Origin of the sequence: Nonomuraea sp. NPDC050680, assembly GCF_040654555.1 — a bacterium.
In the GTDB taxonomy this organism is placed as follows: Bacteria; Actinomycetota; Actinomycetes; order Streptosporangiales; family Streptosporangiaceae; genus Nonomuraea.
Window position 1 is genome coordinate 55,075 of record NZ_JBFAIF010000030.1, and the last position, 47,215, is coordinate 102,289.

Sequence of the window (47,215 nt, forward strand, 5' to 3'; positions counted from 1 at the left end):
AGGGCAAGGTGCGTTTCCGGCTCGGCAAGCCCGACCGCGGGATCGGCCCGGCGCGCGTGGCTCCCGCCATCGCCGTTACTTAGGGCCGGCAGCACACCGTCGGGGATCACCGGAGCGACCCGTCCGGCTGCGGAAGATCGGGCGAGGCTGACGTACGGTATCGGCCGGGCGCCACGCCGAAGGTTCGGGAGAACGCGCGGGAGAAGGCGAACTCCGAGGTGTAGCCGATCTGCCTGGCGATGGCGGCGAGCCGGTCGACGATGAGGCGCTCACCCGCCCCTACCTGTGGTTTTCCACAGCCCCGGTCCAGCAGGGCCAAGCCCCGGTCGGGCAGAGCAAGGGCAGAGCAAGGGCAGAGCAAGGGCAGAGCAAGGGCAGACGCGTGGGCGCGCCGAGCGGTGCGTGATAGCCAGGGCTTCGACGCCAGGCGATCCCGGCGGCGCGCTGTAGAGCACGAGGTGCTGGTCGCGGTCCGTGAGTGCGGGCGAGTCGCAGTCGACGGTGACCTGAACCCGGGCACGCCCTCCCCTACTTCGCGATCGCCTCGCGGACGGACGGGACGATCTCCTGGGTCCAGCGGGCCAGGACGGTGAGGTCAGGGGCGCCGTGGCCGTCGGAGAAGAGCGTGAAGCCCGAGGCGCCGTGCTCCAGCACGGCTCCGGTCAGCTCCTCGACCCACTGGCCGACCGAGCCGCCGAGCCAGCGCCCGTCGCGGTCGCGGGTGGCGGGCAGCGGCTGGTCGGTGATGCGCCCGGGGAAGTTGAAGACCGTACGGATCTCGCTCGGATCGCGGCCGACGGACGCCGCCGCCTCGTCGATGATCGGCCGGGAGGTCCGGTAGCGCTCGCTGAGCCAGTCGGCCGCGTGGCCGGGGATCCAGCCGTCGGCCACCCGGCCGGTGGCGGCCAGGGACTTCGCGCCCACCGATCCGGTCCACACGGGCGGCGCGGCGACGGGGGCGGGCTCGATCTGGTGCACCTGGTAGTGGTTGCCCTCGTAGGTGACCGGCGGGCCGCCGCCCGACAGCAGCTTGACCAGGACGATCGCCTCCTCGAAGGCGTCCACGGCCGCGCCGGGCGTCAGCCGCGGCACTCCCATGTCGGCGATGCGATCCCACAGCCCGCCCGCGCCCATGCCGAGCACGACCCGGCCGCCCGACAGCGCCGACAGCGACGTCACCGTCCTGGCCAGCATGGCGGGAGGCCGGGTCGGCAGGTTGGTGACGTTGGCGAAGCCGGCGATGTGCCGTGTACGCCCGAGGATGAAGCCGAGCGCGGCGTAGGCGTCCAGGCGCCCGCCGATGTAGGGATGGTCGGACAAGGTGAAGATGTCCAGCCCGTCCTGGTCGGCCTGCTGGACCATGCGCAACAGCTCAGGCATGTCGTCGATGCTGGAATGCGCGCCAAAACCGAAGACGACGTTATGTGTGGACAACGTGCTGCCCTTCTCTGCGAATGATCGTCAGCACACTGTGGTGTGCCGCGCGACGCGTTGAGTTCGTGTCACGAACCATATTAGTTCGTAGCGCGAACTGCAACCCCGCTCAAGGTTCAGCGCGGGCGATCCGGTTCCATGAAGACGGTGGGCACCTTGTTGTCCGCCACGACCCGGCCGAGCAGGGCAGCGAGCGTGTCGAGTTCCGCCGGGGCGAATCCCGAGGTCAGCTCCTCGACGCGGCGGCAGGTCTCGGTGTAGAACTCATCGACCAGCTTGGCGCCCCGCGGGGTGAGCGCCACCCGTACCGCGCGGGAGTCCTGCGGGTCGGGCCGGCGTTGGACCAGGCCGTTGCGTTCGCTGCGGTCCACCAGGCCGGTCAGGCTCGACTTGGCCAGGCCGAGCGTCGTGCCCAGCTCGCTCATGCCGTACGGCTGCGCCATCAAGACGCACAACAACTGGCCCTGCTGCTGGGTGAGACCGTACTCGCGGGCGGAATTCGCGTACACGGCATTCACCAGAAAGGTAGACCGTACGAGTGCGGCCACCGTCCCGATCTGGCCGTCGACATTTTTGCTCACCGGCCCAGGCTAACAAACTTCGCGGGACGAACTACCGCTATGAGCGAGCCGGCTCGTAGTCGGGAAGCGCGGCCGGGGCGGTCCCGGTCGCTGGGCGCATGGCCAGGATCAGTATGGCCAGCCCGGTGAAGATGACCGCGGCGATGACGCCGGTGAGGTGCACGCAGGCGGTGAACGCCTCCCGCGCGGCGTGCAGCAGTTCCGCGCCCTGGCCGGCGGGAAGGTGCCGGCTGGCGGCGACCGCGCCGGCCAGGGAGTCGGACGTGCCGTCCATCCTGCCGCGGTAGACCACCGCGGCCACCACGCCGAGCAGCGCGAAGCCGAGCGAACCGCCGAAGTAGTTACTGGTCTCCGACATCGACGCCGCCGAACCGGCGCGCTCCGGCGGTACGGCTCCCACGACCAGCCCCGTGCCCAGCGCGAACAGCGGGCCGGTGCCCAGCGCCAGTACCGTGATGCCGATCATCACCAGCGGCAGGGCGCTCGCCCCGCCGACGCCGGCCAGCAGCAGGCCGCCCAGCGCCGACACCACCAGCCCGCCGGCGATGGCGGTCGGCTGCCTCATCCGCCGGGCCAGCGCCGGCGCGGCCATGGTGCCGACCGCCGTGCCCAGGCCCATGGGCGCGAACAGCAGCGCCGACGCGACCGGCGAGAAGCCCAGCACGCTCTGCAAATACTGGGTCACCAGCAGGCCCGTACCCGCCATGGCGATGCCGGCGAAGACCAGCGCGATGAGTACGGCCGTGAACGGGCGGTTGCGGAGCAGTCGCAGGTCCAGCAGCGGCGTCTCCAGCCGCAGTTGCCGGCGTACGAACAGCACTCCGATGCCCGCGCCGACGACGAGGGCCCCCGCCGGGACGACCGGCACGCTCTCGACGGGCAGCTGCTTGATGCCGTACACCATCAACAGCACCGCCACGAGCGACAGCCCCACGCTGGCCAGGTCCAGCCGGCCGGCCCGGTCTGTCCGGAACTCGGGCAGCAGGACCGGCCCGGCGAGCAGCAGCAACGCCATCGCCGGCACGGCGACCAGGAACACCGATCCCCACCAGAAGTGCTGGAGCAGGAATCCGGCGAGCACGGGCCCGAGCGCGCCGCCGGCGAACTGGCAGGTCGCCCAGATCGCGATGGCCTGTCCGCGCTGCCGTGGGTCGTGGAACATGTTGGTGATCAAGGCGAGTGTGGACGGCATCAGGGTGGCGCCGGCGACGCCCAGCAGTGCACGCGCGACGATCAGCATCAGCGGGCTGACCGAGAAGGCGGCGACGACCGACAGCACCGCGAACGCCGCTCCCCCGATCATCAGCAGCCATCGGCGGCCGATCCGGTCGCCGAGCGTACCCATCGTGATGACCAGGCCGGCCACCATGAATCCGTAGCTGTCACTGATCCACAGCTGCTCGACGTTGGTGGCGCCCAGGCCGGCGCTCAGCTGTGGGAGCGCGAGGAGCAGCGCCGTCATGTCCATCGCGACGAGCAAGGTCGGCAGTACCAGGACGAGTAGTCCCAGCCATGCCCGGTTGACTCGCATATCCGAAACTCCTTGTGTGTTCTGTCGACGTTTCGCCGGTTGGTCGGAGCGGTCGCGAGCTTCTTGACATCGCGGCGGAAGGGATCTCCCGCGGCGGCCACGCCGAAGCTCGCGAGTAAGTTTTGGCGGAGGGATGTCAAGACGACGGCGGCGGCTCCGACCAACCGGTCGAAGGGCCCCGGCCGGGGCTCGCGAACCACGAGGAGAATGAGATGAAGTTCCTGATCAGCATGCACATCAACCCGGCCGTGCTGGACGCGCTGACCGACGAGGAGAAGGCGGCGATCGGCGACGGCCACGGCGCGTTCATCGAGGCGCTGAAGAAGTCCGGCGAGCTGATCACCACGCAGGCGCTGGTCGACCCGTCGCAGGCCGCCGTGGTGACCGTACGCAACGGCCAGCCGGTGGTGACCGACGGCCCTTTCCTGGAGGCGAAGGAATATCTCGGCGGTTTCTACCTGATCGACTGCGAGAACAAGGAGCGGGCGATCGAGCTGGCCACGCAGATCCCGGACACCGCGATCGATGGGCTGGGGGTAGAGGTGCGGCAGGTGATGTTCGCTGACGGACAATTGGAGTCATGACGACATCAGCCATCGAGGACCTGCTGCGTGAGCTCACGCCGCAGGTCCTCGGCACGTTGGTACGGCGGTATGGGCAGTTCGAAGCCGGCGAGGACGCCGTTCAGGAAGCCGTACTCGCCGCCACCGTGCAGTGGCCGGCCGAAGGGCTGCCGGACAACCCGCGCGGCTGGCTGATGACCGTCGCCTCCCGGCGGCTCATCGACCAGATGCGCAGCGACCATGCGCGCCGCGAGCGGGAGTCGGCGACGGCCACCGAGGTGGTGCCCGAGGACGTGCCGGACACCGACGACACGCTCGTCCTGCTGTTCCTGTGCTGCCATCCGACGCTGACCGCGGCCTCCCAGACCGCCCTGACGCTGCGCGCGGTCGGCGGCCTGACGACCGCTGAGATCGCCCGCGCGTTCCTGGTGCCGGAGGCCACGATGGCGGCCAGGATCAGCCGGGCCAAGCAGCGCATCAAGGCCGCCGGCAGCTCGTTCAGCCTGCCGGAAGGCGCGGAGCGCGAGGAGCGGCTGCGGGTCGTCCTGCACGTGCTCTACCTGATCTTCAACGAGGGTTACACCGCCTCCTCGGGCAGCGAGTTGCACCGTACCGACCTCGCGCACGAGGCGATCCGGCTGGCCAGGATGGTGCACGCGCAACTGCCCGAGGACGACGAGGTGACCGGGCTGCTCGCGCTGATGCTGCTGACCGACGCCCGCCGGGAGGCACGTACGACGGCGACAGGTGACCTGGTGCCGCTGGACGAGCAGGACCGTGCGAAGTGGGACCGCGCGCTGATCGACGAGGGCATCGAGCTGGCCAAGGCGTCACTGGCCGGCCCGACGCTGGGGCCCTACCAGCTGCAGGCCGCCATCGCCGCCACGCACGACGACGCGGCCACGGCCGCGGCGACCGACTGGGCGCAGGTGCACGCGCTTTACCTGGTCCTGGAAAGGATCGCGCCCAACCCGATGGTCACCCTCAACCGGGCGATCGCGCTCGCCGAGACCGAGGGCCCGCTGGCCGGCCTGGCCCTGCTGTCCACATTGGACAGTGATGAGCGGATGGCCGGGCATCACCGGTTGCTGTCCGTACGGGCGCATCTGCTGGAGAAGGCCGGCGACACGGCGCAGGCGTACGAGCACTTCCGGCTCGCCGCGAAGTCCACCGCCAGTATCGCCGAGCAGCGCTACCTGGAGTCCCGGGCCAGCCGGGTGAGAGCGTCGGGGTCGTCTTAGGCGGCGATCTTCTCCCAGCTGTTTCTGGCCGCATGTCACAGATCGGCGGGCTGTCTCGTCTCGGGTTCCGGGGACAGACTCGGGGATCTGGAAGGTGATGGTCATGCGGGTGTTCGTGGCAGGCGGGGCCGGGGTGTTGGGCCGGCGGCTGGTGCCGCTGCTGGTGGCGCGGGGCCATGAGGTGACGGCGACGACGACGAGCCCGGCCAAGCGGGGCGTGCTGGAGCGGCTGGGCGCCGAGGCGGTCGTGATGGACGGGCTGGACGCGGTGTCGGTCGGTGAGGCGGTGGCCCAGGCCCGGCCGGAGGTGATCGTGCACCAGATGACGGCTATCTCCGGCAAGCCCGATATCAAGCATTTCGACCGCTGGTTCGCCACCACCAATCGGCTACGTACCGAGGGGACGGACCACCTGCTGGCCGCCGCCGAAGCGACCGGTGTGTCCCATTTCGTCGCGCAGAGCTATGGCTCTTGGAACGGCATCCGCGAGGGCGGATGGGTGAAGACCGAGCAGGACCCGCTGGACCCGACGAGCACGGGCAGGGGGGCGGAGGCGATCCGCCACCTTGAGGACGTGGTCGTCAAGGCCGGCGGCGCGGTCCTGCGATACGGCGCGTTCTACGGGCCGGGCGCCACCGATGATCAGGTCGAGCTCGTGCGCAAGCGGCAGTACCCGGTCGTCGGGAACGGCGGCGGCTACAGCTCGTGGGTGCATCTCGACGACGCGGCGAGCGCCACCCTCCTGGCCGTGGAAGGCAAGGTCAAGGGCGTGTACAACATCGTCGACGACGAACCGGCCCCGGCCCGCGAATGGCTGCCCCACCTGGCGGCGTGCGCGGGGGCGAAGCCACCGATGCGGGTCCCGGTGTGGCTCGCGCGGCCGCTGGCCGGGAACACGGCGGTGGCGATGATGACCCAGGGACGCGGCTTCTCCAACGCCAAGGCCAAGCGGGAGCTGGGCTGGCAGCTGCGCTACCCCTCCTGGCGGCAGGGCTTCAAGGAGGAGCTGGCATGACACGCGCCGAGGAGTTCCAGGAGCTGCGGCCGCTGCTGTTCTCCATCGCTTACCGGATCCTGGGCAGCGTGAGCGAGGCCGAGGACGCGGTCCAGGAGACCTGGCTGCGCTACGAGGCCTCCCCGACGCTACCCACCTCGACCAAGGCGTTCCTGTCGGCCACGGTGTCCCGGATCGCGATCGACGTGCTGCGCTCGGCACGCGTCCGGCGGGAGGAATACACCGGGCAGTGGTTCCCCGAGCCGCTGCTCGCCGACCCCTACGAGGATCCGGAGCGGTCGGCGGAGCTGGCCGACTCGGTGTCGATGGCGGCGCTGTTGCTGCTGGAGCGGCTCAGCCCGCTCGAACGGGCGGTCTTCGTGCTGCGGGAGGTGTTCGGGTTCGGCTTCGGCGAGGTCGCCTCGGCGGTGGGCAGGTCGGAGGCGGCCTGCCGCCAGCTCGTCGTGCGGGCGCGCCGCCACATGGATGCGGGCCGCGCCCGGTTCGAGGCCGATCGGCGGGAGCGAGCAGAACTCGCCGAGCGATTCTTCGGCGCCTTCCGGGAAGGGGACGTCGACGGCCTGCGGAAACTGCTCGCGGCCGACGTACAGATGATCGGCGACAGCGGAGGCAAGGCCCCGCTGTGGGGCCGGGGCGTCTTCGGCGCCGAGAACGTGGCCCGGACGCTGGCCGCGATCCTCGCGCCGTTCGTCCGGATCGGCGGGGTCGTGGAGCCGCACGAGGTGAACGGCCAGCCGGGCGCCATCTTCCGCGACCGGGACGGCAACATCGTCAACATCCTGGCGCTCGACACCCTTGACGGGCAGATCCAGACGATCCGCGCGGTGATCAACCCCGACAAGCTGCGGCACCTGGGTCCGGTGGCGGACGCCTGGGCGGTCGTTCGTGAGGCGAGCCAGGAAAGGAGAGCCCAACCGTGATCCTGGTAACCGGTGACACCGGAAACGTCCGCACCGGCATCGTCCGCCGGCCGCTCGACGCGGGCTACGCCCACCGGGCGGCCAGCTTCGGCTCGAATCCGGCCTGACGACGACCGTGCCCAAAAGCGTCGTAACCAAGGAAGGACAGCCGTCATGCTCATCACACTCTTCGGAGCCAACGGTCCGACCGGCCGCCTGCTCACCGGGCAGGCACTCGCCGCCGGACATCGGGTCACTGCGGTCACCCGGCAACCGGACTCGTTTCCGCTGCGCCATGATCGGCTCGAGGTAGTCGGTGCCGACGTGCTCGACGCGGCGGCAGTCGACGCCGCCGTGGCGAAGCGGGATGCGGTGCTGTCGACGCTCGGGGTACCTGCCGGGAAAGAGCCGATCAGCACCTATTCGCAGGGTGTGGCGAATATCGTCGCCGCGATGGAACGCCACCGGGTGCGTCGCCTCGCCGTGGTCAGCTCGAGCGGGGTCGCCCCGCACTCGTACTCCGATGGCGGTTTCCTGTTCAACCGAGTAGTGCTGCCGTACGTGACGCAGGTGCTGGGCAAGACGCTGTACGACGACATGCGGCGGATGGAAACGCTGGTCCGCGCCAGCGATCTCGACTGGACGATCGTGCGCCCGAGCGGGCTCTACCACTTGCCCTCACCCACCGACTACACCGTCGTCGAAGGCCAGGCCGACGGCAGGTTCACCGCCCGTACGGACCTGGCCGCGAGCATGCTGGCCCTGCTGGAGGACGACCGCTATTTCCGTACCACCGTGAGCGTCATCACCACCGTCGACAACCCCACCCTGCTGCAGTGGATCCGCCGCGAAGCACTCACCAAGAGCTGAGCCGACACGTCCGCCTGCTGTGGGTCGTCCGTCGACACCGACAACCCGCCCCTGCGAGCGTTCTTCGGCACCCAGGGCCAGGTGGACCAGCAGTCGGCGGCTGCGTGGCCGATCGTCAGGCGACGGCCGCGCCGCCAAGCGTCCCCTGCTCACCCCGGCGATCTCGCGGGATCGGCCACCCGTCCCGTCGGGTTGGACGCGGAGAGCTCGTGCGTGGGTTGCTCCGGCGGCGCGCCGTGCAGCCGGCGTAGCCGGCTACTGACGGCGGAGGGAGCCGATGGCATCGGCGAGCAGGTCGATGCCCTCGACGACGGCCGGTTCGGTCAGGCTGCCGTACCCGAAGACCAGACCCTCCGGTCTCGCCTTCTCCACCCAGTAGGGCGCCAAGCCGTAGACCCCGAGGCCGCGTTCCAGCGCTGCATTCGTCACAGCGGCCTCGGTGAGATCGGGCGGCAGCCACGTCATCACATGAAGGCCGGCGGAGACTCCGATCGGCACGAGGTCCGGCACCTGCTCGGCCAGCCGGCCGACGAGCGTGTCCCGCAACCGCCGGTACCGCGGCCGCATCCGGCGCAGGTGCCGATCGAACTCACCTCGCGCGACGAAGTCGGCGAAGGTCAGCTGGTCGAACACCGGCGAGCCGCGATCGTCGATCACCTTGGCCGTCGACATCGGCTCGACCAGACGGCTCGGCAGGATCAGCCAGCCGAGCCGGAGCCCGGGCGCCAGCGTCTTGCTCGCCGTACCGGCGTAGACCACGGACTCCGGCGCCAGGCCCTGGATGGCGCCGATCGGCTCGCGGTCGTACCGGTACTCCGCGTCGTAGTCGTCCTCGATGACCAAGACATCATGCTTCGTGGCCCACGCGACCAACCCGGCCCGCGTCTGCGCCGAAGCCACCGCACCGGTCGGGAACTGGTGGGCCGCGGTCACCACCACGACGTCGGCTCCCGACCGCTTGAGCGCCTCCACATCCAGCCCGGTCTCCAGCACCGGTACGCCGACCGTCTCCAGCCCCGTCTTCGTCGCGACGTCGCGAAGCTCATTGTCGGACGGGTCCTCGACCGCCAGCCGGCGATACCCGGCAGCCGCCAGCACCTGCAAGAGCAGCCGCGAACCTTGGGCGAAGCCGTTGCAGATCAGCATGTTCTCCGGCCGCGCCGACGTACCGCGGACCCGGTTCAGGTAGTCGGCCAGGGCCTCACGGAGTTCGGCGGTGCCGCGCCCGTCCAGGTAGGCCAGGCGCCTGTTCGGCGTCTCGTTGAGCACCTTGCGGATCGACCGCAACCAAGCAGCGCGAGGGAACTGGGAGACATCCGGCTTGCTGTACTTGAAATCAATCCGGGGCGGCCCACCGGTTGTCGCGGCGCTCTGCTGCTCCGCCTGGATCGCGGCCGCCGCCGGCGCCACCTGCGTGTAACCGCCGGCCCGGCTGACCAGATATCCCTCGGCCACCAACTGCTGGTAGGCCTCGACGACCACTCCCCTGGACAGTCCGAGATCCGTCGCGAGGGCGCGAGTCGCCGGCATCACCGCATCAGCCCGGAGCAGCCCCTGCCGGATCCGGTCCCGGATGCCACTTTCCAACTGCCGGTGCAGCGGCACGGACGAGTCGCGCCGGAGCTCGACGAGCAGCTCACCGGTGCCCGAATTGGTCCTGGATCGACCCATAGAACTGGACCTTATCGAAGTACCGCTTCGCTGTCAGGGTGGTGAGCACCACCACTTCCGACAGGAGTACGACGATGACCACCACCACTCACACCCTCGAACTGCTGCACCCGGGAGAGGCCGGGTACGACGAGGCGCGAACGGTCTGGAACGCGATGATCGACCGGCACCCGGCCGTGATCGCCCGCTGTCACGACACCGCGGACGTCGCGGCGGCGGTCCGCTTCGCCCAGGCCAGGGACCTGGAGATCGCGATCCGCTGCGGCGGCCACAACATCGCCGGACTCGCCGTACCCGAGGGCGGGCTGATGATCGACCTGACGCCGATGAACCAGGTCCGCGTCGACCCCGAGCGGCAGCTCGCCTGGATCCAGGGCGGCGCCCTGCTCGGCGAACTGGATCGCGCCGCGCAGGAGTACGGCCTGGCCACCACGGCCGGCAATGTGTCGCACACCGGCGTCGGCGGCCTCACCCTCGGCGGCGGGATGGGCTGGCTCGCCCGCCAGTTCGGGCTCGCCTGCGACAACGTGGCCTCCTACGAACTCGTGACCGCCGCAGGCGACATCGTGACAGCGAGTGCGACCGAGAACCCCGAGCTGTTCTGGGGACTGCGCGGTGGCGGCGGCAACTTCGGCATCGTCACCTCGTTCGAGTTCCGCTTGCACCAGGTCGGCACCCGCACCCTCGTCGCCGAGTTCACCTACACCTGGGAAGAGGCCTTCGCCGTACTGCGAGGTTGGCGCGACCTGAACGCCACCGCACCCCGCCAGGCCACCTTCACCGCGAACATCCGCGGCCAGGAACTGACCATCGGCTTCGTCTGGGTCGGCGACCCGGACGAGGGCGCCGAGCTGATCGCGGCCTTCCGCGAGCTCGGCACGATCGTTGCCGAGAGCATCGAGGCGCTGTCCTACCTGACCCTGCAGAGCCGCGAAGACAGCGTGCAAGGACATCGGTTCCGCCGCTACTGGAAAGGCCACTACTTCAAGTCTCTGCCCGACGAGGCGATCCGCGCCCTGCTCCGCAACCCCGGCATCGGCGCCAGCCTGCAGGCGTACGGCGGCGCGATCGCCGAGGTCGCGGACGACGACGCCGCCTTCAGCCACCGCGACACCCAGTTCGAGTTCGTCACCGCCACCCGCTGGGAGGACCCCGCCGACGACGCCGAACAGATCGCCACGATCCGCGCGTACGCCGCCACCCTCGACCCGTACGCCGGCGGCGCCTACGTCAACACCCTCAACGGCGAGAGCGTCAGCCGCGCCTTCCCGCCCGCAAAGCTGGCCCGGCTGACCGCGCTGAAGAACAGCTACGACCCGGCCAACCTCTTCCACCTCAACCAGAACATCCGGCCGACCGTCTAGCGCTTCTTGCCCAACCGCTCCAGGCCCCAGCGAGACGATGAAGCGGTCCATGTCACGCCAAGCCGAAGCCGAACAGGAACGGCGCTCACGCGTCATCACCGCCGGGGGCGAACTCCAAGCCTCGGAGAAGCAGCCACCACCGGCACCTCGACCCTGCCGTCCATCGCCGCGCGACCGGAGGAGGCATCCATACCGGTCGACCGACCTCTACAAGACAGCCACCACCTTGACTCCGCCACGGCCGGCGGGGTGCTGGCTGACCGGCAGGCATCAGTGCTTCCCGGGAGGCGGACGAAGGCCTCCATCGTCATGAAAACCACCTGAACTCGGCTTGACGTCCACCGGCGTAGCGTCGGTGGCATGAGAGGGATGGCCCTGGTGGAGTCCTAAACGAAAGCGGATGTACGTCCGTGGATGTACATCACCGCACGAAAAGGAAAGGGAGCCATGCCATGGCCGATCCACTAGCCGAACTTACTGCCTGCGGGGTGTCGATCTGGCTGGACGACCTGAGCCGGGAACGGCTGGTTTCAGGCAGTTTGGCGGACCTGGTCGCGCGTGACCACGTGGTGGGGGTCACCACCAATCCCACCATCTTCGCGAAAGCCATATCGCGCGGTGATGCCTACCACGCGCAGATGAGCGACCTGGCGGCACGTGGCGTCGAGGCCGCGGAGGCGCTGCGGGCGCTGACCACGTTCGACGTCCGCGCCGCGTGCGATGTCCTGCGGCCGGTCTATGACGCCACCGACGGGGTGGACGGCCGGGTCGAAGACACCTCTGGGCTCGCTGGTCGGCGCTTCGCCCTGAACCAACGGCGGGTCAAGACTTTGACCCATCCAGGAACTCGCACGAACGCGAGGAGACAAAACAATGACAGGCAAGCGCAAGATTCAGGTGCGTCGGGTCTATGAAGAACCGGCGGCAGACGACGGCGCCAGGGTGCTGGTCGACCGGATCTGGCCGCGAGGGCTGACCAAAGCCAAGGCGGACCTCGACGAATGGTGCAAACAGGTCGCCCCGTCAACAGAGCTGCGCACCTGGTATCACCACGACCCCGAACTCTTCGCCGAGTTCGGACGCCGCTACCGCAGCGAACTCCAAGCCCCCGAACGGGCGGACGCGGTCACACACCTGCGCAAGCTCGCCCAAGACGGCATGCTGACGCTCCTCACCGCGACCAAACAGCCCGAGATCAGCGAGGCAGCAGTGCTCGCCGAGCTGCTCCAGCGCTGACCACGGCAATCGGCAACGCAGTACGTGATGGAACAGGCCGCCATGCGCAGGCGCAGGCTCCGGATCTCTGACGCTGGCCGGCTCCGACAGCCACACGCCGGCGGCGGGATCGCTGGGGATGCCGGCGATCGGCCTGGGCGGCATCGAGGTAGCGATGGCGATCGCCGGAAAACCGGTGTACCTGCGCATGCCCGACATCTGGGGGTACGGTGGCCACCGAATCGGCCAAGCGGCTGCACGTATCGGTACGCACTGTCACCTACCGACTGAGCCGGGTCAAGACACGCCACCGGTGCGAGGGCGTTTCGCCCGGCGTGCCGGATGGCCGCGCCAGCATCGGATCAGGGCAGCTTGGCAACGGTCAGCAGGACCGCGGAGTCCTCCAACGCCTCGAGGCTGTGGCGGGCGTCGGGCACGATGAGCAGGTCTCCGGTGCGTGCCTCCCACGACTGCGTACCTGCGATCATGCGGACACGGCCGTGGAGCACCTGCACCGTGGCCTCGCCGGGGTTCTCGTGCTCGGCGAGGCTCGCGCCTTGGCTCATGCCGATGACCGTCTGACGGAGCACCTTCTCATGGCCGCCGTAGACGGTTTCGGCGGCATGACCGCCACCGGCCGCGGCTGCCCGGTCGGCCTGTTGGCGGGCCAGAGCTGTGAGCGAGAGTTTCTGCATGCCGTCCTTGCCTCCGGGTTCGACTGCTGCCACAGGCGTGGGACCGCCTCTGGCGTTTCTTGGGCGTCGCCGCACCGCAACGTGAATCGTCTCTCACACTGGTGCGGCGCCACTGGGTCGCGGGGTCTCCAGTTACCGGCTGGCTTATCGCCGAGGACCACGGCTTCCGCATCCGGAACGAAAGCGCCGCAACCGTCCTTGAAGTAAGGCATCAGGTTGCGGCCACGCCGAGTGTGATGCGAGCCTCGCGGATCATCTGGTGGGTGAATCCCCACTTGTTGTCGTACCAGGCCATCACCTTGACCAGGGTGGCGTCCACGACTCGGGTCAGGTCGAGGTCGATGACGGCCGCACGGGGGTCGCCGACGATGTCGGCGGAGACCAGCGGATCCTCCGAGACCCCGAGGATGCCGTGGTAGCGGCCGTCGGCGTCCAGCAGGATCTTCAACGCTGCCCGGCCGATGCGGCCCAGCCCGTTGATGGCCACGCGTGGCATCTCATACCACCTTCATCTTGAGTCTCGTCAGCACGCAGGCGCTGCGGCGAACCGGCGACACCCTGATGCGCGGCTCCGCGATCGCATACGTCATATCGGCTTCCTCCTCAGCGAGCCATTTTTTAGACTATCAGCATCATTTTTAATATGGTGGAGGGGTGGACAACAACCGAGCGATCGAACGAACCCAGACGCACGGGGCACTAGCCGTCGCCAGCCGGCTGCGGCTGCTGGACGTGTTGCGGGCCAGCGAGGGTCCGTTGGACGTGCGTGAGCTGGCCGCGGCGTGCGACCTGCACGTCACCACCGTCCGCTTCCACCTCGACGTCCTGACCGACGCGGGGCTGGTGCGAAGCCAGGCCGGCCAGTCCGGTGCGCGAGGACGACCGCGACGGCTCTACAGCCCGGCCAACCACGCCGTCGCACCCGGCGGGCACACCGGCTACGAGCTGCTGTCCGCGCTCCTTGCCGCGCACTGGGCGGGGGACCGCGACGAACGCGCGCAACGGGCCGAACAGGCCGGCTGGGCCTGGAGCGGACAACGCGAACTCCTTCCCGAGCCGGCAGCCGCTACAGCGACGCTGAGCGAGGCGGCGGTCCATGTGAACGCCGTGTTCGCCGAGCTCGGCTTCGACCCCGAACTCGGCCACGATGGGGACAGCATGCAGATTCGCCTGCATGCCTGCCCGTTTCGCGCCATCGCCGCGACGCACCCGGAGGTGGTCTGCTCGATCCACCTGGGCATGCTCCGCCGGGCCCTGGCCGACGTCGATGCCCCACCCACGGTCGTCAGTCTGCAGCCCTTCGTCCAGCCTCACCTGTGCCTGGCACAGATCGCCCCTGCGGCCGGGCCGGTCCACGGCCAGCAGGCCCTACCGCCGCACGACGTCGGGAGTCAGCCGTGAACACCCATCTGGCCGCCGTGACGCAGATCGCCGTCCCGTTCCTCTGGCTTGGCATGGTGCTGGCGATCTCGTTCCTGGAGACTCCTCTGAAGTTCCGCGCGCCCGGCATCACCGTACCGCTCGGGCTCGGCATCGGCCGGTTGGTCTTCCGGGCCCTCAACGTCGCGGAACTCGCCCTGGCCGTCACACTCACCCTTACGCTGCTCGCGAGCAACGCCGGCAAGGTCAATCTCGGTGGCATCGTGACGACGGTGCTGATCGCCATCTGGACGCTGCTGGTCATCCAGGTGGCGGTTCTGCGGCCCCGTCTGGACCGCCGAGTACGACACCTCATCCAGGGGCAGAGCCCACCGCGATCGCACCACCACCTGGCCTACATCGCCGCTGAATGCGCCAAGATCGTGCTCCTGCCCGCCCTTGGCATCCTGCTCGCTGATCGGCTCCTGCCATGATCGCCTGCCAGGCGACGCCGACAGGTCACCGGCCAGGCCGGTGCGCCGCCCGCACCCGCAGCAGACCACGGCATCGCGGCCGGGCATGCCGGGCCGCGTCAAAGACCGCCCGGCGCCCTTCCGGCGCCGCACGCTCGTGGGGAAGCGCCGGTCCGGCTGCGCTTTGCCGGCTCGCAGCACGAGCGGAGCAGTGCGGCCCCCGTCCGGGCCGGTGTGGTGCGCATCAGTGCCGGTGAACGTCGCAAGGTCAACGCTTTCAGAGAAAGGGCCGACGTCATGACCTCAGAAATGCAGCGCCCACCGCTGATCAGCGACGGGCTGCCCAGCCAGCTTCTCGACCTGGACCCCGCCGAAACGCAGGAATGGTTGGAGTCCTTCGACGCGGTAGTGGACCACGCCGGATCGAATCGGGCCCGGTACCTGATGCTCAGCATGCTGCAGCGCGCCCGGCAGCGGCAGGTCGGCGTCCCCAGCCTGCACAGCACCGACTACATCAACACCATCGCGCCGCAGTTGGAGCCGCCGTTTCCCGGAGACGAGCAGATCGAACGGCGCATCCGCGCCTACATCCGGTGGAACGCCGCGATCATGGTGCACCGGGCGCAGCGGCCCGGGGTCGGGGTAGGCGGGCACATCTCCACCTACGCCTCGGCCGCGTCGCTGTATGAGGTGGGGTTCAACCACTTCTTCCGCGGCCACGCCGCCGAGGGCGGCGGCGACCAGATCTACTTCCAGGGCCACGCCTCGCCGGGCATGTACGCACGCGCTTTCCTGGAGGGCCGGCTGTCCGCAGACCAGCTCGACGGATTCCGTCAGGAACTCTCCTACCCAGGCGGCGGGCTGCCGTCCTACCCCCATCCCCGGCTCATGCCGGACTTCTGGGAGTTCCCCACCGTATCGATGGGCCTGGGCGCCATCAACGCGATCTACCAAGCCAGGTTCAACCGCTACCTGCACCACCGCGGGATCAAGGACACCAGCCGACAGCGGGTGTGGGCGTTCCTCGGCGACGGGGAAATGGACGAGGTCGAGGCGCTCGGCGCGATCGGCGTGGCCGCCCGCGAGGAACTCGACAACCTCACCTTCGTCATCAACTGCAACCTGCAGCGCCTGGACGGCCCGGTCCGCGGCAACGGAAAGATCATCCAGGAGCTGGAGGCCTTCTTCCGCGGCGCCGGCTGGAACGTCATCAAGGTGATCTGGGGCCGCGAGTGGGACCCCCTGCTGGCCGCCGACACCGACGGTGCGCTGGTCACCCTGATGAACCGCACGCCAGACGGGGACTACCAGACCTACAAGGCCGAGTCCGGGGCGTTCGTCCGGGAGCACTTCTTCGGCCGCGACCCGCGCACGGCCGCCATGGTCGCGCACCTGTCCGATGAGGAGATCTGGGGACTCAAGCGCGGCGGGCACGACTACCGCAAGCTGTACGCGGCCTACAAGGCGGCAGTGGAGCACACCGGCCAGCCGACCGTGATCCTGGCCAAGACCATCAAGGGCTGGACCCTCGGCTCGCACTTCGAGGGCCGCAACGCCACCCACCAGATGAAGAAGCTCACCCTCGACGACCTCAGGTCATTTCGCGACAGGCTCTACCTCGACATCCCCGACTCGGCCCTGGACGAGAAACTGCCGCCCTACCACCGGCCGCGCGAGAACGCGCCGGAACTGGAGTATCTGCGAGAGCGGCGCCGTGCGCTGGGCGGCTATCTGCCCGACCGTACCGTGCCCCGCCGGCCTCTGCTGACCCTGCCGGACGCCGCGGCGTACGCGGTCGCCGGCCGCGGCTCGGGCCGGCAGGAAGTCGCCACCACGATGGCGTTCGTCCGGCTGCTCAAGGACCTGATGAAAGACCCCGGCATCGGCCACCGGTTCGTGCCGATCATCCCAGACGAAGCCCGCACCTTCGGCATGGACGCGCTCTTCCCGACCGCGAAGATCTACTCCCCGCACGGGCACACCTACCTCGCCGTGGACCGGGAACTAATGCTCAGCTACCAGGAGGACACCAAGGGTGTCCTCCTGCACGAGGGCATCACCGAAGCCGGCTCGACGGCGTCATGGACAGCGGCCGGCACCTCCTACGCCACCCACGGCGAGGCGATGATCCCGATCTACATCTTCTACTCCATGTTCGGCTTCCAGCGCACCGGCGACGGTCTGTGGGCGGCCGCTGACCAGATGACCCGTGGCTTCCTGCTCGGCGCCACCGCCGGCCGGACCACCCTGAACGGCGAGGGCCTGCAACACGAGGACGGCCACTCGCTGCTACTGGCCTCCACCAACCCCGCCTGCCTCGCCTACGACGCCGCCTTCGCCTTCGAACTCGGCCACATCGTCCGCGACGGCCTGCGCCGGATGTACGGCGAACCCCGCGACGGTGAGGACCAGAACGTCTTCTACTACCTCACCCTCTACAACGAACCCATCACCCAGCCAGCGCAGCCGGCCGACGTCGACATCGACGGCATCCTCGCCGGAATGCACCGTTACCGCCCAGCTGAGAAGACCGACGGGCCGCGAGCGCAGATCCTGGCCTCCGGCATCGCCGTGCAATGGGCCTTGCAGGCCCAACGCCTGCTGCGCGACGACTGGGGCGTCGGCGCCGACGTCTGGTCAGTGACCTCATGGACCGAACTGCGCCGCGAAGCCCTCGCCGCCGACGCCTGGAACCTCGCCCACCCAGGCCGGCCGCGCAGAATCCCGTACGTCACCAGCCGCCTGGCCACCGAACCGGGCCCGGTCACGGCCGTGTCCGACTGGATGCGGGCGGTGCCCGACCAGATCGCACCGTTCGTTCCCGCCCCCTGGTCCTCCCTGGGCACCGACGGCTTCGGACACTCCGATACCCGCGGGGCGCTGCGCCGCCACTTCCACATCGACGCACCCTCCATCGTGCTGCGAGTGCTCACCCAACTGGCCGAGCGTGGAGAACTTGACGCCTCCGCACCCGGCAAAGCCGTCGAGCTGTACCGGGTGAACGAGGTCACCGCCGCCGCGCCCGGCAACGCCGAAGGCTCCGCCGAGTAAAGACCCGAAGACTTCGTCCACCGCTGATGGGGCGCGTGGGGGCAGGGACGTCCCAGGGCTGATGGCGATGGGTGATGTTCGTTCACGCCGGTGTCGGTCAGGAGCGTCTGGTGCGTCATCGATCAAGCCCGCAACGCCTTTGGAGTACCGGACGCGGCGAGCGGGCGGCGTTGACTTACAGCGGAGGCCGGTGGCAGGTGCGCAACACGGATCAGCGTCCGATCCGGATCGCTCACCGTTTGCTGTTTCCTCAAGAGGGGGTGGGTATCTGCTTCGAGTTGAGTCAACTCAAGTGTGCATTGCAGCCTCTGAGTGGGTGTTGTGATCACTGAATGAACCTCAAGGAATGGGCGGTAGCGAACGGTGTGCACCCGTATACCGCCTATCGCTGGTTCCGTGAGGGCACGCTGCCGGTGCCCGCCGAGCGGGTGCAGCGCACGATCTTGGTGAACATCGAGGCAAACTCTTCCTCACCGTCGGTGACGGGTGGTGTGGGTTTGTATGCCCGTGTGTCGTCGCATGATCAGAAGTCGGATCTTGAGCGGCAGGTCTCCCGGCTGGCCCAGTGGGCCGCGCAGGGCGGTCACCGGGTGGTGCGGATCGAGTCCGAGACCGGATCCGGGATGAACGGCGGCCGTGCGAAGGCGAAGCGACTGCTGGCCGATCCGGACGTGACCACGGTGGTCGTGGAGCACAAGGACCGGCTCGGGCGGATGAACGTGGAACTGATCGAAGCCGCCCTGTCGGCCACGGGCCGTCGCCTGGTCGTGCTGGATGACGGCGAGGTCGAGGACGACCTGGTGCGCGACATGGTGGAGGTCCTGACCGCGTTCTGCGCCCGCCTGTACGGCCGCCGCTCCGCGAAGAGGCGGGCCAAGGCCGCCCTGGAAGCGGCGGCGGCCAGTGGCTGAGACAAGCAACAAGCAACTGCGCACCATCGCCCCGCCGTTCGTCGCCCTCGGCCCGTCCGGTGTGTCGATACGCGACCGCCTCAAGAACCTGACCCCGCAGGATGAGGAGGTACTGCGTCTGGTCGGCGCGCACCTCGGGTCGCTGGCGTCGAAGGACCTCAAAGCGCGCTGCGCTGACGGGCTGGAGCACTCCACCACCACGTGGGCGGGACGCAAGCGGGACCTGACCGCCGTGTCGTCGTCGCGCTGGGCCGGGAGCATCACGAAAGCGACACACGATCAGTGGGCGCTCGCCCGGCGCGGGCAGGCCGCGCATCTGCAGTCGTTGGAGGCCGGCGTCAAGACTGTCGCGCACCGTCTGTCGTTGCCCATCGGCGAGAAGGGCTCCAAGCGGGCCCCCGGTGGTTACCGGTCCAAGGGCGAGTGGTTCCACAAAAGACGTCGTCTGCACCTGCTTGAGGGTCGTCTCGCCGAGGTTCGGGCGGATCGTGAGGCCGGTATCGTGCACGTGGCGCGGGGCGGGCGCAAGCTGCTCAACACCCGGCACAACCTGGATGCCGCCCGGCTCACCGAGCCCGAGTGGCGCCAGAAGTGGCAGGCAGCGCGCTGGTTGCTGTCGGCTGACGGGGAGTCCGGCAAGCGGTTCGGCAACGAGACGATCCGGATCACGCCCGAAGGTGAGGTCAGCATCAAGCTGCCCGCGCCGCTCGCCGACCTGGCCAACGCCAAGCACGGCCGGTACACGCTGGCCGCGAAGGTGTCGTTCCCGCACCGGGGCACCGAGTCGGCCGACCGTGTGCAAGCCAACCGGGCCGTGGCCTACCGCATCCACTACGACGTGGCCCGGCAGCGCTGGTATGTGGACGCCTCCTGGACCTTCCCCATCGTCGCCACCGTCTCGATGCAGACCGCACTCGCCCAGGGCGTGATCGGCGTGGACACCAATGCCGACCATCTCGCCGCCTGGCGGCTCGACCCGCACGGCAATCCGGTCGGGCAGCCCCGCCGGTTCTTCTACGACCTGTCCGGCACCGCCGATCACCGTGACGCCCAAGTGCGGCACGCCCTGTCGCGGCTACTGAACTGGGCAAAGACCTGCGGCGTTGCCGCCATCACGGTCGAGGACCTGGACTTCGCCGACTCCAAGACACGAGAAAAGCACGGCCGTAAGCGCCGCTTGCGGCAGCTCATCTCTGGCATGCCCACAGGCAAGCTCCGCGCCCGCCTCACCTCGATGGCCGACGCCACCGGTATCGCGATCATCGCCGTCGATCCGGCGTACACCAGCATGTGGGGAGCGCAGCACTTGCAAAAGCCCATGCACGCCCCCACCCGAAAGACCAGCCGACACGATGCTGCGAGCATCGCCATCGGCCGACGCGCCCAAGGGCACCCGATCCGGCGACGGACGGCACCGCCCCGTAACGACCAGAGCGATCGTTACGGGCATCGGACCGTCCAGGCCCGACCGGAGACTCTTGGGCGTGAGGAAACCCGCCGCCCCGTCACGGACCGTGCACACGATGCACGCGCCCGGACAGGGACAACACCACGTACGCGGGCGACCAGTGCATCCACAACCGTTCGGGATGCGCGCAGCGATCAGGGATGGGTCCAAGACTCACCCCTGCTCACTGATTAGGAACGGTACTCCCCTTCGGGTCCGGCCACGGAGAGGCTGGATGGGCGCAATACCCAGCCGATCTGAGCGCGAGGCGGCAGTGGTCATCCTGGATTCGCTCGGTGTTGCAAAAGAAGTAGCGCGATGTCGTCGGCGCGTTGGCTGGTGTGCGGGGCGTGGTCGAGAAGCGTGCGGCTGAGCTGCTGGAGGTGTTCGTAGGAGGCGTGGGTCAAGTGGCCGGCGAGGTTGGCGATGGCGTGGTCCAGGTCGGTGCCGGGGGTTTCGACGAGGCCGTCGGTGTAGAGGGCGAGGACGGCGCCGGGTGGGAACGGGGCCTGGAGGGTGGGGTATTGAGCATCGGGGTCGATGCCGAGGAGAAGACCGGCCGGGACCTCGATGATCTCGGCGGGCATGTTCGGCGGGCGCAGCAGTGGCGGAGGGTGTCCCGCATTGGCCGCGCAGAGGGTGCGTAGTTGCAGGTCAAGGTGGATGAGCAGGCAACTGGTGAAAAGATCGGTGTCCAGGTCGATGAGAAGGCGGTTGGTGTGCTTGAGCACGTCGCCAGGGCTGGCCCCGGCCACCGCATGGGCGTGGATGGCGGTACGCACTTGTCCCATGAGCGCGGCGGCTGTCATGTTGTGCCCTTGGACATCCCCGATGACCGCTGCGGCCGAGGTGGCGTTCAAACGGATCAGGTCGTAGAAGTCGCCGCCGATGCCTACACCGCGGGTGGCGGGCATATAGCGGGCGACCACCTCCAAGCCTGGAATCTCGGGCAGGCGGTGAGGGAGCAGAGTGGTCTGAAGGCTATGGGCGAGGCGTTCCTTGGTGTCATAAAGACGGGCGCGGTCAAGGGCTTGGGCCAGCAACCCGGCCAGCGTGGTAAGGGTGGCACGCTCCTGGGCGGTGAACGGGTGGGGCTGATCGAAGGCGAGCACGCAGGTGCCGACAATGTCGTCAGAAACCTTCAGCGGCAGGAACGCCCAGGCTGCCATCTGGTCATAGTGCACGGCTGCCGGATACATCTGGTGTAGTTCGCTCCAGTTGGCGAAGAACGCGGGCTCACCGGTTCGCAGGACGTGCTCGGCGGGAGTGGGCGAGGTCAGAGGCAGACCATCGAAAGGAGCCAGAACTTCGGGGTCGTAGCCGTGAGAACCGATGATCCTCATCCTGCCGCCCTCGACTCCCAGGATCGCCATGGCACGAGCCTTGAACACGGGCATGACGTGGTCGGCGGCCAGATCGACGACCTCCCGCACGTTGACCGCCCGGGTCAGAGCCGCCGCCATGTGAAGAAAGTTGTAGAAGGCGTCCGCTCGCGGCAGCCCACCGAAGCCGGAGGCAGACTCGTGGGTGTGTTGCTGTGTTGGTTGGTCCATCACAACAGGCGTGATTCGCAGGCTGATGCCGGACGGATCCGGATACAGCTGGAATTGCAAGACGCGGCCATCAGGGTGCCGGGCTCTGCATGACGTGATCTGCTGGCCGACAACCGCGGCTCGGCAGCGATCTTCGAATACCGGGTCCCTCAGCCATGCCGCCGCTTCCCACAGCGGCTTTCCCTGCAAGTCGGCCACGTTGGCGCCGAGAAGGTCGGCTGCCGTGACGCTGACAAAAGTGATGAGGCCTTCCAGGTCCAGTGCGACGCAGCCTTCGCGGAGCCGGTTGAGGTAGCCAGACGCGGCAAAGGCATGCTGCGGATCCGGCACCTGAGTCTGTGCCAGGGTCAGGACGCGCGGCTCACCTGCGGCTCGCAGCGGCTGCCCGCTGTCGGCTGCCTGCTGCAGCAGGGCGCTCAACTTGTGGCAGGCGAGGCTGATGGCGACCAGCTCATGGGGGGCGAGCTCGTACGGGTGCGATGCCGGCCATAGCAGCACCCACGAGCCCCATACGCGGGATCCGGTTTGAAGAGGAGCGGCAGCGGCCGCGAACGGGTACGGCAAAGCGAGCGCCGTCCCAGGAAAGCGGCCGGCCATCTCCTGATGACTCTGTACCCATATCAGCCGGCGCTGGCGGACGGCAGCGGCCACCGGAACGCCGGCGTTAACCCTGACCCTGGTCCAAGGCTTGACGATTTGGGCCGGTAGCCCGATCTCCGTGTCCATCAGCAGGAGGTGCCCCTCGTCGGCCAGGAGGTAGATCGCGCCGATGTGTGCTCCGGTGCTGCGAGCGGCCTGGGTCAGCACCTCGTCGAACTCGGACGCGTACCCGCTGCCAGCGCGACCGGGCACGGTTTACTCCGCTCCGCCCTGCGTCGACATCGGTACCGCACCTTCAGGCCCAGTCACGTCTCAACGGTAAGTGCCCGTATCTGGAGCATTAGCCCGCATTGCTGAATGCTGATGACAAAGTTGCAGGAGCATGGGGATTTCCCGGCGAGGTCTTCCTCACGCGAGGCGATGGCGGGCGCGCAGCAGCCGTCAGCCAAGCGATAAGACCCCTGGCGCTGCTCGGGGGCGGGAAAGTCAGATGACCTCGAGGTTGGCCATCATGCCCATGTCCTCGTGTTCGGCGTTGTGGCAGTGAAAGAGGTAACGGCCGCGGTAGCCGTCGAAGCGGGTGATGATCTCCACCGATTCACCCGGCCGGAGTGAGACGGTGTCTTTGAGACCCGCGTCGTACGGCAACGGCGGCCGGCCGCTGCGCGAGAGCACCCGGAAGCCGACCAGGTGCAGGTGGACGGGGTGATGGACATCGGCGACCAGCCGCCACACCTCGACATCGCCGAGACCGACGGTGACATCGGAGCGTGCGGGGTCGAACGGCAGCCCGCCGATCAGCCATCCGTGGTCACCGCGCATTCGCCCCGTGCGGAAGGAGAACTCGCGCGTCCTGACGGCCTCCGAGCGGCGCCAGCCCGGTAGGTCCGTGGAAAGGGTGGCTGGGATGCGGCTGTCGTCGGTGGCCTTGCGGGCGATGCGGAAGGCCATCACGTCGCGAGTACGCCCGGAGCCCAGCCGGTTGACGATTTTCACCCGGCTGCCGACCGGAAGTCCGGTGAAGTCGATGATCACGTCGTAGCGTTCGGCGGGCGCGATCGGCAGGAGCCGGTGGGTGACCGGGGCGGCGAGCAGGCCCTGGTCGGCGCCGATCTGGACGAGGTCGAGCGGGCGCCCGTCGTCGCCGACCGCTTCGAGTTCGTAGTGGCGGGCGTTGGAGGCGTTGAGGATGCGCAGCCGGTAACGGGCCGCGTCGGCCTCGTGCACGGGCCAGGGGGCGCCGTTGACCAGGATCACGTCGCCGAGGACACCGGCGATATACGCATCCAGCACACCCGGCCGCTCCCGCAGGGTGGGGTCGAGCGCGGGGTAGGCGAGGCTGCCGTCTCCGGCGAACGCCCGGTCGGCGATCATGAGGGGCAGTTCGCGCCGCCCCGAGGGCAGGCCGAGGGCGTCCTCGGCGTCATCGCGAACGATCTGCAGCCCGGCCAGGCCGCGCCAGATCGCGGGGGCGGTGAAGTCCATCCGATGGTCGTGGTACCACAGCAGCGCGGGCCGCTGGTCCAGCGGGAAGGTGTAGTCGCGCGTCAGCTGGGTCACCGCCGCCCGCGGATCGTGCATGACATGCGCGGAGCCGTGCCCCATGTGCGTGGTGGCCGCCGGCCAGCCCTCGGGCAGGACGAGGTCAGTCGGGTACCCGTCGGAGGCCGCCGGGGTCCGTCCGCCGTGCAGGTGTACGACGGTCGGCACGGGCAGCTCGTTGTGGTGCGTCACGGTGATCGGCCGGCCGCGGCGCGACTCGATCGTCGGCCCGGGGAAGGTGCCCCCGTACGTCCATAGCGCTGTCCTGACACCGGGCAGGATCTCCGCACTAGCCGCGCGCTGGGTGATCTCGTAACGGTCGGCTCCGCCCGAGGTGCTGACCGGCGCGAGTACGGCGGGAATCGGCAGTGGCACGTGGAACGGCGGCGGTAGCGGTACGGCACTGCGCAACTCTGCACCGGTGATCGACGGCCGGCGGGCCAGCGCGGCCGAGGCCGACAGCCCGGTGGCCGCCATCAGCCCGAGCGCCCCGCCGATGCCCAGAACCCGCCGCCGGGTCAGATCCTCACGCATGGTGGACCTCCCGCCGCGCCAAGGGCCGGCGCCAGACGGCGATGAACAGCACGACGAGCGCGGCGACGGTCATCACACCCAACGGGATGTGCAACCACAGCGCGCCGTCCAGCCCGGCGAAGTACTGCACGGTCTCGGCCGCCACCACCGCCACCGTGGCCAGGAACGGCCAGGCCTGACGCAGCCGAATCCAGGCCACGATCGCCACGATCACCTGCAGGTAGCCGATGGAGGTGACCACGTCGGCGCCGACCGCGTGCCAGCGCAGGCTGTCGAAGTCGCCGGTCAGATACGCCCCGGCGAACACCGGCTGGCCGACGATCGCCACCACATGCGCGCTGACGACGGCCCGCAGTGTCCACCCCGTCGGTGTCGTCCGATGCGCGGCCATGGTGAGCATGCGATATCCCTCCTCACGTTATCCCTCTGCACGCTTGCTCTTGCATACGCGAACGACATCGAAGCTATGCCTCATGGGCTATCTTGTCTAAGATCAATATTGCTATGCTGTTATGCTTTGGGAGGCATGATGGAGCTGAACACGCTCAGGCAGTTCCTGGTGGTGGCGCGGCTGGAACACCTCAGCCGCGCCGCCGACGAGCTGCGCATCGCCCAGCCTTCGCTTAGCCGTACCATCGCCCGCTTGGAGAGCGAACTCGGCACACCGCTGTTCGATCGCAGCGGCCGGCTCCGGCTGAACGACACGGGCAAGCTCTTCCTCGGTTACGTCGAACGCTCTCTCGGTGAGCTCGACGCGGGCCGGCGAGCCGTCGCCGAGTCCACCAGCGAGGGTGTGGGCACGGTACGACTGGCGTCGGAGACCTTCCTCACCCTCACTGGGCCGCTGACGGCCTACAAGCGAGCCCATCCCTCCATCGAGGTCGAACTTCACTGGGCGGCGGCCGAGGACATGGCCCGCCACCTGCGGGCCCAAGAGGTCGATCTGTGTGTCGCCTCGCAGCCGATCCACGCCGAGGGCTTGGAGGCGGTTCAGCTGCTCGACGAGGCGGTGTGGGTGGCCGCGCCACTCGATCATCCGCTGGCGGGCCGTACCTCAGTGAGCATCGAGGAACTCGCCGACCAGTCTTTCGTCACCGCCCGCAAGGGGCACTGGCAGCGCCGGCTCCTCGACCGGCTCTTCGCCGCCAGAGGCCTCACACCGAAGATCGTCTGCGAGGTCGATGAACTCGGCGCCATCGCCGAGCTGATCGGCGCGGGGCTCGGCATCGGCCTCGTCCCTTCCTTCGCCCGGCATACCTCCGTCCGTGCCCCCCTCGTCGCGATCACCGTCGACAGCCCCGACTGCCGTCGCGTGGTGACGCTCTACTGGAGTGCTGACAGCCACCTGTCGACCGCCGCCCGCCTGATGCGCACCACCATCACCAGCTGGAACTGGATCACCGGCGAACCGCCGGAGAGGCGCGGGTGATCGTCAGCCTGTCGTCCATGGGCGGAGCTTGTAGGGGTCAGCCCGCATAAGCCCGAAACCCACATTGCGATGATCTTGGTACAAGCGTTGAACGGCGGGTGATGAAGCTGTGATCTCGCACCCCCGACGCGGCTTGGACCATGTTTCGAGCCATGCGGCGGCCTGCGGGCTGGGTCAGGTGCTCTGCTGGTGCCAGCGGTGCAGCAGAGCGGGGAGCTCGCCAAGCAGGAATTCATAGAAGGCGCGCATCTGGGCCAGGCGCTGATGGGCGGGATCGCCGCTTTCGGTGGCGGCGATCCCGGCGGCCGCAGCCTGGAGCATGGCCTGAATGACGGTGTTCTGGCTGGTGAACAGGGTGGCCCAGGCGTCGTCGCGGAGCCGGTAGTGCTCGCGACGGCTACCCGGCGCGGGCAGGCGTTCGATCAGGCCGACCGTCAGCAGGGATTTGATCGCACCGGAGACCGAGCCTGCGCTGGCCTCCAACCGGTCGGCGATCTCGCCGGCGGTGACGCTCTCCTGGTCGGTGAACAGGAAGACCGCCAGGGTGCGCGCGGACATGCGTTGCAGCCCGCCTTCGATCAGGGTCAGGGCCAGCCGTTCGGCCGCCTGCCACTGCTCATGCCTGTCGTTCACGTGTGCCTCCTTGCGGAAGCAGCATATCGAACACACCAAGGCTTCAGAAATTTCTGAAAATTCGGTATATTGCCCGCATCGGCCTTTCGCAGGAGGTTCGATGGTGTGCCGGGAAGCCTGGTCGGCGATGTGACATCCAGTTCCACATCTATAGGGAGTCGACCGGCTATGGCCCTGCTCAGCTGTTTGCACGGCGTGCGGCCCGCTCTGCGCCACCGGGTGCGCGTGCGGCGGGACGTGGAGATCCCGGCCGCCGACGGTTTGCGGCTGCTGGCCACGCACTACTACCCGGACGGTCACCGCCGTCCGCCGCGCTGCACGGCCGGTTTCCCGGGAGGGTCGAGGTCGCCCTGTGGCCGATGGCCCACCGGTTCAGGCGCGGCCACCGCATCCGGCTGCAGGTCTCCAGCGACGCGCGCCCCCGCTTCGGCCGTAACCCCGGCACCGGCGAGCCGCTCGCGACCGGGACGGGCCCGCGCGCGTCCGAGCATGAGATCTTCCACGACCACCAGCACCTGTCAGCCCTCTGGCTGCCCCTCGCTTCAGGAGCGTCATGAAACTGCTTGTTCTCGGCGGCACTCACCACGTGGGCCGCGCCGTTGTGGAGACCGCACTGGAGCGCGGTGACGAGGTGACCACGCTCAACCGCGGCCTCAGCCGAGACCCCGCGCCCGGCGTGCGGGCGCTACTCGCCGACCGCACCGACCCTGAGGCTGTCCGGCGGGCGCTGGGCGGCCAGGAGTGGGACGCGGTCATCGACACCTGGGCCTGGGCACCCCGCGTGGTGCGCGACACCGCCCGCCTGCTGGCCGGCAGGGCCGGGCACTACGGCTACGTCTCCAGCCGCGGCGTGCACCGCTGGCCCTGGGCCGCGGGCGCCGATGAGCGGGCGCCCCTGGTCGACGGCAACCCCGCCAGCACCGACGATGCCGACTACGCCGCGGCCAAGCGCGGCGGCGAACTCGCCGTCCTGGAGTCCTTCCCCGAGGCGGCGCTGCTGGCCAGAGCCGGGATGATCCTCGGCCCGTACGAGGACGTCGGCCGCATCCCGTGGTGGCTGCGTCGCCTGGAGAAGGGCGGCAGGGTCCTGGCGCCCGCCCCTGCCCAGACCCCCCTGCAATACATCGACGTCCGGGACCTGGCCATCTGGCTGCTCCAGGCCGCCGAACGCGGCCTGAGCGGCGCCTTCACCGTGACCGGCCCGCCTGGCGCGATCACCCTCGGCGAGCTGCTCACCACGGCGCTGGACGTCACCGGTTTCGACACCGAACTGGTGTGGGCCCAGCCGGCGCTGCTCCTGCGGCACGGCCTGCCGCTCGGCATGGAGTTCGGGCTTCGGCTGCCCGACGGCAGCGCGCCGAGCGGCATGCACGACGCCGACGTCAGCGCCGCCCTGGCCGAAGGCCTCACCGCGCGCCCGCTGCGCGCCACCCTCGCCGACACCTGGGCCTGGCTGCAGGCCGAAGGCGACCCGGCACCCCGCGCGGACGCTCCTTCTCCAGACACCTGGCTCGATGCCACCGCCGAACAGCGGCTCCTCGACCACCTCGCACACTAAGGAAGCACACCTTTCATGCGCGCCATCATCATCGGGGCCGGCATCGCCGGCCTGGCCACTGCCCTGCGCCTGCACCAGATCGGCTGGGACATCCTCATCGTCGAACGTGCCCCCGCCCGCCGCGGCGGCGGCTACGCCGTCACCTTCGGCGGCATCGGCTACGACGCCGCCGAACGCATGGGCATCCTGCCCGACCTGCTCAAGAAGAGCTTCATCACCGACGAACTCGTCTACCACAAGCCGAACGGCGAACGCCGCTTCTCCCTCGACCGCGCCACCATCACCGCCACTACCGGCCCCCGCTCGATCACCATCCTGCGCGGCGACCTCGAAGCCGTCCTGTACGAGGAGGTCCGCGACCACACCGAAATCCGCTTCGGCGCCACCCTCACCGCCGTCGACCAGGACGAGCACACCGTACGCGTGACCTTGACCGACGGCACCACGCAGGAGGGCGATCTGCTGATCGGCGCCGACGGCCTGCACTCGGCCACCCGCGCCCTGCTGTTCGGCCCAGAAGAGGACTTCCTGCTCGACCTGGAGCACAAGGTCGCCGTCTACATGCTCGACAAGCGCCCCACCACCATCGCCACCGGCGCCACCGGCACCCTGTCATCCGGCGGCCGCACCGCCGCGATCATCAGCATCCCCGACGGCCGCAACGTCGCCTTCTTCGGCTACCGCGCAAGCCACGCCCGCCCAGGCGAGGACGTGACCACCGAACTGAAGCGCGTCTATGGCGACCTCGGCTGGATCATCCCCGAAGCCCTGACCGGACTTCAGCGGGCCGAGTCGGTCTACTTCGACACCATCAGCCAGGTCGTCGCACCATCCTGGAGCAAAGGCCGGGTAGTCCTGCTCGGCGACGCCGCCTGGTGCGTCACCCTGTTCGCCGGGTACGGCTCTTCCCTGGCCGTCGGCGGCGCCGACCGCCTCGGCATCGAACTGGCGGCCCACCCCGGCGACATCCCCGCCGCGCTGGCCGCGTGGGAGGCCGCCATCCGACCCGAAGTCGAGCGCAAGCAGAAACTCGGCCGCCGCGTCAAAGGCGTCTACGCCCCCACCAACTCGCTCCTGCTGTGGCTGAGCTTGCTACCCCTGCGGCTGGCCTCCCTGCCCCCGGTCCGCCGCTACATGACCCGCCGCTTCATCAAAGGCTGAGGTGGCCGGCCGCCTGGCCGCGTGGTCACCGTGGATAGCCGTGGCGTGGATACGGCCGACGGGTGCCGCGAGTTGAGGGCGGGCTTACCGGGCTCAGGCTCGGGGTCAATCGTCGATCGCCTGTCGACCGTGGTCCAGAGGTCGCGGACAGGTCGCGGCGATTCGGCAGCGGACGTGTTGTGTGGGGCTAGGAGATCTTGCGGCGGTAGGTGTTCATGGCGAAGGCGTAGGCGACGATGAGGATGCCGACGCACCAGGCCAGGGCGATCCAGATGTCGTTGCCGACCCGCTGCTCGGCGAACAGGGCGCGGATGGCGTTGACGATGGAGGTCACGGGCTGGTTCTCGGCGAAGACGCGCAGCGGGCCGGGCATGGTCTCGGTTGGGACGAACGCCGAGCTGAGGAAGGGCAGGAAGATGAGCGGGTAGGAGAACGCGCTCGCGCCTTCCATGGTCTTGGCGGACAGGCCGGGGATGACGGCGATCCAGGTCAAGGCCAGGGTGAACAGGGTCAGAATGCCGGCGACCGCGAGCCACGCGCCCGCTCCCGCCCCCGAGCGGAAGCCCATGAGCAGGGCGACGAGCACCACGACCACGAGCGAGATCACATTGGCCACCAGCGAGGTCAACACGTGCGCCCACAGCACCGACGACCGCGCGGTCGGCATGGACTGGAAGCGCTCGAAAATGCCGCCCTTCATGTCCATGAACAGCCGGTATGCGGTGTAGGCGATGCCCGAGGCGACCGTGATGAGCAGGATGCCGGGTAGCTGATAGTTCACGTACGACACTGACCCTGTGTTGATCGCGCCGCCGAACACATAGACGAACATCAGCATCATGGCGATCGGCATGACCGCAGTCGTAATGATCGTGTCCGGGCTGCGCGCGATGTGGCGCAGGGACCGTCCCAGCAGGACGGAGGTGTCGCCGAAGAAATGCTTGCTCATCGTTATTCCTTACGCGTTCGTAGCGGCGTGGTGGTGCTTGCCGTCGGCGCCGACGATCGCGAGGAAGACGTCCTCGAGGGTCGGCTGCTTTTCGACGTATTCGACCTTGGCGGGCGGGAGCAGTTGCTTGAGCTCGGCCAGGGTGCCGTTGACGATGATCCGGCCCTGGTGGAGGATCGCGATCCGGTCGGCGAGTTGTTCGGCCTCGTCCAGGTACTGCGTGGTGAGCAGCACCGTCGTGCCCTGAGCGGCGAGTTCCTTGACGGCCTGCCAGACCTCGATGCGTGCCTGGGGGTCGAGACCGGTCGTCGGCTCATCGAGGAAGATGACCGGCGGGTTGCCGATGAGGCTCATCGCGATGTCCAGGCGGCGGCGCATGCCACCCGAGTACGTCGCCACCTTCCGAGCGCCCGCGTCGGTGAGCGAGAAGCGCGCGAGCAGGTCATCGGCGATCTGGCCGGAGTTCTTGAGGTGCCGCAGCCGGGCGACCAGGACGAGGTTCTCCCGCCCGCTGAGGATCTCGTCGACGGCGGCGAACTGACCGGTAAGGCTGATGGACTCCCGTACGTCCGCGGCCTGTGTGGCGACGTCGAAGCCGTGCACGCGGGCGCTTCCGGCATCGGCCTTGAGGAGCGTGGACAGGATTTTCACGACCGTGGTCTTGCCCGCCCCGTTGGAGCCGAGCAGAGCGAAGACGCCGCCCCGCGCCACGTCGAAGTCCACGCCGCGTAGCACGTGCAGATCCTTGTACGACTTCTCCAGTCCGTGCACCTGGATGGCCGGGGCTTGCTGCGTCGTCATCGGTCCCTCCTGTCTTGTCGTCTGATGTCTTCGCCGGCGGCGCGCGCGATGGCGCTGGTGAAGCGGTTCCGCTCCCGGGCCCTGTACTGGCCGAGGGGGTAGTTGGCCACGAACGTCTCGACGAACTCCACGGGGTCTTCCCCGAAGAGGGCGCGGATCGGGGTTCCGTCGGCCTCGCACTGTTCGAACAGCTCGGCGAGGTCCTCGTACATCGTCATCGCGCCGGCGCCGTCCGCCGGTCCGAAGTGCATCAGGTACCGCTCCAGCGCTTCGACCGCCGTGCGGTAGTTCTCGGGAAGCTGCTTGACGCGAGCCTTGTACCGCCGCCAGCGCTTCTTCTCCTCCAGCGACCCGGTGACGATCTCCAGGTACTGCAGGTAGCGGCTCTTCGGCTCGTTCGGCTCTGTGGCCATGTCTATTTACCTCCGTCGCGGAGCTGTTCGAGCCGTTCGGCCAGAAAGCTCCAGGTCCGCCAGAACTCTTCGAGGTACTCCCGTCCCTGGGCGTTGAGGGAGTACACCTTGCGCGGCGGCCCCTTCTCGGACGGGACCTTCTCCACGTCGACCAGGCCGCGCTGCTCGATTCTGACCAGCAGGGCGTAGATGGTGCCCTCGGCGATGTCGGAGAAGCCCTGATCCCGCAGCCACGCCGTGATCTCGTAGCCGTACGCGGACCGGCCGGACAGGATCGAAAGGACGATGCCCTCCAGCGTTCCCTTGAGCATCTCGGTCACGAGCTTGCCCATGGAGCACCTCCCCTCTCAGCTACTTGGTGCTGCTGACTACCGGTACAAAGTAACACTGACTACCAGTATCTAGCAACACTGAATAGCTGAGGTGTAAGCCGCGATCACATGCATGGGTGCGGGCGACCTGATCGCTGTTCGACCCACAGCCGAAGGTCAGCCCGACCTGCGTCTCCGTCGCCGTGAACGCCCTGGTCCAGCTGCTCCACCATGGCACCATCGCGGACCCGGCCGACGAACTCCTGTCGGCCCACCGCGGATCCTCTCCCCCGACGCAAGATCATCCCCATGTGTGTTTCGGCTTACGTGGGCTGACCCCCTTGTGGAGGTTGCGTACGGCGGCCGGCGCCGACATCACAATCCGCGGGGCTATCTAGTCGGTAACTACCGAGGCGCCGGTTACACCGCCACGCGTCCATGACCGCATCACCTCGATCTAAGGAGAAGACGACATGCCAACAGCTCAGGAAGCACGCAACAAGGAGACGTACCACCGCTTCCACGAGGCCATCAACAGCGGCGATCTGGAGGTCATCTCGAAGGCGGTCGACGAGTTCATTCACCCGGACGGGCGGTTTCACACGGCGGAGCGGACTGACGTGACCGCGGTGCAGGCGCAAAAGCGCATATGGGCGATTCTCCTGCGCGCGTTTCCCGACATTCACGTAACGCTCGAGGACCTGATCGCCGAGGATGACAAGATCGTCGCTCGGCAGACGGTCACCGGGACCAACTCCGGTGAATACCGGGGCACGCCCCCGACCGGCAAATCCGTCACGTACCACGAGATCTTCATCGCCCGCATCGCCGACGGCCAGATCACCGACATCTGGGGAGTCGTCGACCTCTACTCACAACTGCGGCAACTCGGCCTCATCCAGGCGTAGCGGCTCGTCGGCCCACCGATAGATCATCGTGACCGGTGGCACCGGAAACGCGGCTCGGCATCGCTGGGCCGCGAAGCCAAAGCGTCAGAGCCAGTTGCCGGGCTCCACGGTCCACAGCGCGCTGACCAGCATCGTCAGCATCCTGGGGAGGTCGTCGGGGACGAGATCGGCGCGGATGAGACCGGCCTGCCGGATGGCACGCGGGGAGTCCGGCTCAACCGTGACGGCGCGCCGTGAGCGCGCCCTGCAGCGGGTCGGATGACGCCATAACCGTCACCATGTCAGCCGGCCGGTCTGGCAAGGCGATAGAACCCCCTGCGACCGGGTATGCGAAGCCCATGGGGGAGCACATCGAGATCGAGTCATTAGGCCACCACGGATAGCTCGTGCGCACCCGCGAGGGTCCCGGTTTCCTGTGCGTCGGTAACTCGAGGGGCTGCTCGCCTCGCAGTTGCCGCGTGGACTCGACCGGCCCGCGGCCAATCGGCTGCGTGCTCTTCAGGGGCGATCCCCTCAGCACACCCCCGGCATCGACGATGAACCACTCCGGGCGGTCATGCCAACGGCCCGCGATGATGAGCGGCCCGCGAAAAGAGCAGCCCGCGAAAAGAGCGGCCCGCGAAAAGAGCAGCCGGCGAAAAGAGCAGGAGGTGGGCCCGTGACTGGGGTGACCAGCCGGGTGGCATTGGTGACAGGGTCCAGCAGCGGAATCGGCGCGGCCACCGCGCGCCTTCTGGCCGCGCGAGGTATGCGCGTGGTGGTCAACTACCTCCGCAGCGGCGCGGCAGCCGAGGAGGTCGTGACCGGCATCGAGGCCGCGGGCGGCCAGGCCATGGCCGTGCAGGCCGATGTACGCGAGGTGGCGGCGGTCGAGAGCCTGACCGAGCGGGTTGAGGCGGCATGGGGCGGCATCGACGTGCTCGTGCACAACGCGCTCACCCCGTATGCGATCAAGCCGTTCCAGAACATGACGTGGGAAGAACTGGGCAGCAAGCTCGACGACGAGATGCGTGCGGCGTTCGTGGTCACCAAAGCCGTCCTGCCCGCCATGACCGAACAGGGCTGGGGACGCATCATCTATCTCAGCACCGGCCTCAGCCACCGGCCCCGGGAGGGCATGATCGCACTGGGCACGGCCAAGGCGGCATTGGTGCAGTTCGCCCGGTACCTCGCCCAGGAACTGGGCCCGCGGGGCATCACGGTCAACGTCGTCGAGCCCGGCCCGGTGGAGGACACCCGCATGGCGGCGAGCGCGCTCGACGAGGAGCACATGCGGCAGCAGGTGGCCGCCACTCCCCTGGGCCGCCTGGCACAGACGGGCGACGTCGCCCAAGCGGTCGCCTTCTACGCCAGCGAGGACAACGGCTTCATGACCGGCACCACGGCCGCGGTCGACGGCGGGATGTCCATGTAGGGGCGCCTCCCCGTCGATACCGTCCCAGTCTGCCGACATCCGGCACACCGTCACCTCAGCGCCATGGGTCCACGGCACGCTCGGACGCATGGCGGTGACACAAGCGAGAAAAGACGTCCATGGACACGATCGATCTCACCTACGTCGGGCGGGGCCTGCACGAGGAACTGGCCGCCTACATCGCCGACCAGCAGGACTACTACGCCGACGAGGGCGTCCACGTCGCGCTGCGCGACGGCTGCGCCTGGGACGACGAGCGGGTGCGCCACGGCGTCACCATCGGACTCGGCCGGGCACTGCTGACCCGCCTGGCCGATGGCATCCGCTGTTCTGGTTCCTCGCCCGCTCCGGCCTGACCTCCCTCGCCGACCTGGCCGGCCGACGGCTGGCGATACACGCCCCCCACACCGCACCCGGGTGCTTCGCCCGGATCGTAGTGCGCCAGGCCGGCCTCGACCCGGACCGCGACATCCACACCGTCGTCCGCCCGCCCGGCGACTACGGCATGGACCTGCGCTGGCTGAACGACGGCAGTATCGACGCCGCCCTGGTCGGCAGCACCATGGCGCCGGAGGCGATAGCCGCCGAGTACGGCTGGCAGGTGCTGGCCTGGGTCGGCGACCACTTCCAGATCCCCACCGTGGGCGTGGCCGTCGACCCCACCTACGTCCAGCCGGACGACCCCGCGGTCCAGGCGGTCGTACGAGCCCACCGGCGCGCCCTGGGGGTGATCCGCAACGATCCCGACATCACGGTGCGGCACATGCAGACGTTCATCGGCCGACACACCGCGGACGAAGTCCGAGCTCACTACGAGAGGTTCATCGCCCCGTACTTCAACACCGACGGCCAAGCCGACCTCGACGTCGGCGCTACCGCGATCACCGCGGTCGCCGCCGAACTCGGCGTCCCCGCCACCGTCACCGCAGCCGAGTTCTACCGCACCGCGCCCTAGCGATCTTTGGACGCGCACCGTCCACCAGGTCGGCCGACCTCGCAACCGCAACCCCTCCCGCCGGCACCGCAGCTACCCCCGAGCCGTCAAACGCACCCGACGAAGCAGCTACAGAGAACGCCGCCCCACCGACAAGGGCATCCGGCACGCAGGACCGCCCACCGTCGCGCTCCTGCCCCGGCAACCTCGAACCAGAGCATGATCGCTAACTAAACGGCATTGGGGATGAGGACGCGGCCCGGCTCAGTCCGTTTATCAGGCGGCACATCAACGTGCACGGCCGCTATTCCTTTCAACGTCCGCAATTGGGTGGCGGGCGGCGGGCCTTGCGTGATCCGGACGCCGACGATGCCGACGACGAGGATTGATGGGCGGGGAGGGTGAACTGGTCCGTGGCGCACCGGTGTGGTCGTCCAGGCCAGCGGCCTGCCGAGCCCGGATCGGGCACGTCACGGGGGCAACTCCTTCTACCCGGCAGGCGGAAGGCGTCTCTGGTGTGTCATCGGGTGTGGTCGGCGCGGCTCCACCACCAGACGGTCGTGACAACGCCGACCGCGCCGGTGATCGCGACGAGCGCGACGCCGAGGAGGCCGGGCGGGTCCTGGTCCGGCCCGGCGATGCGGCTGGCGCGGCTGGCGGAGCTGCGGGCGATGCTGGATGAGGTCACCGCGCAGGCGATGGCGGCGGCGATGGCGGACGCGCAGGCCGAGGGGTGGGGGCTGCGCCGGATCGGCAAGCACGCCGGGGTTTGGGGAGCCTGTAAGACTGCTGTCACCCGGTACACGCGATTGCGTTAGAGCAGGTCAGGCTCCCTGTGTCGAGACGGAAACGCCCGACCTTGCGGTAGTCGCCAGGCAGCAGCCGGGGGGCCGGGGAGCCGATGCGATGGGTCAGGCTCGCCCGCGGCCGCCGCGCCGGAGGGGGTCTCGTGCTGCCACGTGGTCGGCGACGGCATCGACGCGGGGGCGGCGTAGCGCTCCAGGGAACGGACGGAGGCGTGCCGGGAGCGGGCCAGCAAGGTGGGGGTGTTGGTGCCGTCTTCCGCTTCGTGGGTCAGGGAGGAATGCCGCAATTGGTGCAGGGTCCACTCCCCGCGTGCGCTGGGGCGATCCGGTGCTGCCCGGCGCGGGTCGTCACGGCGTGAAGAGCCACCCTGGGAGTTGTTCCGCATCGCTCAGCCCTCCGTGAGCATGGGGACCAGGTAGATCAGCGAGAACGACTCGTAGATCGCCCCGACGACGAGCAACGCCAGGGCGGGCAGGCTCAGTCGGCCGAGCTGCCGCAGCCCGCGGACATACCCCTGACGCCGGTTCACGGCGTCGACGGTCCGGGGCCGGATCCACGCCCGCCCGAGGAGGTAGGCGCCGAGCGCGAGCAGCACGAACGCCTGGAACTCGATCAGGATGGTCAGCGAGTGCGGGATGAGGGCCAGCCAGGCGGCCTCGCTGGCCGGCGCGAGGGTCACACCGACCGTGTACTGGCTGTAGGCGAACCAGGGGATGCCCGCGAACGGCACGATCATCGATGGCAGGACGAGGATGAGCAGGCCGGCCCGCAGCGCGTTGTTGGCGAGGATCGCGAGGGCCAACAGCCAGGGGTTCTCGAGCAGCGACTGCACCAGGTCCCCCGTGCCGCTGCTCTTCATGGACTCCACCTGCGCGGCGGTCAGGCTGGGGAAGAGCAGACCCACCCCGAAGCCGACGAGAACCGGGCCGTACACGATCGCGTTCAGGACGAGGTAGGCACCGCGGTTCGCTCGGATGGTCTGGATCACGTGACGAAGGAATCGCATCTTCAGGCCCCCAGATTATTTAACACTGACATGCCAAATAGGCTAGCACGGACATGCCAAAAGGTGGGTTAGGATGGTTGCCGTGCCCAAGCGAGTCGACCCGGATGCCCGCCGGGAACAGGTCGCCGACGCCGTGATCGACGAGATCGCCGAGCACGGGCTCCGCTCGGTGACTCTCGCCCGGATCGCCACTCGCACTGGCTTGGCCATCGGGAGCATCCGGCACTACTTCGGCGACCACGTCCGCGAGGTCATGCGCTTCACGCTGGGCGTGCTCATACAGCGCGCCGTGGGCCGCGCCACGACGATGTCCGACGACCCGGTGACGCGGATCGCGGACATGGTCACCTTCGCCACGCCGACCAGTGAGCAGGAGCGCAAGGAGAACGCCGCCCTTGTCGAGTACCGCGTCATGGCACGCACGGACCCGGAGTTCGCGGCCGACAGCGCTGCGATGTCACTCGCAGCCGCCGAGGTGATCCGCTCGCTGCTGCGCCAGGCGCTGGCCGACCGCGTCGTCGACGAGGAGTCGCTGCACCGCGAGGCGCTCCTGCTGTTCACCCTGATCGAGGGCTTCTCGTTCAGCACGGCACTGCTCTCCGCCCCGCTGCGCGAGGCGGACGTCCGTGCCGTCGTGACGGCGACCATGGAACGCCTGCGCGACGCCTACCCGCCCGCCGAGGCCGAAGGCCGCTACCGCGGCCGGCCGCCCGCGCTGGCCGGCGCCCAGCTCGAAGAGGTGCGTTCGGCGTTCACCGACCACGGCACTTCGATCGCGGCCCTCGCCCGTGCGCATGGAGTGAGCCGGGCCGCCATCCGAACTGCGCTGACCGGGCTACTGCCCGGCCAGCCGGGTCTGCCCGTGCTCATCCCGACCGAGGGCCCCGCAGAAGCGTCCAGCTAAGTTACTCGCGGGTACTGCCAACGGCTGTCCGCAGGTTCCTCAACCCCGATCGGGAACACGGTCACGAAGTCGCAGTTGTAGCCGAACTGCTTGCTCTGGGCGTCGGCCGTCTGGTTCTCGAAGTCGAACTCGGAGGGCAAGACACCCCGAGAAATCCGCCGCTGCCTCAAGCGCTACATCGCCCGCGACCTCTACCGCCGCCTCGAGAACCCACCTGTCACAGCTTGACGAACCATAGGAGCGTCGGCAGGGACGCGCAGGGCGACGCCGCGGGCCTGGCACCAGTCGCGCACGGCGTGGATGTCGATCAGGTCGCGGCACAGCTGGAACAGCTCCGAGACCGTCAGGACGTCGCCGGGGTGCGCGGCGGCGGCGACCTTCGCGAACGCGGGCCGCTCCAGCGCCGGGATCTTCGACGTTGTCGCCGGGCCCTCGAACAGCACCCCTTCGGCCGGGCGGAACCCTTCGGCGACGCCTTCGGTCCGGATGAGGAGTCCGGCCTCGGTGAGGATGTGCCGCTGCCGCAGCAGGGACTGTGTGGCGGTGGACGAGCGGGAGTAGACGATCCGCACCGGCGGTTCCCCGGATGGGGGACGGGAGCCCACTTCTACCTGTCGGGAAATCCTGTCGTCAATTCGAGCTCGAAAACACCCATCCGAGGCGGCGTTTTGTGGCGCGAAGTCTCATTTTCCGGGCCGCGGGGAGCTGTTTCGGCGGAGTGTCGGGAAATCTTCTAATCCCGACGCCCCGCCCAGCAGGTCGGGTCCCGAACATGGGGGTCAGGTGTTGAAGCGGGTGGTGCCGAGCCAGGCGACGCCCTGGGGGGCGCGGTGGTCGAAGGCGGAGCTGGCGCCGGTGTCCAGGGTGGCGATCTGTGCCATTTCGTCGTCGGTGAGGGTGAAGTCGAAGACGGCGAGGTTCTCGGCCATCCGCACGACGGTTCAGGTTCGGGATCGGCTTCTCCGGGCCCACCACCGAACGCGACCACAAGAACATCGTGTCCTGGAACGTCTACGACACGGGCAGCCACTTCGCCACGCACGACGCCCCGGAGCTGCTGGTCGACGACATCCGCAGCTTCTTTCGCCGGCTGCGCTGAACCGTGCCGATCTGCTCGTCGAGCGGCCTGCTCGCCCCCGAAGCGTCACATGAGATCCGCTTCACCGCCCAGGCCACCGACGCGTGATGACCCGAATTGACAACAGGCGGCCGAGTCTAACACTCTTTCACTAATCAAATAGTGAAAGGGTGTTTTGTTGATCGAGTTCAACCTGGACCGCGGCTCGGGGGTTTCGACGTACCTGCAGCTCGTTCACCAGGTCAAACAGGCGCTCCGGCTCGGTACGCTGCGGCCCGGCGACCAGTTGCCGACTGCTCGCGAGGTGGTCGAGAGCCTTGCCATCAACCCCAACACCGTGCTCAAGGCGTACCGGGAGCTGGAGCGCGAAGGGCTGGTCGAGGGACGGCCGGGGATGGGGACGTTCGTCCGGCAGGGCATCGCGGGTGCGACGCTCGCCGAGCACACGCGGCTGCGGCGCGGTCTGGAGGCATGGGTACGCGACGCCCGCGGGGCCGGGCTTGATCAGGAGGATCTGCGGGCGCTGTTCAATGTGGTCCTGGCCGAGGCCGCGAAGGAGGGCGTGGCATGAGTCCCGCGCTGGAGGCCACCGGACTGGGGGTCCGCTATCGCCGTACATGGGTGTTGCGCGACTGCTCGCTGTCCGTGCCCACCGGACGCGTGGCGGCGCTCGTCGGACCCAACGGCGCGGGCAAGACCACGCTCATGCACGCGGCCGTCGGCCTGCTGCGACCCGCGCTGGGAAGCGTCCACGTGGCCGGCGAGGCGGCGTTCGTGGCGCAGAACAAGCCGCTGTACGAGAGCTTCACCGTCGCCGAGATGCTTGCCTTCGGCCGCCGCATGAACACCCGCTGGGACGACGCCGCCGCTGCCGGCCGGCTCGCCGGGCTGGGCATCCCGCTGGAGCGGAAGGTGGGCGGGCTGTCGGGCGGGCAGCAGGCGCAGGTGGCGGTGACGCTGGCGCTGGCCTGCCGGCCCGACCTGCTGGTGCTGGACGAACCGCTGGCCAACCTCGACCCCCTCGCCCGCCACGACGTGATGCGCTCGATCATGGCGGAAGTGGCCGCCCGGGAGTTGACCGTGCTGCTGTCCTCGCATGTCGTCTCCGACCTGGAGGAGACGTGCGACTGGCTGATCGTGTTGAACGGAGGTCGGCTGCAGGTCAGTGGCGACATCGAGGAACTGCTCGACGGGCATCTCGTGCTCACCGGGCCGGACGGGGCATCTGCGGCGGGGACGCAGGTAGTGGGCGCGAGCCGTACCGGCAGGCAGATCAACATGCTGGTCAGGGGCGCGCCCCCGCTCGATCCGCGCTGGCAGGCGCGGCGTCCCGGGCTGGAGGAACTCGTCATGGGCTACCTGCGCAGCCCCGAGTCGGCGGCACTTCCGGGTCTCACGGGGGTGGGCGCGTGATCTGGGTGACGTGGCGTCAGCACCGGGCGCAGCTCCTCGTGACGGCGAGCTTCCTGGCGCTGCTGGGGGTCCTGCTGCTGGGTTCGGCGCTGGAGGCGAACTGGTACGTGGCCGAGCACGCCCCGCCCGGCTGCCCGGGGCCCGCCGTGGCGTGCGGAGACCTGGCGGCGGCACTCGGGCAGCGTTACGACACGGCCTACTCGGTGTTCGGATGGATGCCGCTGGTGGCGCCGGCATTGATCGGGGCGTTCTGGGGCGCGCCGCTGCTCGGCCGCGAGTACGAGCGCGGCACCCACCGCCTGGCCTGGACCCAGTCCGTGCCCGTGTGGCGGTGGCTGGCGGTCAAGCTGTCGCTCCTGGGCGGGGCGGTCGTGGCGGGTGGGCTGCTGCTGTCGCTCATGGTGAGCCTGTGGCGGCCGGTGTTCAGGGCGGGAATCGACTCCACGTTCGGCAACATCGGTGTGTTCAACATGGTCGGCGTGGAGCCGGCGGCGTGGTGGCTGTACGCGTTCGCGCTCGGCACCGCGGCCGGCACCCTGTTCCGGCGTACCCTGCCCGCGATGGCGTTGGTCGTGGCCGGAGTGACGGCGACGATGTTCGTGCTGTTCGCCATCAGTGACCACTATGCGGAACCGGCCCGGACCGAGCTGACCGGCACAGTGGTGATGGACGACCCTGACATCCGGCTGGTGAGCGCGACCTGGGTGGAACCCTCCGGGAGAGAGGTCGCCGAGCCGACCGGCAGCGGCTGCCCGCGTCGGGTGGATGTGGGGCAGAGCAGCAAGAACGCTGAGGCGTGGCAGGCGTGCTTGTTCGGCAAGGGTTACCGGTACACGGTGTACTACCATCCGCCGTCCCGGTTCTGGCGCTTCCAGTGGACCGAGGCGGGGATCCTGACGCTCATGTCGGCGGTCTTCGGCGGCCTGGCCGTACGCCGCACCCTCCGCCGCCCCGGCTGACAGGCCTGTTCTGTCAGCGGGGGCGGCGCCCTTCGCGCCTTTCCTTTTGGCTCCGCACTCCTCTGTCAGGCATCTCGCACAGAACGACGACACGGACGGCTCCTCCTAACTGATCGCGGAGGTGACGTGCCCTCCTTGACCAGTCGCTCCCTGGACAAGGCGGACGTTCGGGAGGTAATTTACTTTACGATACCGTTTCGTTAATAAATGAGGAGTGGGCGATGGACACGGATGTCCTGGTGGTCGGCGCGGGGCCGGTCGGCCTGGCGCTGGCGAGTGCGCTGCTGCAGCACGGCGTCTCGGTCCACGTGATCGACAAGGCCGCCGGCCCGGCCACCACGTCTCGGGCGAACTTCGTGCACGCTCGCGGCTCTGAGGTGCTGGATCGCCTGGACGCCCTCGGCGAGCTGTCACAGGAGTCCGTTCGGGCGATGACGATCACCACCTACGCCGGTGATCGGCCGATGATGAAGGTCCGATTCGGCGACCCGGGCCTCGGCACCGCCGCGCCGCCGATGATGATCTCCCAGGCCCGGGTGGAGGCGCGGCTGCGGGAGCGGCTGGCCGAGCTGGGCGTCCGGCCGGAATGGGGCGCCGGGCTGGTCGAGGCGGAGCAGGACGCGAGCGGGGTCAGCGCGAGGCTCGGCGACGGCCGCACGGTGCGGGCGCGGTGGTTGGTCGGCTGCGACGGGACCGGCAGCAGGGTGCGCAAGCTGGCCGGCATCGGCTTCCCCGGGGTCAAGGTCAGTGAGCGGTTCCTGCTGGTCGATGGGTGCCTCGACGGCGATCCGCCGCTGGATCGATCGGGGACCAGCGGCTGGGCGCATGCCGACGGCGTGCTGGGCGCGATGCCGATGCCCGGCGGTCAGTGGCGGCTGCTCGCCTACGACGCCGCGTTCCGCGACGACAAGCCGAGCGAGGAGCAGATCGCCGACCGCATGCGGCGCATCCTGCCCGCCCGCACCGGCCTCACCGGCCTTCGCCTGACCGAGGTCACCTGGGCGTCGTTGTTCAGCGTGCACCGGCGGCTGGCCGACACCTACCGAGCCGGGCGCATCCTGCTGGCCGGCGACGCCGCCCACGTGCACGCCCCGTTCGGCGGGCAGGGCATGCTCACCGGGCTCGGCGACGCCGAGAACCTCGCCTGGAAGCTCGCTCTGGCCGTCCGGGGCGTCGTTCAGGGCGAGGCCGCGGAGCGGCTGCTCGACACCTACCAGGCCGAACGCCGTCCGGTGGCCACCACCGTGCTGCGCGGCAGCACCGCCGCCACCAAAGTCAACATCGCCGGCAGCCCGCTCGGCCGCCTCCTGCGCGACCAGGTGCTGATGCGGCTCTTCAACCAAGCCTGGATCCAGCGGTGGACCACCTACACGACCTCGCAGCTATGGGTCAGCTACCGGCGCGGACCGCTCGGCGGCCGGTTTGGCGGGCGCGGCCCCAAGCCACGCCCTGGCGACCGCGTCGGCGACCTGGCTTGCGAACGCCCCGACGGCAGCCGCACACGATTGCACGCCGAGCTGCGTGGCATGTGGGTCGTGCTCGGCGACGCCGCCGATACCGGCGATGCCTTTCAGGCGGCCCGGCGGCGGCTCGGCGCCCAGGTCGTCCAGCTCCGCCCCGCAGAACCCGCCATCGGTTCCGCGAGCGGGCCCGCCCTGCTCATCCGCCCGGACGGCCATCTGGCCTGCAAAGGCGGCCCCGCCGAGCTCACCCGCTGGCTGAACGGAGCACTGGGATGACCGCCGGCAGGGGACGGGGACGCCCGCGTGATCCCGAGACCGACACGGCGATCCTGAACGCGGCACTGGAGCTGTTCGTCGAGCGCGGCGTCGAGGGCACCAGCATCGAAGAGGTCGCCAAGCGCGCCGGAGTGGGCAAGCCGACCCTCTACCGCCGTTGGCGCAGTAAGGAGGACCTGCTCGCCCAGGCCATCGAGCAGTGGGTCAGCGCCGAGGTGACCCCTTCTGCCGCCGATGTCTACGCCCTGCCGCCGCACGCTCTCGTCGAACATGTCCTGCCCGCGGCGGCCGAGATGGCCGCCAGTCTCGCCTTTCGTGCCCTGGTCGCCCGGATCATGGGTTCGGCGGTGAGCCATCCCGCGCTGATGGCCGTCTACTGGCGGCACTACATCCTGCCCCGGCGGGAGCTGGCCGCCGCGATGCTCCGGCGCGCCCAGCAGGACGGCACCGTAGCACCGGACGCCGACCTGGACGTGCTGATCGACATGATGGCCGGCGCGGTGACCTACCGCGTGCTGCAGCCGGACCCGCCGGACACCGCCGAGATGCTGCGCTACCTCACCGCCGTCTACCGCCAGGCCGGGCTTTACCCACCCGCCCAGGACGCGTGAGCGCCGACCCGCCGGCGGATCAGCCTGGCCGGGTGCGCACCGGCAGGGCAGAAGGGCCTCGGTACCAAATGTGAGCTGGGTCGCGTCGCGAGGTCGGGGGCACAGGCTCGGTGATCAGCTGGCGGTGAGCTGTCACGGCCGCCGGAACGCTGCCGTGGCTGCTCTTCGGGGTGCTCGGCGGTGCGTTAGCGGACCGCTGGGGCCAGCCGCACCACCGACGCGGCAATCCGCCGGGGAGGGCCGGTCATCAGCCCGCGCGCAGCTCCGCCGCGACCGCCCGCTCCCGCAGCTGGGTGGCCTCCGCCCGAGCCGCCTCCAGCTGAACACGGGTGTCCTCCAGCCGAGCCCGCTCCAGCCGTAGCTCCCCCCGCAACCGATCCCGTTCCTCCACCGCGCCCTCCGCTGTCTCGCGCGCCTGGGCGATCTCCGCGGCGGCCAGTTCCCGAGCCTTCGCCGCATCGTTCAGGGCGACGGCGCGATCCCGCTGCGCCTCGGCCGCGGCACGTTCGGCGCTCTCCGCCCGGGTGACGGCCCGTTCCCGTTCCTGCCCGGCCGCCTCCGCCCTGGCCTCGGCCGCGGCCAGGTCCCGCTCGGCCAGCTGCCTGGCCCGCCTGGCTTCCGCCGCCTCCTCACGTGCGCGATCACGCTCCGCCCGCGCCGCCGCCGCCTCTTTGCTGGCCTGTTCGGCCCGCGCCTCCCCGTCCTTTTCCGCCCGTACGGCTCGGGCTTCGGCTTCCTTCCGCGCCTGTACGACCTGCGCCTGCGCCTCCTTCTCGGCGTGTACCACCCGAGCGTCTGCCGCTGCCTCAGCGCGTACGGCCTGCGCTTCCGCCTCGGCGGCACGCCCATCGGCGGCCTCGACCCGCTCCGCCAGCTCCTGGAGCGCCTGATCCCTGGCCCGCTCGGTCAGCTCCGCCCGACGTACCGCCTCATCGGCCTGCCGTTCGGCCAGATCGGCCCGGCGCCCGGCCTCCTCGGCCGACTGCAGGGCCTGCCGTTCGGTGCTGGCCGCCTCCCGCAACGCGGCCAGCGCCTGCTCGCGAGCCTGCTCACCGTCAGCCAGCGCCGTGTCCCGCTCGGCCTCGGCCTCCTCCACGCGCAGCCGCATCACGCCGGCCTCCCTGCGCGCGTGCTCCGCGGCCTCCCGCGACAGCCGTACCTGCTCGAACGCCTGCTCCCGCTCGGTACGCGCGATGGCGACCCGCGTGTGCGCCTCAGCCTGTACGGCACTCAGCTTCGCCTCGACCCCGGCCGGACTCAATTCCTGGGCCAGCGCCCTGGCCAGCGGTTCGATGGCGGCGGCCAGCCCGTTCTCCATCCGGTCGTACAGCTGCTCGGCCCGCGCCAGCGCCCCCTCCAGCCCCGGCGTCGCACGCCGCATCTCCCGCTCACGCTTGGCGGCGGCCTGACAGTCGCCTTCCGGACAGTACGCCTTGGGGCGCCCTCTCCCCCGCCGCTGCTCGATCGGGGCTCCACAGTGCATACACGGCGTAACGACGGTGGCTTCTGTACTGATCTGTCGAGCGCTGCCCTGCGGCTCGCCATGTGTATCCGGGATGGTCACTGGTCTTGCCTTCTCATGTGAAGTGGCGGATTTCGCGGAACGGGACGTTGGCAGAGGTGCGGCCGCGCTGGGCCCAGTACCGGTCGCGTCTGAAGGCGAACCGTAATCGGCGCTGGTCCGTCCGTCTGTCACCGAATCTGGCGTTCGGGGAAAGCCCTGACCCACCGAAAGCCGACTTGGCAGAGACGTCGGGCAAGGCTGCGCCCTCGTGCGAGCAGTCGCATGATTTCACGACGCGCCGCCGCAATGGCGCACCTCATCCGCCGCGTCTGGCGCATCCGCCGCATCCGCCGCGTTTGGCGCGTCTGGCGCGTCTGGCGCGTCTGGCGCAAGGCGCTCGCGCCAGGGATGTGTGGTGTGCTCGGTCTCCAGCGCCTCGTCCAGCCAGCGCCGCTGCCCCTCGCTCAGCAGCGGGAGGACCGCCTCGAAATCGGCCTCATCCTTCGGCCGCAGTCCCCTGGACTTGTAGAGCAATTGCACCTCCGGGACAAGCCAGCGGAAACCGTCCTGCTCGACGGTCAACCCGGCCAACGGGCGGCGGATCCGACGGTCACGCCGGAAGATCCACTGCTCATCGTCGGCCTCGTCCAGCATGAGCTGGAACCGCCATGGACCGTCCGGATGCTCGCGTACCCAGATGTCGTGTGCCTGCTCGGGCAGCACCTCGCCAAGCGCCCATGGCCGCAGCGTCTGGGGCACGACCGCGGCGTGTACGTCCCAGCCGTCCAGTAGCCGCCGCATCGCGAGCTGGTCCCGGCGCAGCAGCGCGATATCGACGTCCCCGTGCTCGCGATACGCGCGGCCCACTGCCAGCTCGATGGCGTATCCGCCGGCTACCCACCACGGCGCCGCCAGCCCGCCCATCAACGCAACGACCTCGCCAAGCGGCGCGGCCTCCCAAGGACCCCACGGAGTCTCGATCCTGGTCATCGGCAAATCATGCACGATCACAGCCTCCATCGTCAGCGCTGGCAGCACTCCAAGCCATCGGCACCCCAGGCTCCGCAAGAGTTGCTTACGGTACAGATCATGAGCGAGTCGAGAAAACGCTCGACCGCCGGCCCAATCCCAGCCGCGGTCGTCGCCCCGGTCGTTGGGTCGGGCTGGCCGGGAAGGCCACTCCGGTCAGCGCGACCCTGGTCGCCGCCTGGCGCGAGTCGACGGTGTTCACCGAGGCCGAGCGGGCCGCGCCGGCGCTCGCCGAGGAGGGCACCCGGCTCGCCGACGGCCACCACGGCGTGCCGGATGAGAACTGGGCCGAAGTGCGCAAGCACTACGACGATAACCAGACCGTCGCGATGGTCTTCCTGGTCGCCATGATCAACGCCGACAACCGGCCCAACGGGATCATGCGGATGCCCGCTGAGAAGCGCTGAACTGGGCGAATGACCTCGAGATTCAGCACGTAGTGATCTCAAGTAGGTCATACCTATGAGGCAGGAGCACCGGGTCGAGGTAACGCTTCATTCGGTGATTCGTCAACCGTTTGCTCAGACGGGAAGTTCGGTGATGCTGAGGGCGAAGTCCAAGTTCCCCACCCCGTGGTTGGCGAGGCCCACCGTGACCACGCCCGCTCCTTCCAGCCAGTGCGCCATTCTCAGGCCGCCGACGTCCAGCGGGCGCAGCCCGAGGCTCTCGATGAACGTCTCCACACTTGCCTTGGCCTGCGCATTATCGCCGGCGATGAAGACGTCGGGCCGACCCTTCTCCAGGACATGACGGAAGATGGTGTTGAACGCCTTCACCACGCTGGCGCCGGCCGGGGCCGCCTTGGCGACTTCCTGCGCGATCGAGGTCTCCTCGCGATGGGCCAGCCCGTCGAACGTGGAATTGAAGGGATTGCTGATGTCGACGATGACCTTGCCCGCGAGAGCGTCTCCGTACTGGGCGACGACCGGCACGAAACCGTCGTGCAACAGGGCCACGATGACGATGTCCCCGGCCGGGGCGGTGCCCCATTCTCCCGTGGTGGCGCCGCCGCCGAGAGCCTTGGCCAGGTCGGCGGCCTTGGACTGATCGCGGCCCATGATCTCGACGGTGTTGCCGCCCGCTACCGCCCGTGCGCCGATGGTGC

Annotated in this window: 52 protein-coding genes and 1 pseudogene (1 of these 53 cut by a window edge); 31 read left to right on the forward strand and 22 right to left on the reverse strand. The window is 69.1% G+C overall.

Going from position 1 to position 47,215, the window contains the following annotated elements:
* On the forward strand, nucleotides 1-83 hold the final stretch of the coding sequence (locus AB0H88_RS47905) for a hypothetical protein (protein ID WP_357656285.1). The gene continues 625 nt to the left of window position 1, outside the view; the window shows 83 of its 708 coding nt (coding positions 626-708); its start codon lies beyond the left edge, outside the window; its stop codon occupies nucleotides 81-83.
* A 23-nt stretch (nucleotides 84-106) separates the two neighbouring features.
* On the opposite strand, the gene AB0H88_RS47910 is transcribed toward AB0H88_RS47905, so the two are convergent.
* From AB0H88_RS47910 to AB0H88_RS47925, 4 genes are all read right to left on the reverse strand, one after another.
* Nucleotides 107-319, reverse strand: coding sequence for an AraC family transcriptional regulator (locus tag AB0H88_RS47910; RefSeq protein ID WP_357656287.1), 213 nt, complete (start codon nucleotides 317-319; stop codon nucleotides 107-109).
* A gap of 209 nt (nucleotides 320-528) precedes the next feature.
* Nucleotides 529-1,434 carry an LLM class flavin-dependent oxidoreductase gene (locus tag AB0H88_RS47915; protein WP_357656288.1) on the reverse strand — a complete coding sequence of 302 codons (906 nt, stop codon included), beginning with the start codon at nucleotides 1,432-1,434 and terminating at the stop codon, nucleotides 529-531.
* 116 nt (nucleotides 1,435-1,550) lie between these two features.
* Nucleotides 1,551-2,015, reverse strand: a complete 465-nt coding sequence (locus tag AB0H88_RS47920; RefSeq protein WP_357656290.1) for a MarR family transcriptional regulator — start codon at nucleotides 2,013-2,015, stop codon at nucleotides 1,551-1,553.
* Between the two features lie 37 nt (nucleotides 2,016-2,052).
* On the reverse strand, nucleotides 2,053-3,546 hold the full coding sequence (locus AB0H88_RS47925; protein ID WP_357656292.1) for an MFS transporter: 1,494 nt from the start codon (nucleotides 3,544-3,546) through the stop codon (nucleotides 2,053-2,055).
* Between the two features lie 212 nt (nucleotides 3,547-3,758).
* On the opposite strand from AB0H88_RS47925, the gene AB0H88_RS47930 reads away from it, so the two are divergent.
* The 5 genes from AB0H88_RS47930 (at nucleotide 3,759) to AB0H88_RS47950 (ending at nucleotide 8,134) form a co-directional block, all read left to right on the forward strand.
* On the forward strand, nucleotides 3,759-4,130 hold the full coding sequence (locus AB0H88_RS47930; protein ID WP_357656294.1) for a YciI family protein: 372 nt from the start codon (nucleotides 3,759-3,761) through the stop codon (nucleotides 4,128-4,130).
* On the forward strand, nucleotides 4,127-5,350 hold the full coding sequence (locus AB0H88_RS47935; protein ID WP_357656295.1) for a DUF6596 domain-containing protein: 1,224 nt from the start codon (nucleotides 4,127-4,129) through the stop codon (nucleotides 5,348-5,350). The genes AB0H88_RS47930 and AB0H88_RS47935 overlap by 4 nt, the downstream gene beginning before the upstream one ends.
* Before the next feature lie 103 nt (nucleotides 5,351-5,453).
* Nucleotides 5,454-6,365: an NAD(P)-dependent oxidoreductase gene (locus AB0H88_RS47940; protein WP_357656297.1), complete on the forward strand. Its 912-nt coding sequence runs from the start codon at nucleotides 5,454-5,456 to the stop codon at nucleotides 6,363-6,365.
* Complete coding sequence (locus AB0H88_RS47945) at nucleotides 6,362-7,285, forward strand: RNA polymerase sigma-70 factor (RefSeq protein ID WP_357656299.1); 924 nt, start codon at nucleotides 6,362-6,364, stop codon at nucleotides 7,283-7,285. Before AB0H88_RS47940 ends, AB0H88_RS47945 begins: the two co-directional genes overlap by 4 nt.
* A gap of 153 nt (nucleotides 7,286-7,438) precedes the next feature.
* Nucleotides 7,439-8,134, forward strand: a complete 696-nt coding sequence (locus tag AB0H88_RS47950; protein WP_357656300.1) for an NAD(P)H-binding protein — start codon at nucleotides 7,439-7,441, stop codon at nucleotides 8,132-8,134.
* Between the two features lie 255 nt (nucleotides 8,135-8,389).
* Here AB0H88_RS47950 and AB0H88_RS47955 read toward each other — a convergent pair whose 3' ends face one another.
* Complete coding sequence (locus AB0H88_RS47955) at nucleotides 8,390-9,805, reverse strand: PLP-dependent aminotransferase family protein (protein WP_357656302.1); 1,416 nt, start codon at nucleotides 9,803-9,805, stop codon at nucleotides 8,390-8,392.
* Between the two features lie 74 nt (nucleotides 9,806-9,879).
* Here AB0H88_RS47955 and AB0H88_RS47960 point away from each other — a divergent pair, with 74 nt between their 5' ends.
* From AB0H88_RS47960 to AB0H88_RS47975, 4 genes and pseudogenes are all read left to right on the forward strand, one after another.
* Nucleotides 9,880-11,169: an FAD-binding oxidoreductase gene (locus AB0H88_RS47960; RefSeq protein ID WP_357656304.1), complete on the forward strand. Its 1,290-nt coding sequence runs from the start codon at nucleotides 9,880-9,882 to the stop codon at nucleotides 11,167-11,169.
* A gap of 452 nt (nucleotides 11,170-11,621) precedes the next feature.
* A pseudogene (locus AB0H88_RS47965) lies at nucleotides 11,622-11,939 on the forward strand (transaldolase family protein); the annotation flags it as partial.
* 103 nt (nucleotides 11,940-12,042) lie between these two features.
* Entirely contained in the window at nucleotides 12,043-12,405 is a 363-nt protein-coding gene (locus AB0H88_RS47970; RefSeq protein WP_357656305.1) for a DUF488 family protein, read from the forward strand.
* 73 nt (nucleotides 12,406-12,478) lie between these two features.
* Complete coding sequence (locus tag AB0H88_RS47975; RefSeq protein ID WP_357656362.1) at nucleotides 12,479-12,826, forward strand: aconitase family protein; 348 nt, start codon at nucleotides 12,479-12,481, stop codon at nucleotides 12,824-12,826.
* Here AB0H88_RS47975 and AB0H88_RS47980 read toward each other — a convergent pair.
* Both AB0H88_RS47980 and AB0H88_RS47985 read right to left on the reverse strand, forming a co-directional pair.
* Nucleotides 12,747-13,079: a cupin domain-containing protein gene (locus AB0H88_RS47980; RefSeq protein ID WP_357656364.1), complete on the reverse strand. Its 333-nt coding sequence runs from the start codon at nucleotides 13,077-13,079 to the stop codon at nucleotides 12,747-12,749. The two genes, AB0H88_RS47975 and AB0H88_RS47980, sit on opposite strands and share 80 nt — an antisense overlap.
* A 211-nt stretch (nucleotides 13,080-13,290) precedes the next feature.
* Nucleotides 13,291-13,575 (reverse strand): hypothetical protein, encoded by a 285-nt coding sequence (locus AB0H88_RS47985; protein ID WP_357656306.1) that lies wholly within the window; start codon nucleotides 13,573-13,575, stop codon nucleotides 13,291-13,293.
* Nucleotides 13,576-13,733: 158 nt separating this feature from the next.
* On the opposite strand from AB0H88_RS47985, the gene AB0H88_RS47990 reads away from it, so the two are divergent.
* The 5 genes from AB0H88_RS47990 to AB0H88_RS48010 all read left to right on the forward strand — a co-directional run bounded on the left by AB0H88_RS47990 (nucleotide 13,734) and on the right by AB0H88_RS48010 (nucleotide 20,515).
* Nucleotides 13,734-14,480 carry a helix-turn-helix domain-containing protein gene (locus tag AB0H88_RS47990; RefSeq protein ID WP_357656307.1) on the forward strand — a complete coding sequence of 249 codons (747 nt, stop codon included), beginning with the start codon at nucleotides 13,734-13,736 and terminating at the stop codon, nucleotides 14,478-14,480.
* On the forward strand, nucleotides 14,477-14,932 hold the full coding sequence (locus AB0H88_RS47995) for a hypothetical protein (RefSeq protein WP_357656309.1): 456 nt from the start codon (nucleotides 14,477-14,479) through the stop codon (nucleotides 14,930-14,932). The genes AB0H88_RS47990 and AB0H88_RS47995 overlap by 4 nt, the downstream gene beginning before the upstream one ends.
* A gap of 276 nt (nucleotides 14,933-15,208) precedes the next feature.
* Nucleotides 15,209-17,962 (forward strand): pyruvate dehydrogenase (acetyl-transferring), homodimeric type, encoded by a 2,754-nt coding sequence (aceE, locus tag AB0H88_RS48000; protein ID WP_357656311.1) that lies wholly within the window; start codon nucleotides 15,209-15,211, stop codon nucleotides 17,960-17,962.
* 332 nt (nucleotides 17,963-18,294) lie between these two features.
* Nucleotides 18,295-18,873 carry an IS607 family transposase gene (locus tag AB0H88_RS48005; protein WP_357656313.1) on the forward strand — a complete coding sequence of 193 codons (579 nt, stop codon included), beginning with the start codon at nucleotides 18,295-18,297 and terminating at the stop codon, nucleotides 18,871-18,873.
* Nucleotides 18,866-20,515 (forward strand): IS200/IS605 family accessory protein TnpB-related protein, encoded by a 1,650-nt coding sequence (locus AB0H88_RS48010; RefSeq protein ID WP_357656314.1) that lies wholly within the window; start codon nucleotides 18,866-18,868, stop codon nucleotides 20,513-20,515. Before AB0H88_RS48005 ends, AB0H88_RS48010 begins: the two co-directional genes overlap by 8 nt.
* 83 nt (nucleotides 20,516-20,598) lie before the next feature.
* On the opposite strand, the gene AB0H88_RS48015 is transcribed toward AB0H88_RS48010, so the two are convergent.
* From AB0H88_RS48015 to AB0H88_RS48025, 3 genes are all read right to left on the reverse strand, one after another.
* Nucleotides 20,599-22,725 (reverse strand): SpoIIE family protein phosphatase, encoded by a 2,127-nt coding sequence (locus AB0H88_RS48015; protein ID WP_357656316.1) that lies wholly within the window; start codon nucleotides 22,723-22,725, stop codon nucleotides 20,599-20,601.
* 234 nt (nucleotides 22,726-22,959) lie between these two features.
* Nucleotides 22,960-24,549 (reverse strand): multicopper oxidase domain-containing protein, encoded by a 1,590-nt coding sequence (locus tag AB0H88_RS48020; RefSeq protein WP_357656318.1) that lies wholly within the window; start codon nucleotides 24,547-24,549, stop codon nucleotides 22,960-22,962.
* Complete coding sequence (locus AB0H88_RS48025; RefSeq protein ID WP_357656320.1) at nucleotides 24,542-24,949, reverse strand: hypothetical protein; 408 nt, start codon at nucleotides 24,947-24,949, stop codon at nucleotides 24,542-24,544. The genes AB0H88_RS48020 and AB0H88_RS48025 overlap by 8 nt, the downstream gene beginning before the upstream one ends.
* A gap of 126 nt (nucleotides 24,950-25,075) precedes the next feature.
* On the opposite strand from AB0H88_RS48025, the gene AB0H88_RS48030 reads away from it, so the two are divergent.
* A complete protein-coding gene (locus AB0H88_RS48030) occupies nucleotides 25,076-25,978 on the forward strand; it encodes a LysR substrate-binding domain-containing protein (protein WP_357656321.1) in 903 nt (300 codons plus the stop codon).
* Nucleotides 25,979-26,152: 174 nt separating this feature from the next.
* On the opposite strand, the gene AB0H88_RS48035 is transcribed toward AB0H88_RS48030, so the two are convergent.
* Nucleotides 26,153-26,611 (reverse strand): helix-turn-helix domain-containing protein, encoded by a 459-nt coding sequence (locus AB0H88_RS48035; protein WP_357656323.1) that lies wholly within the window; start codon nucleotides 26,609-26,611, stop codon nucleotides 26,153-26,155.
* Nucleotides 26,612-26,613: 2 nt separating this feature from the next.
* Here AB0H88_RS48035 and AB0H88_RS48040 point away from each other — a divergent pair, with 2 nt between their 5' ends.
* The 3 genes from AB0H88_RS48040 to AB0H88_RS48050 are packed head-to-tail and all read left to right on the forward strand — an operon-like array spanning nucleotide 26,614 to nucleotide 29,330.
* Nucleotides 26,614-27,168, forward strand: a complete 555-nt coding sequence (locus tag AB0H88_RS48040) for a CocE/NonD family hydrolase C-terminal non-catalytic domain-containing protein (RefSeq protein WP_357656325.1) — start codon at nucleotides 26,614-26,616, stop codon at nucleotides 27,166-27,168.
* Nucleotides 27,165-28,169 (forward strand): NAD-dependent epimerase/dehydratase family protein, encoded by a 1,005-nt coding sequence (locus AB0H88_RS48045; protein WP_357656326.1) that lies wholly within the window; start codon nucleotides 27,165-27,167, stop codon nucleotides 28,167-28,169. Before AB0H88_RS48040 ends, AB0H88_RS48045 begins: the two co-directional genes overlap by 4 nt.
* A 15-nt stretch (nucleotides 28,170-28,184) precedes the next feature.
* Nucleotides 28,185-29,330: an FAD-dependent monooxygenase gene (locus tag AB0H88_RS48050; RefSeq protein ID WP_357656327.1), complete on the forward strand. Its 1,146-nt coding sequence runs from the start codon at nucleotides 28,185-28,187 to the stop codon at nucleotides 29,328-29,330.
* Nucleotides 29,331-29,517: 187 nt separating this feature from the next.
* Here AB0H88_RS48050 and AB0H88_RS48055 read toward each other — a convergent pair whose 3' ends face one another.
* The 4 genes from AB0H88_RS48055 to AB0H88_RS48070 are packed head-to-tail and all read right to left on the reverse strand — an operon-like array spanning nucleotide 29,518 to nucleotide 31,825.
* Nucleotides 29,518-30,279 carry an ABC transporter permease gene (locus tag AB0H88_RS48055; protein ID WP_357656328.1) on the reverse strand — a complete coding sequence of 254 codons (762 nt, stop codon included), beginning with the start codon at nucleotides 30,277-30,279 and terminating at the stop codon, nucleotides 29,518-29,520.
* A 9-nt stretch (nucleotides 30,280-30,288) separates the two neighbouring features.
* Nucleotides 30,289-31,080 (reverse strand): ATP-binding cassette domain-containing protein, encoded by a 792-nt coding sequence (locus AB0H88_RS48060; RefSeq protein ID WP_357656329.1) that lies wholly within the window; start codon nucleotides 31,078-31,080, stop codon nucleotides 30,289-30,291.
* Entirely contained in the window at nucleotides 31,077-31,493 is a 417-nt protein-coding gene (locus AB0H88_RS48065) for a DUF1048 domain-containing protein (protein WP_357656331.1), read from the reverse strand. Before AB0H88_RS48065 ends, AB0H88_RS48060 begins: the two co-directional genes overlap by 4 nt.
* A gap of 2 nt (nucleotides 31,494-31,495) precedes the next feature.
* Nucleotides 31,496-31,825, reverse strand: a complete 330-nt coding sequence (locus AB0H88_RS48070; protein WP_357656332.1) for a PadR family transcriptional regulator — start codon at nucleotides 31,823-31,825, stop codon at nucleotides 31,496-31,498.
* A gap of 452 nt (nucleotides 31,826-32,277) precedes the next feature.
* On the opposite strand from AB0H88_RS48070, the gene AB0H88_RS48075 reads away from it, so the two are divergent.
* From AB0H88_RS48075 to AB0H88_RS48095, 5 genes are all read left to right on the forward strand, one after another.
* On the forward strand, nucleotides 32,278-32,712 hold the full coding sequence (locus AB0H88_RS48075; RefSeq protein WP_357656334.1) for an ester cyclase: 435 nt from the start codon (nucleotides 32,278-32,280) through the stop codon (nucleotides 32,710-32,712).
* Between the two features lie 658 nt (nucleotides 32,713-33,370).
* The gene (locus AB0H88_RS48080) at nucleotides 33,371-34,126 is read left to right on the forward strand and encodes an SDR family oxidoreductase (protein WP_357656336.1); all 756 of its coding nucleotides are present in this window, start codon (nucleotides 33,371-33,373) and stop codon (nucleotides 34,124-34,126) included.
* Between the two features lie 119 nt (nucleotides 34,127-34,245).
* Nucleotides 34,246-34,482: a hypothetical protein gene (locus tag AB0H88_RS48085; protein ID WP_357656337.1), complete on the forward strand. Its 237-nt coding sequence runs from the start codon at nucleotides 34,246-34,248 to the stop codon at nucleotides 34,480-34,482.
* A gap of 80 nt (nucleotides 34,483-34,562) precedes the next feature.
* On the forward strand, nucleotides 34,563-35,081 hold the full coding sequence (locus tag AB0H88_RS48090; RefSeq protein ID WP_357656338.1) for a hypothetical protein: 519 nt from the start codon (nucleotides 34,563-34,565) through the stop codon (nucleotides 35,079-35,081).
* A 539-nt stretch (nucleotides 35,082-35,620) separates the two neighbouring features.
* Entirely contained in the window at nucleotides 35,621-35,878 is a 258-nt protein-coding gene (locus tag AB0H88_RS48095) for a hypothetical protein (RefSeq protein ID WP_357656339.1), read from the forward strand.
* 377 nt (nucleotides 35,879-36,255) lie between these two features.
* Here AB0H88_RS48095 and AB0H88_RS48100 read toward each other — a convergent pair whose 3' ends face one another.
* Nucleotides 36,256-36,855: a stage II sporulation protein M gene (locus AB0H88_RS48100; RefSeq protein ID WP_357656341.1), complete on the reverse strand. Its 600-nt coding sequence runs from the start codon at nucleotides 36,853-36,855 to the stop codon at nucleotides 36,256-36,258.
* 100 nt (nucleotides 36,856-36,955) lie between these two features.
* Here AB0H88_RS48100 and AB0H88_RS48105 point away from each other — a divergent pair, with 100 nt between their 5' ends.
* Nucleotides 36,956-37,777 (forward strand): TetR family transcriptional regulator C-terminal domain-containing protein, encoded by an 822-nt coding sequence (locus AB0H88_RS48105; RefSeq protein WP_357656343.1) that lies wholly within the window; start codon nucleotides 36,956-36,958, stop codon nucleotides 37,775-37,777.
* On the opposite strand, the gene AB0H88_RS48110 is transcribed toward AB0H88_RS48105, so the two are convergent.
* The 3 genes from AB0H88_RS48110 to AB0H88_RS48120 form a co-directional block, all read right to left on the reverse strand.
* Nucleotides 37,774-37,917, reverse strand: a complete 144-nt coding sequence (locus AB0H88_RS48110) for a hypothetical protein (RefSeq protein WP_357656344.1) — start codon at nucleotides 37,915-37,917, stop codon at nucleotides 37,774-37,776. The two genes, AB0H88_RS48105 and AB0H88_RS48110, sit on opposite strands and share 4 nt — an antisense overlap.
* Nucleotides 37,918-37,968: 51 nt before the next feature.
* The gene (locus AB0H88_RS48115) at nucleotides 37,969-38,349 is read right to left on the reverse strand and encodes a recombinase family protein (protein ID WP_357656346.1); all 381 of its coding nucleotides are present in this window, start codon (nucleotides 38,347-38,349) and stop codon (nucleotides 37,969-37,971) included.
* Between the two features lie 207 nt (nucleotides 38,350-38,556).
* Nucleotides 38,557-38,706: a hypothetical protein gene (locus tag AB0H88_RS48120; RefSeq protein ID WP_357656348.1), complete on the reverse strand. Its 150-nt coding sequence runs from the start codon at nucleotides 38,704-38,706 to the stop codon at nucleotides 38,557-38,559.
* Between the two features lie 327 nt (nucleotides 38,707-39,033).
* On the opposite strand from AB0H88_RS48120, the gene AB0H88_RS48125 reads away from it, so the two are divergent.
* The 5 genes from AB0H88_RS48125 (at nucleotide 39,034) to AB0H88_RS48145 (ending at nucleotide 43,577) form a co-directional block, all read left to right on the forward strand.
* The gene (locus AB0H88_RS48125) at nucleotides 39,034-39,426 is read left to right on the forward strand and encodes a GntR family transcriptional regulator (protein ID WP_357656350.1); all 393 of its coding nucleotides are present in this window, start codon (nucleotides 39,034-39,036) and stop codon (nucleotides 39,424-39,426) included.
* Nucleotides 39,423-40,268, forward strand: coding sequence for an ABC transporter ATP-binding protein (locus tag AB0H88_RS48130; RefSeq protein ID WP_357656351.1), 846 nt, complete (start codon nucleotides 39,423-39,425; stop codon nucleotides 40,266-40,268). The genes AB0H88_RS48125 and AB0H88_RS48130 overlap by 4 nt, the downstream gene beginning before the upstream one ends.
* Nucleotides 40,265-41,227, forward strand: a complete 963-nt coding sequence (locus AB0H88_RS48135; RefSeq protein ID WP_357656353.1) for a hypothetical protein — start codon at nucleotides 40,265-40,267, stop codon at nucleotides 41,225-41,227. Before AB0H88_RS48130 ends, AB0H88_RS48135 begins: the two co-directional genes overlap by 4 nt.
* 221 nt (nucleotides 41,228-41,448) lie before the next feature.
* Nucleotides 41,449-42,966, forward strand: coding sequence for an FAD-dependent oxidoreductase (locus AB0H88_RS48140; RefSeq protein WP_357656354.1), 1,518 nt, complete (start codon nucleotides 41,449-41,451; stop codon nucleotides 42,964-42,966).
* On the forward strand, nucleotides 42,963-43,577 hold the full coding sequence (locus AB0H88_RS48145; RefSeq protein ID WP_357656355.1) for a TetR/AcrR family transcriptional regulator: 615 nt from the start codon (nucleotides 42,963-42,965) through the stop codon (nucleotides 43,575-43,577). Before AB0H88_RS48140 ends, AB0H88_RS48145 begins: the two co-directional genes overlap by 4 nt.
* A gap of 247 nt (nucleotides 43,578-43,824) precedes the next feature.
* Here AB0H88_RS48145 and AB0H88_RS48150 read toward each other — a convergent pair whose 3' ends face one another.
* Together AB0H88_RS48150 and AB0H88_RS48155 are read right to left on the reverse strand one after the other, a co-directional pair.
* The gene (locus tag AB0H88_RS48150; protein WP_357656356.1) at nucleotides 43,825-44,958 is read right to left on the reverse strand and encodes a hypothetical protein; all 1,134 of its coding nucleotides are present in this window, start codon (nucleotides 44,956-44,958) and stop codon (nucleotides 43,825-43,827) included.
* A gap of 411 nt (nucleotides 44,959-45,369) precedes the next feature.
* Entirely contained in the window at nucleotides 45,370-46,092 is a 723-nt protein-coding gene (locus AB0H88_RS48155; protein WP_357656357.1) for an amino acid transporter, read from the reverse strand.
* Nucleotides 46,093-46,304: 212 nt separating this feature from the next.
* Between AB0H88_RS48155 and AB0H88_RS48160 the strand changes: the two genes are divergently transcribed.
* A complete protein-coding gene (locus AB0H88_RS48160; RefSeq protein ID WP_357656359.1) occupies nucleotides 46,305-46,517 on the forward strand; it encodes a hypothetical protein in 213 nt (70 codons plus the stop codon).
* A gap of 114 nt (nucleotides 46,518-46,631) precedes the next feature.
* Here AB0H88_RS48160 and AB0H88_RS48165 read toward each other — a convergent pair.
* Nucleotides 46,632-47,215 (reverse strand): NAD(P)-binding domain-containing protein (locus tag AB0H88_RS48165; RefSeq protein ID WP_357656361.1); only part of this gene is annotated, 584 nt, incomplete at its 5' end.

What these genes read in the sequence shown, in the direction of transcription:
- AB0H88_RS48055 (WP_357656328.1), bottom strand. Translation starts at nt 30,279, where the DNA reads ATGAGCAAGCATTTCTTCGGCGACACCTCCGTCCTGCTGGGACGGTCC.
- AB0H88_RS48025 (WP_357656320.1), bottom strand. Translation starts at nt 24,949, where the DNA reads ATGCTCACCATGGCCGCGCATCGGACGACACCGACGGGGTGGACACTG.
- AB0H88_RS47935 (WP_357656295.1), top strand. Translation starts at nt 4,127, where the DNA reads ATGACGACATCAGCCATCGAGGACCTGCTGCGTGAGCTCACGCCGCAG.
- AB0H88_RS48050 (WP_357656327.1), top strand. Translation starts at nt 28,185, where the DNA reads ATGCGCGCCATCATCATCGGGGCCGGCATCGCCGGCCTGGCCACTGCC.
- AB0H88_RS47980 (WP_357656364.1), bottom strand. Translation starts at nt 13,079, where the DNA reads ATGCAGAAACTCTCGCTCACAGCTCTGGCCCGCCAACAGGCCGACCGG.
- AB0H88_RS47955 (WP_357656302.1), bottom strand. Translation starts at nt 9,805, where the DNA reads ATGGGTCGATCCAGGACCAATTCGGGCACCGGTGAGCTGCTCGTCGAG.
- AB0H88_RS48060 (WP_357656329.1), bottom strand. Translation starts at nt 31,080, where the DNA reads ATGACGACGCAGCAAGCCCCGGCCATCCAGGTGCACGGACTGGAGAAG.
- AB0H88_RS47925 (WP_357656292.1), bottom strand. Translation starts at nt 3,546, where the DNA reads ATGCGAGTCAACCGGGCATGGCTGGGACTACTCGTCCTGGTACTGCCG.
- AB0H88_RS48120 (WP_357656348.1), bottom strand. Translation starts at nt 38,706, where the DNA reads ATGGCCGAGAACCTCGCCGTCTTCGACTTCACCCTCACCGACGACGAA.
- AB0H88_RS47985 (WP_357656306.1), bottom strand. Translation starts at nt 13,575, where the DNA reads ATGCCACGCGTGGCCATCAACGGGCTGGGCCGCATCGGCCGGGCAGCG.
- AB0H88_RS48070 (WP_357656332.1), bottom strand. Translation starts at nt 31,825, where the DNA reads ATGGGCAAGCTCGTGACCGAGATGCTCAAGGGAACGCTGGAGGGCATC.
- AB0H88_RS48065 (WP_357656331.1), bottom strand. Translation starts at nt 31,493, where the DNA reads ATGGCCACAGAGCCGAACGAGCCGAAGAGCCGCTACCTGCAGTACCTG.
- AB0H88_RS47940 (WP_357656297.1), top strand. Translation starts at nt 5,454, where the DNA reads ATGCGGGTGTTCGTGGCAGGCGGGGCCGGGGTGTTGGGCCGGCGGCTG.
- AB0H88_RS47970 (WP_357656305.1), top strand. Translation starts at nt 12,043, where the DNA reads ATGACAGGCAAGCGCAAGATTCAGGTGCGTCGGGTCTATGAAGAACCG.
- AB0H88_RS48140 (WP_357656354.1), top strand. Translation starts at nt 41,449, where the DNA reads ATGGACACGGATGTCCTGGTGGTCGGCGCGGGGCCGGTCGGCCTGGCG.
- AB0H88_RS48005 (WP_357656313.1), top strand. Translation starts at nt 18,295, where the DNA reads ATGAACCTCAAGGAATGGGCGGTAGCGAACGGTGTGCACCCGTATACC.
- AB0H88_RS47950 (WP_357656300.1), top strand. Translation starts at nt 7,439, where the DNA reads ATGCTCATCACACTCTTCGGAGCCAACGGTCCGACCGGCCGCCTGCTC.
- AB0H88_RS48045 (WP_357656326.1), top strand. Translation starts at nt 27,165, where the DNA reads ATGAAACTGCTTGTTCTCGGCGGCACTCACCACGTGGGCCGCGCCGTT.
- AB0H88_RS48130 (WP_357656351.1), top strand. Translation starts at nt 39,423, where the DNA reads ATGAGTCCCGCGCTGGAGGCCACCGGACTGGGGGTCCGCTATCGCCGT.
- AB0H88_RS48075 (WP_357656334.1), top strand. Translation starts at nt 32,278, where the DNA reads ATGCCAACAGCTCAGGAAGCACGCAACAAGGAGACGTACCACCGCTTC.
- AB0H88_RS47960 (WP_357656304.1), top strand. Translation starts at nt 9,880, where the DNA reads ATGACCACCACCACTCACACCCTCGAACTGCTGCACCCGGGAGAGGCC.
- AB0H88_RS48150 (WP_357656356.1), bottom strand. Translation starts at nt 44,958, where the DNA reads ATGCGGCGTGCGACGCCGGGGCTGGAGGGGGCGCTGGCGCGGGCCGAG.
- AB0H88_RS48145 (WP_357656355.1), top strand. Translation starts at nt 42,963, where the DNA reads ATGACCGCCGGCAGGGGACGGGGACGCCCGCGTGATCCCGAGACCGAC.
- AB0H88_RS48030 (WP_357656321.1), top strand. Translation starts at nt 25,076, where the DNA reads ATGATGGAGCTGAACACGCTCAGGCAGTTCCTGGTGGTGGCGCGGCTG.
- aceE (WP_357656311.1), top strand. Translation starts at nt 15,209, where the DNA reads ATGACCTCAGAAATGCAGCGCCCACCGCTGATCAGCGACGGGCTGCCC.
- AB0H88_RS48020 (WP_357656318.1), bottom strand. Translation starts at nt 24,549, where the DNA reads ATGCGTGAGGATCTGACCCGGCGGCGGGTTCTGGGCATCGGCGGGGCG.
- AB0H88_RS47945 (WP_357656299.1), top strand. Translation starts at nt 6,362, where the DNA reads ATGACACGCGCCGAGGAGTTCCAGGAGCTGCGGCCGCTGCTGTTCTCC.
- AB0H88_RS48085 (WP_357656337.1), top strand. Translation starts at nt 34,246, where the DNA reads ATGGACACGATCGATCTCACCTACGTCGGGCGGGGCCTGCACGAGGAA.
- AB0H88_RS47930 (WP_357656294.1), top strand. Translation starts at nt 3,759, where the DNA reads ATGAAGTTCCTGATCAGCATGCACATCAACCCGGCCGTGCTGGACGCG.